The sequence below is a fragment of the Spirosoma soli genome, from assembly GCF_042684525.1.
GTDB lineage: Bacteria > Bacteroidota > Bacteroidia > Cytophagales > Spirosomataceae > Spirosoma > Spirosoma soli.
The window spans coordinates 1-56,575 of the sequence record NZ_JBHULN010000020.1 but is presented as its reverse complement, the minus strand read 5'-3'; the positions used below and the strand labels follow the sequence as shown (position 1 = coordinate 56,575).

Genomic DNA, 56,575 nt, shown 5'->3' with positions numbered 1-56,575 from the left:
CCGCAAACTTAATAAATCACGAATCACATTACAAAAAGTATATTTTTTCTAAGATTAATCTAAAATATACGTCGACATAATTATTTATAATCGGAAATTATGTCCAAATAGTTTTGCCTATAATGTTTTTCAAGCCAAATATTCATTTGCATAAATACCCTTTTACAATTAAGTAAATTTTAAAAAATACGTTACTAAATGTTACATATACTCAGTTAACCATTGAAAAGCCGCATACAAACTATTAATTTTGTAGTTATAATCTTACACCCCATCAAATAGGCACTTGCTATGGTTCAAGAAGAGAAGAAACGTTACTCGGAAGAAGACTTGAAGGAGTTCGAAGAGTTGATTAGTCAGAAACTCGACGCAACCCGTAGCGAGTTGAACTACATCAAAGAAACTTTGAGTAAGCGGAATGATAGCGGAACGGATAACACCTCGGGCAACTCCAAACTGCTTGAAGATGGAGCCGATACGAGCGAACGGGAAAACCTTAGCCAGTTAGCTGCTCGGTTGCAGAAATTTATTCAGCAGCTAGAAGCAGCTATGGTACGAATCAAAAACGGTACCTATGGCATTTGTAAGGATACTGGCAAGCTGATTCCTAAGGAGCGCCTTCGGGCTGTGCCACACACACAGCAAACGATTGAAGCCAAACTTCGGCAGTCAAATTAGCCAATCCTATTGGTAGGGCCTGGTGTTGTTGATCATGTGATTGACAGCCTGGCTTCTTGTCCCTTTCGTTATCCGATGATATTGAAAAATAGCCCCGGCGAATTATTCGCCGGGGCTATTTTTGTAGACGGTCCTCCTTTGTATTACCCGCCTAAACCATTTATTAAAAGCGTTTCAAACGTTTGATCGGGCGTTTTTTCCACAATCGTGTTACTTATTGTCAACCGAACTGGCTCTTCCGCCTTGTTGATAATTAAATCACAATCTTTTTTTTAACCTTTCTTCATCTATACAGCTTGCCACTGGAGCCTAAAAAAGGCAGTTGTACTGCTTAGTAACTTTTGGGAGCCCAAAAAGAAGCCATTTTAAACAAATTGGACGATTATTTGTAGATACGGCAGAGCGAAAACTTAACTACTTACGATCATGTTGGAACGCTTAGAAGAAATTCGGGAGAATATATTCCGCTATTTGGAAGCGCGTATTGAATTATTTACGCTGGAAACTCGCGGAAAACTGGAAGAGGGTGTGGTGGTTGGCGTCCATGGTATTGTGTTGGCTTTACTGGGTACAATGACGACCATATTTATATTTAGCCTGCTGGCGGCTTATCTGAACGAGGTAACCGATAGTCGGTATCTGGGTTTCTTGATTGTGGCCGGTTTCTTTTTACTGTTGACCGTTATTTGGTTAGCAGCAAAAGACTTTTTCAAATCGAAGATTCGGGTAGCCGCCTACAGCGCTATCAAGAAAAGCCAGGAGAAAAAAGTAGAAGAAAAGTCGCAGGCAGTTGAAGAGCTCATGGCTAAAACTCGCTCGACAATGACTGAAAACGGACGATACGTTGAGCAGGGTCAGCCCTCACCAAAACCTTTTTAAACAATTCGGTTTCATTGAAAATACTTTAAGAAAGAAAAAATGGAAGACCCTAAAGTACCATTCGCTGATACAACAGCCCGCAGAGCCCAACTCATGGCCGCCACAGAACGATTTAAAAGTTCTATTACCGACAGCGTTGATTCAATCAAAGGTGATGCAACAGAGGTTGGTAAAACAACTGCGATTGTTGCAGCTGCCGCTTTAGCCGTATATTTGGTTGTTAATGCTATTTTGCCCAAGTCTGATGAGTACCGCTACGCCGAAAAATATGGCGAACCAGATGAGCAGGAAGATCACTTTGATGAAGACGATGATGAGTCATATGCTCAACCCGGAAGTCATAAAGCGATTCAACAGCAGGCAAAAAAATCGCAGAAGTCAGCAGCCGCAAGTGGTCTGATTGGTGGTTTAGTTACGTCAGTGCTGACCAACATTGCCCGCGAGCAGCTAACCGGCTTTTTAGCCCGCATCCGTCAGAATAATGCCATCAACCCAACTGCCGACCCAAGGCAATATCACGAAAAGGCTCCAACCCGGCCTGTTAACTACGTTACAGAGTCATAAGATAGCTGGTCTTAGATCGCTTGCCGTCTTGCTCGACCCCGATAAGGTCGAGCAAGACGCGCTTTCGGCTTTAGTAGCACGAACAACTGAGCATCCGGTTAACTTTTTTTTGGTTGGTGGCAGCCTGGTCACTGACTATGTCCATCAAGAAGTTATTGCCACTATTCGTCGGCATTGCGACACGCCTGTCATTTTATTCCCGGGCAATCCACTTCATATAGACGCATCGGCCGACGCTATCTTGCTCCTTTCGCTCATTTCGGGTCGTAATCCAGATTTTTTGATTGGTCAGCACGTCATTGCCGCTCCTCTACTTAAAAAAAGTGGTCTGGAGATTTTACCTACTGGCTATATGTTGGTCGATAGTGGTACGCAAACGACTGTTTCCTACGTTAGTGGTACGATGCCTCTGCCGCACGATAAACCTAACGTAGCCGCTTGTACAGCCATGGCGGGCGAGATGCTGGGCCTAAAGCTCATGTATTTAGACGCGGGAAGCGGGGCACGCCGTCCTGTATCGCCTGAGATGATCGCTGCGGTTCGATCCGTTGTCGACGTTCCTATTGTTGTTGGCGGGGGTATCAACTCAGGTGAAAAAGCGTATGAGGCCTTAAAGGCGGGTGCCGATATGATTGTCGTTGGCAATGGCATCGAACAGGACCCCGATCTGCTTCCACAATTATCGACTGTAATGCGTGAGTTTAATCAATCAGTTGTACAAGCTTAACTTATGAAAACGATTGCCTATGCTGTGCTGTGTCTGACCGTCACAGCCTGTACTTTGGTGTTATCTAATACGGATTCTCGGGCGCAATCGCGTAGCGAGTTGGTTTACACCACAGCCGAACGCGAACCTGAATTTCCGGGAGGCAAAGCCGCCCTAAGCCAGTATCTGGCTCAAAACATACGCTATCCAAACTCATTAGCCCGGAAGAACTACAGCACAGGGCCCGTAGCGGCTAAATTTATTATTGATAAGGATGGCAGTATTCGTGATGTGCGTATAACCACGAAGCCACTGGATAAAGAGAATCGTAAAGGGATGCAGGAGTTCATGACAACCATTGTTGCAGCCATCGAGAAAATGCCCCGCTGGCGCCCTGGTGAAGTTGGTGGGCAGCCAGTAGCCGTATTTTATACGTTACCTGTTGAAGTAAACGTACAATGATTAAAAACAAGAGCGGGCCACAAGTACCTGTGGCCCGCTCTCCGTATTTTATTGTTCTCTATACATTCATCAGTGATTCCCGACGGCGCATCTTACCCGCTGGAATACCAAACATCATCTTGAACCGGCGGCAAAAGTAAGCGGTATCTTTGTAACCCACTTCGGCTCCAATAGCCCGAATGCTTTTCTTACTGGTTCTCAACAAGCCCACGGCGGCTTCCATCCGCTGATATTCGATATAATCCTGGGGATTGATGCCCGTCAGCATTTTGAAGTACTGTCCTACGTAGTCTTCCGAAACGTTGGCAACGTTAGCGAGCACTTTGTTCGACAGATCTCCTCCCAGGTTTTCTTTGATATAAGCAAAGATGTCGATCAGCCGAGGATCTTTGAAGTAGGTACTGTTGGTAACCAACTGCTCAACGAACAGGCGGTTTTTCAGGATGTACCGGACTACTTCGATAACGATCTCTTCTGTCTTTATTTTGATGATACGTCCTTTCCCGGCCAGGTCGGTCATATCTTCGGCCAAAATTTGGTCAATGGTGTTCGCCAGGTGATCTTCCCGCTTAATGATGAACGGGGGCACATCGAGCGAGTTAAAGAAGTTGACAGAATCAAATACCTTAGCCTCAAACGAAACGTAACCGAACGAATTAGGCAAATGGCCAATGAGTTTCGGATCGTGGTTGCCTTCCCAATACGACTCTCGATGGGTCATAAACTCTTCGTTCGAAACCCCTTTTGCGTTCGATGGGTCGCCGTACGTAACCGTCACATGTTTGCCACCAGGAATGAACAGCATGTCCCCTACATCCACACTGATTTTGTCATCGCCAATTGATACTTCGCCGTTGTAAAGAATCAGTAATGTATTCTCAACATCGTAAAAATTCTTGATGGTGATCGGCTGCAGAATCCTGATGTTGCGAGCCTTAATGAATTTAACACCCAGGGATTCGATTATTTTATTGTAGTCTTCCATAGCAGAAAGGTGTGTCTCTAACTGACGTTGCGCTCAAAGTTGCACAAAACTAATAATTTGTACAAAACTAATACAAGTATAAAAGTTTCCAAATAATAAAAAAATAGCGCGTATTCTCAAAGAACACGCGCCCCTCCTATAAAAAAATTCTATTTTACTAAGAAAATACTTAGCGAACGAGTTCGCGAGCGATCACTAATTTTTGGATTTCAGATGTACCTTCGTATATCTGCGTAATTTTAGCATCACGCATCAAACGCTCCACGTGAAATTCTTTCACGTACCCGTAACCGCCGTGAATCTGTACCGCTTCGGTTGTTGCCCACATTGCTACATCAGATGCATATAGCTTAGCCATTGCTGCGGCTTGAACATAGTCCTTGTGTTCATCTTTAAGGCGGGCCGCTTTGTAAACGAGCAGCCGGGCCGCTTCAATTTTGGTGGCCATTTCAGCAAGTTTAAACTGAATCGCCTGATGATCAAATATTTGCTTTCCAAAAGACTTACGTTCCTGACTATATTTCAGGGCAAGTTCGTAAGCCCCAGCGGCAATCCCCAGCGCTTGAGCAGCAATACCAATTCGTCCGCCGTTGAGCGTCGACATAGCGAACTTAAACCCAAAGCCATTCTCGCCAATGCGGTTTTCTTTCGGCACTTTTACGTCGGTAAACAAAAGTGAATGAGTATCCGATGCCCGAATACCCATCTTGTCTTCTTTCTTGCCAACCAAAAAACCGGGCGTTCCTTTCTCAATAATCAGACAGTTAATGCCGCGGTGTTTTTTCTCACGATCCGTTTGCGCAATGACCAAACAAACGCCCGACGAGTTTCCGTTGGTAATCCAGTTTTTGGTACCGTTCACTAAATAATAATCGCCTTTATCTTCAGCGGTGGTGGCCTGCGACGTAGCGTCCGAACCCGCTTCGGGCTCAGAAAGACAGAAAGCCCCGATAATCTGACCAGAAGCCAGCTTGGTTAAATACTTCTGCTTCTGTTCTTCGGTGCCGAAAGCTTCTAGCCCATAACAGACGAGCGAGTTATTGACGGACATAATAACTGAGGCTGACGCGTCGATCTTAGAAATTTCTTCCATCGCCAATACGTAAGACACCGTGTCCATACCTCCTCCCCCATATTCGGGTGCGACCATCATGCCCAAAAAGCCCAGCTCGCCCATTCGCTTGACTTGCTCCGCGGGAAACCGGGCTTCGTTATCGCGTTCGACGATGCCGGGTAGCAATTCATTTTGTGCAAAGTCGCGGGCGGCTTCCTGTACAGCGAGATGCTCCTCTGATAAATTAAAATTCAATCCTTGTAACTCCAGCGTTGCCGTTGCCATCTGAATTGGGTAGTTAATACGTTTGTTGACGATAGTGTAAAGATAAGAAAAAATAGAACTAATGGTATGCATGCATACAGTTCTACCATCCAAACTTACTCAAACAATAACGTTATTAATTCCGCTACGCAGGCCGGTTTTTGCTCGCCTTCAACTTCAAAGGCGCACTCAACAATGGCCCGAACACCATTTGTATCTTCGTTACTATTCTGCGGTTCTGCGTGGTGCAGCCAGGCTTTCATACGCAAGCGACTACCCACCGGAACAGCATTTGTAAACCGAATTTTGTTGGCTCCGTAGTTGATTCCGAGCTTAACCGATTCAACCTTATAAATTTCGGCTAACAGCTTAGGCGCTAACGAGAGCGTCAGAAAGCCGTGAGCGATGGGGGTTTTGTAAGGAGATTCACGAGCAGCCCGGTCAGGGTCCGTATGAATCCATTGATGATCGCCGGTAGCTTGGGCGAACAGATTTACCATTTCCTGCGTAATGGTCATGTACTCGGTTTCGCCGAGCGATTGCCCGGCATGAGCAGAAAATTCGTCCAGATTGGCGAAGGTTTGCATGAGTGTTTGGGTTTAATGCAACTTTACGGGTATGACTGTAGTCGCCGACGTTTGTTATTTTGATTTTGAGGGCAGCCAATTAGCCTACCGAATCTACGGAAATGGCCCTGAGAGACTGCTGGCATTCCATGGTTTCGGCCAGGATAGTCAAGTGTTTTCGGCGCTGGAAAGAACATTTGACGACACATTTACGGTGTATTCACTCGACTTATTTTTCCACGGTAACAGCCGTTATGGAGCCAGTCAATTACTAACTAAAACCAGTTGGCAAAGGTTAATAGAGGCTTTTTTGCAGGAGCTGCGCGTTGAGCGGTTTGCGCTCATGGGCTTTAGCCTGGGAGGACGGTTTGCGCTGTTAACCGCCGAACTCTTCATGAGTCGGGTCAATCAATTAATCTTGATAGCACCAGACGGTATCACGCGTAATCTGTGGTATCGGCTGGCCACTGGCTCAGTACCAGGCCGATGGGTATTCGCCTACGTGTTACGGCATTTATCGATGTTAAGTACTATCGGTCATATGCTGACCCGGTTTGGGCTACTCAATCGTACGGCCATGCGCTTTGCTGAAATTTCGCTCGGAACACCTGCCCAACGCGAATTAGTTTACAACTCGTGGACACAGTTTCGGCAACTACGCCCTGATCTGGAAACCATCAGTAAATTTGCGCATCGGCACGCCGTGCGTGTTCGATTATATATTGGTGAGTTCGACCGGATTGTGCCCGGACGTTACGTATTTCCTCTCACTCAAAAGCTTGAGCACTTTGAGCTAACTGTGTTGAAAACGGGGCATAATCATTTGGTTGAGATGGCAGCAGAACATCTAGCGCAGGGCCTTTTTGACGACTTGCCATAAGCCGATGATGGACACGACAATCAATCCAATGATAATTAGTTGCGTCCATGTATTTTGATTTGGGTTCTCGAGCAGCGTTCGAATTTCGCGGGCTTCGTACCCCGACCAGATCGCCAGTAACGTTCGGGGTAACATCCCTAGAAAACCACCCAGCAGAATATTTTTCAGGCTTGCTCCTGAGAGGGCAAACAGGAGATTTGTCAAGCCGAACGGTAGTATAGGCGAAAGTTTAGCGAAGAAAATAACTTCTAACTCTTTGTCGAGGATGCGGTCGAGCACTGACTGTGCTTTGGGGTTACGGCTCAAAAAACGCAAGAAACGATCATGATCGAGCCAACGCACGATGGAATTGATAAACAGTATGCCACCCATGTTAATGATGCAAAGGGGTAAAACAGCCTGCCAACCCAGAAAATAGCCAAAAATTAACGCCAGCATAGTCGGTGGCGTTAAAACCGCCGACGTAACGGTACAAAGCAACGTAATGCCTGCCCACTCTAAGGTGTTAAAACGCGCTATTACTGTTTCATAAACAATGGCGTAGTACGTCAGTACCGACGTGAATACGATGGGCGTTACCGATAACAGGATACCCGCAACGGCTGTTCCGGTAAGTTTCTGAGGAATTATTTGCTTCACTTGCTATCAAACTACCCTGGGGGCCCGGCGGTTCATAAATAGAAAAACGTGTTACCTTCGACTATGAAATTTGCAACCAAAGCCATACATGCCGGCATCGAACCGGACCCGACAACGGGCGCAATCATGACGCCCATCTATCAGACCTCAACCTACGTACAGGAGTCGCCTGGTAAGCACAAAGGCTATGAGTACGCCCGAACGCAAAACCCGACGCGAACGGTGCTTCAGAACAACCTGGCTGCTCTTGAAAACGGGAAACATGGCATTTGCTACTCATCGGGCCTTGGTGCCACCGATGCGATTCTAAAGCTATTTAAACCCGGCGACGAAATCATCGCCAGCAACGACCTCTATGGCGGCACGTACCGGATTATGGTGCGTGTGTTTCAGGAGTTTGGCCTCAAATTCAAATTTGTCGGTCTAGATAATCCCGCCAATCTGGAAGCGGCCATTACACCCGCGACGAAGATGGTCTGGATTGAAACGCCTACAAATCCCCTGCTACGTCTGGTTGACATTGCAGCTATTGCGGCTATCACCAAGCAACGAGGTATTCAGTTAGTCGTTGACAATACGTTTGCGTCGCCCTATCTGCAAAATCCACTTGATTTAGGTGCCGATATTGTGGTGCATTCGGTAACGAAATACCTGGGAGGCCACTCCGACACGGTGATGGGTGCTATTGTCCTGAACGACGATGACGTAGCGCAACGGCTGGCCTTTATTCAGAATGCCTGTGGAGCTGTGCCGGGCCCTCAAGACTGCTTTTTGGTCTTACGTGGCATCAAAACCTTACACCTCCGCATGCAACGGCACTGCGAGAACGCCATGCAGGTCGCTCAGTACTTACAACAGCATCCAAAAGTGAGTCAGGTATATTATCCCGGCTTGGAGTCGCACCCCGGTCACGAACTGGCGAAGCAGCAAATGCGCGGCTTCGGCGGTATGTTATCCTTTACGCTGCACGGCGATTCAATGCCCGAGGCTGTGCGAGTGATGGAGTCATTTGAAGTCTTTTCCCTTGGCGAGTCGTTGGGAGGAGTTGAGTCGCTTTGCACGCACCCGGCTAGTATGACACACGCCAGCATTCCCAAAGAAGAGCGCGAAAAGAACGGCCTTAAGGATACCCTTATCCGGCTTAGTGTGGGCGTCGAGGATGTTGACGACCTGATTGCCGATTTAGCGCAGGCGATTGGATAAGAGTCTGAACTGATATCTGAAGAATGTCTGAACCGGGATTTTAACAGGAAAGGATTTACACGATTTAGTTTCCAGCAGGTGTAATCAGCAAAATCCTGTTAAAATCCCGGTTCAGACAACTTTAGAATCGCAGCTTCACTCCGGCCAGAAAATTACGGCCAGCTTGTGGGTAATAGCCATTATCAGCCACTACCCTCCCTTCCGAGATGTAGGCGTAGGTATAACCATTTGACTCGTAAAGTTCATTTAGTACGTTATTGAGCAGTAACGTAAACGTAATCTCCTGCGCGAATTTGGGCTTCAGCGAGTAGATCACACGAATGTCGTTTGTGAAGTATGGGTCTAGTTTTCGGCTTTCGTTGGATGTATTATCCAGATATTGTTTACCAACGTATTTCGACAACAGCCCCAATTCCAGACCTTTTGCGGGTGTGAACAATAGTTGTGATCCTGCAATTACATTCGGCGAAAACGAAATATCAGTCTCTCGATATTGGCGGCTTTCCTGCTGGCCATTATCAAAGTTGTCCAGATACTCCGTGAAGTTTTTGATCTTGTTTTGACTAAAAGTCGCGTTTACGTTCCAACGAAGCGGCTTGGCTAATCGAGCGCCTGCTTCTAGTTCTATTCCAGCCCGGTAACTTGTGGGCACGTTAACGCGATTGGCAGCGCCTACGTCGTTCAGTTGACCCGATAATACCAACTGATTCCGGTAGTTCATGTAATAGGCGTTAGCCGTAAACGCTACGTTCGCAGTCTGAATCTTATAGCCTGCTTCATAATCAATCAACTGCTCAGCTTTAGGGCGGCTGGCCGGAGTCGACTGCGTATAATCGTTTCGGTTGGGCTCACGATGGCCAACGCCGACCGATCCGTACACCGTGCTTCGGTCATTGAGCGTATAGGTCAGGCCCGCTTTTGGGTTAAAGAATACCAGGTTCGCCGTTTGCTGAACATTCTGCAACTGACTGTTGAAGCCCAGAAATGAATAGTCAATTGTTCGCACTTGGGCATCCACAAATCCATTCAGGCTTCGACTAAGCTGGTAAAATGCTTTGGCGTATAAATTAAAATCGGTTTTAGTGGCATCATCGTTGTAATAACGGTCCCGGATGTTGGTGTTTCCGGCGAAGCGAGCCCAGATGATCTCACCATAGTGCTCACCTTTGTACTGATTCCACCCCCCGCCAATGTTCGCCGTTAGTTTACCAAAACCGTTATAATCAAACGAAAAAACAGTACCGTAGAAGTTGTTGTCCAGCCAGAGACGCCGAACTATATCCGTCTGGCGGATGGTTGAGTCGCCAATGACTACGTTTGGCAGCCCATAGTTGCTAAATTCATCATTAGCCCTGTATTCTTCGTAATATCCACGACCTTTTGTATAAAAAAACGACAGGTTTGCCCGCCAGTTTTTGCTCAACTCGTGCGAGCTGATGAGCTGATAGTTGTCTTGCTGGTAGTTATCAGTCTGATTGTCATACGTAAATGAGTTATACGTTCGGTTCGTTTGCAGCAAGCTTTCTGGTACGCCATTCCAGGCCTGATACGTCTGCTCTTGTCCAGAAAACACATTCAGCCGCACGAAGCTCTTATCGGTGTAATAGCCGCCCGAGATGTAGAATGATTTCAGGTTTGAGAAAGCCCGATCAATGTAGCCGTCCGAATGAATTGTCGACAGCCGGGCATCCAGGGTAAAGTGGTTGTTTAAAAGTCCCGTACCTGCCAATACATTAACCTTACGCGTTCCAAATGAGCCAGCCGACAGGTTAGTTTCTGCATAAGGTTTTGTCTCCAGCTTATTCGTTTGGATATTCACCGAGGCTCCAAATGCCCCTGCCCCGTTCGTTGATGTACCCACGCCCCGCTGAATTTGAACACTACTCACCGACGAGGCAAAGTCGGGCATATTGACAAAAAACGTTCCCTGCGATTCGGCATCGTTGTAAGGAATGCCGTTCAGCGTTACGTTTACCCGGGTTGCATCTGATCCCCGAATGCGAATTCCGGTATAACCGACGCCAGCACCCGCATCAGACGTGGTCACAATAGACGGGGTAAAATTCAAAAGCTGAGGTATATCCTGGCCCAGATTAAGTTTATCGAGATATTGACGCGAAACGTCCGTGTAGGCGATAGCTGACTTTTGGTTGGCGCGAGTGGCACTCACGACCACTTCGTCTACAGCAATGGCCGCTTTTCGCAAGGTGACGGATACGGTCGTATTCTGGGTGAGGTCGAGCGTCTGGGTTTGCGCTTCAAATCCTAACAACGAAACACGTAATGAAACTGGGCCCGGCTTCAGATTTGTAAGCCGAAACGTACCAGTCGCGTCGGTGAATGTGCCTTGATAGGTACCCTCAACTGTAACGGCCGCGCCGGGGACTGTGCCTCCCTCAGCATCGCTGACTGTTCCGGAAATGGAGAATTGCGCCCAAGCAGGCAAAATGGCTAGCCATAAAAAGGCTACAAGCATAAAAAAGTAGACGGAATGCCGTCCAGTCATCGTTTTTTTCATGACGAAAAAGCATGACGATAGGCAAGGGGCCAATCCTACCTTTGGTTAAACGTGAAAAAAGATAAGAAATCCAGATCCCTTCGCGGCATTACCCGCGCAGGTTCAATGGGTATAATCTCAGCCCGTTGTATTAGGGCACCCCTTATTAAGATTAGCGGGCACAAAGTTAATCTATTTTAACAAAACAAGACTTAACGTTGGTCGTTTCTCTAGCATGACCAGTATATTAACGTATGAGTGAGTTTGATCTAGTGGTTTTGCAGGAGGATATCGCCAATAGTCGGCTGAAAGCGGGGGATGTTGGTACTATCTTAACCGTGTACAGCGACGGGAAAGCATTTGAAGTAGAATTTGTGACGTTAACCGGCGAAGCAGTGGCCGTTGAAACCCTGCTCCCCCACCAGATTCGGGGCGTACGGGCGTCAGAAGTAATGGCTGTACGGGATATGGCCGTTCAATAAGAAAGCAAATCGTAAACTTTTGAAATTTACGCTTTTCCGCAATGGTAAATATTCCTAATTTTGCAATCCAAATTGCAAAAGCATGAGCAAGAAGAACACCGGATTGGAATTTTTGGAAGACCCGGACGCATTAGAAAACAAGTTAGAAGACGTAGGCGACTTCTTCCAACAGAACCGAAACATCGTTGTAGGTGTGCTCGGCGGCTTAGTATTGCTGGTAGTTGGGTTCTTTGGTTATCGCTATTACGTAAGTAGCCAGGACGAAACTGCGCAGGTTGAAATGTTCCCATCGGTTTATCAGCTTGAAGCCGATTCGCTAAAAAAAGCGCTCAATGGCGATGGTAGAACCCCAGGTTTGCTAGCCGTTGCAGATAACTACGGGGCGACACCGGGTGGTAACCTGGCCGAATTCTACGCCGGTATGGGCTTGTTGAAGCAAGGAAAATACGACGATGCCATTGAGCATCTCAAAAGCTTCAGCTCGTCAGATCTGCTGGTGCAAGCTCGTGCTTATGCTCTCATTGGCGATGCTTATATGGAAAAGAAGAGCTATGGTGAAGCGGCCGACTATTACCAGAAAGCAGCTGACTATAAGCCTAATAAATTCTTTACGCCTGGTTACTTGATGAAGCTGGCAGTTGCGTATGAGCAAGCCAAGCAGAACGACAAGGCTGTGGAGACTTATAACAGTATCATTGAAAAATACGCTCAGTCGCCGGAGGCCGTTAATGCCAAGAAGTACAAATCCGTGCTCGAAGCAACGGTCGGTGAGTCGTAAGCGTATCTGAACGAATCAATAGCGCAAAGGACAAGACCGACACTGGTTTTGTCCTTTTTTATTGTAGCTTGGACGGCCACGTCCGGGTGTTTGTCAAAGTGATTCTTCATTCCCGGACGTGGTCGCCGGATTGCCGTACCACCAGAATACAATTCAGACAATGGCCTCTGATTTAAAAAACCTTAGCGTCTTTTCAACTGATGAGCTACCCGACATCAGTTATCGCCGGTTTGCCATTCTTGTTTCGGAATGGAACACGGATGTGACCGAAGCATTATTTACGGGCGCTTATCAGACGTTGCTCCAGTATGGTGCGAAAGCCGAAAATATTGTTCGTGGTAACGTACCAGGTAGCTACGAGTTAAGTCTCGGGGCACAATGGTTCGCTCAGCGCGATGACATCGATGCCGTCATTGCGCTCGGTTGCGTCATTCAGGGCGAAACCAAACACAACGATTACATCAACCATGCTGTGGCGCAAGGCTTGACCAATGTGGGGTTAAAAACTGGTAAGCCAATCATTTTCGGCGTTTTAACCCCTAACGATCAGCAACAGGCCCTCGATCGGGCCGGTGGTAAACACGGCAACAAAGGCGACGAGGCCGCCATCACCGCTATCAAGATGTTAGGCCTCCAAAAGCAAGTTTATTCGTATCAGTTTAAATAAAGAGCGAAAGCGCAAAAGAGTGAAAGAGTAATTTCTTTCGCCTGGCTCGCTCTTTCACTCATTCACCCTTTCAATCATTAGAATGCACGTCTGGAAATTCGGTGGTACGTCGGTTGGGAAACCCGAGCGTATGCAGTCTATCCGAAATCTGATTACTAGCGACGATACCCGTAAAATCGTCGTTCTGTCCGCCTTATCCGGCTCGACTAACGCGCTACTTGCCATTGGCGAATCGCTTAAAGCAAATGATGATGCCGACGCGAACACCAAAATTGATGCGCTAAAATCTCATTACGATAACTTCGTTAGCGACCTCTATTCAACGGCAGAAGGTAAAGCGGCTGGTCAGCAGATCGTTGATAAAGAATTTTCATTTATTCGGTCGCTGACGCGTGTTAAGCCTTTTACCTTAAAGCAGGAAAAGGAATTAGTAGCGGAAGGCGAACTACTAAGTACACAGCTGTTTCAGGCTTATCTAGTTGAAGAAGGAGTTGCTTCAACATTGTTACCAGCGTTGGAATTTATGCGCATTGACGCCGACAACGAACCAGAGATTTCGTATACTGAGCAGCGACTAGCGGATATGCTTCCTCAACATCAGGACAGGCAGATTATCGTAACGCAAGGCTTCATTTGTCGGAACCCACGGGGTGAGGTAGACAATTTAAAGCGGGGCGGCTCTGATTATACGGCTTCGCTGATCGGTGGTGCCATTCGCGCCGAAGAAATTCAAATCTGGACGGACATCGACGGGATGCACAACAACGACCCTCGTATCGTGAAAAATACGTTCCCGGTTCGTGAGCTGACCTTCGACGAAGCAGCGGAGCTAGCCTATTTTGGAGCAAAAATTCTGCACCCGTCCACCATTACACCTGCCCGCATGTTTGGCGTGCCGGTACGTCTGAAAAATACCATCGACCCTGCGGCCCCAGGTACGCTAATTGCTGATCGCACGTCAGACCAAGTGTTTAAAGCGGTGGCAGCTAAGGACGGCATCACGGCTTTATACATTCACTCGACCCGTATGCTAAACGCTTATGGCTTCCTGCGCCGGATCTTCGAGATATTCGAGAAGTACAAAACACCGGTCGATATGCTGGCTACTTCTGAGGTATCTGTATCGGTTACCATTGATAACACCGAGAAAATAAAAGAGATTTCAGAAGAGCTTAGTGCGTTCTGCACACTAGAAGAACCTGACTTTGATCAGACAATTATCTGCATTGTTGGTAACTTCAGCGCCGACAACGAAGGCGTTGCCGTGCGGGTTTTCAATGCCATGAAGAACATTCCAATTCGTATGGTTTCGTATGGCGGTACCGAAAGTAACTTATCCTTGTTGGTGCACAGCCGGTATAAAGCCGATGCCTTAAACGCTTTGAACGAAGGGCTGTTTTCGTTGTAAGTTTTTGGCAAGACCTATAGAGTTTTTAAACCCTGTGGGTCTAAAACCCCCGTGGACCATGACCGATGCAGAATTTTTACAAGCGGTTAAACGATCTGTCCTCGAGATTGATCCTCAGGCTGAAGTATGGCTGTTTGGCTCAAGAGCACGTGGGGATGCTAAAGAAGATTCGGACTGGGATTTTTTAGTGCTAACTAATAACATAGTTGACCGTCAATTTAAATACAAAGTCTGGGAACACTTAAATGACCTTGAGCTCAATGCTGAACGAGTTATCAGTTCCCGAATTTTTAACAAAATTTACTGGCGGAGCTTAGCTGTAACAGACCTATTCAGAAACATTCAGGAGGATGGTAGGTGTGTATGAAGACAAAAGAAGATACAATAGCCTTTCGCCAACAAAAATCTGACCGGGTTTGGGCTGAAGCTATGTCAATGATTCGAGACGAACACTGGGAAGGTGCAGCAAATCGAATGTACTACAGTGCTTTTCATGCCGTATCAGCTTTATTGCTTTCTGAAGATATTCCTGTTAAATCACATTCGGGTGCTAAGGCAATGCTTGAACTTCATATTATAAAGTCTGGTCGTATTGAAATGAAGTGGTCGAAGCTTTATACAAAACTTTATGAAAATCGAACGGACAGCGACTATGAAGATTTTGCGGTCTTCAACGCTGACGATATACTACCCTTGGTCCCACAAACTGAAGAATTTATCGACGTTATCAAACGTCTGATTAACTCATAAATCAATGCTCCAACTTCCCTTTATCCGAGAGAACAAAGACATTACGCTGGCAGGTCTGCGCAAGCGCCATTTTGCTGATGCCGAAGCCGTTATTGAGCAAGTGCTTAGTCTTGACCAGCAACGACGCGATACACAGAAAGAGTTAGACGACGTCTTGGCGCAGTCTAATGCGAAGGCTAAAGAGATCGGTGCCCTGATGAAATCGGGCGATAAAGCTGCGGCTGAAGCAGCTAAAGCCGAAACGGCATATCTGAAAAATCGCTCTCGTGAACTCGAAGAAGCCTTGCGTTCGGTTGAACAGCAGTTACAGGATGTGCTCGTTACGATTCCGAACATACCGCATAGCAGCGTTCCAGAAGGACGGACAGCCGACGATAACGAGGTGGTGCTGGAACACGGCGAAAAGCCGACGCTTTACGCCGGAGCGCAGCCGCACTGGGAACTGATTGAGCAGTACGACATTATCGACTTTAAGCTTGGCGTCAAGATCTCAGGAGCTGGCTTTCCGGTTTACAAAGGTAAAGGAGCTCGTGTTCAACGCGCCATGATTAACTTTTTCCTTGATGAAGCCCTAAAAGCGGGTTTTACGGAGGTGCAGCCGCCGATTGTAGTCAATGAAGATTCTGGCTTTGGCACAGGACAGCTTCCTGACAAAGAAGGTCAGATGTACTACATTACGGAAGATAAGTTGTATCTGATTCCAACGGCTGAGGTGCCCATTACCAATCTCTACCGCGACGTGATTCTACCCGAGAATCAGTTGCCGGTTAAGAACGTTGGCTACACCCCTTGTTTTCGGCGTGAAGCAGGCTCGTGGGGAGCGCACGTCCGGGGTTTGAATCGTCTCCACCAATTCGATAAAGTCGAGATTGTTCGCATCGAAAAACCGGAAAATTCTTATGCGGCTCTGGAGGAAATGAGCCAGCATGTGCAGAGCTTGTTGCAAAAGCTAGAGCTTCCTTACCGCGTGTTACGACTCTGTGGGGGCGATATGGGCTTTACGTCAGCGCTTACCTACGACATGGAAGTATGGTCGGCGGCTCAGCAGCGTTGGCTGGAAGTTAGCTCGGTATCAAACTTTGAAACGTATCAGGCCAACCGGCTGAAACTGCGTTCCAAAATTGACCGTGGCGACGGACCGGGCAAAATGCAGCTACTGCATACCCTAAACGGCTCAGCTCTAGCATTGCCACGCATTCTGGCCTCCATCCTAGAGAACAACCAAACGCCCGAAGGCATTCGCGTTCCTAGCATTTTGGTGCCTTACTGCGGTTTCGATATGATCTAAACAAGGCGGCTAGTCGGTCGTACTTAACAACTACAAGAGTAATCGTCATAGCCAGGATACCTAGGCGACAGATGACCATCTATACGGATAACCCGCTCTAATGGAATCTGCTCGCCTGTGGCTAGTTCAAGATAGTCGACACCATCTTTCTCGCTAATTGCCTTTGTTAGAGCATCGGTACGAATAAATTCACGTAGCTCCGTGAAATAATCGAGCCGAACGAATTTTTTTAACGGGATTAATGACCGAAACTCTGCTTCGGTTAATGGGGCGGTTTGATTGGCTATCGTTTCCATACTTGATAAACAAACGCTTATAACGAAACGTGCCCCGGTGATGTACCAGGGCACGTTTCGTTATTTATAACCTTACAATTGTCTTTCTATTAATAACCGACTGTTTCTAGCTGCTTTTGAAATTCCCGCAAGATGGTTTCTTTCATGGCAATCTTACGTTTCTGCGTATTAATCTTATTCAGAACTTGCTTATCGGCATCGTTATTCGGGTCAAGGCCGTCAGCATCCTGTAATGCAAACTGTAAATCGCTTTTCTCCCGCTTAACGAGGTATTCCATCTCCCGGATCTTCGTCCGGATTTGTTCAGCCTGGCTTTTCAGTTCAAAGGCGGGATATTTTCTTGACAGAACACGCCCTAAATAGCTAAGCTCGAATATCTTATCGCAGGCCGCCCGGAAGCGTTCATTGACAACTTTATCCTGCAACTTAAACGGCACCCGAATTTCTTTCCAACTATTAAGCAACACCTTGGCACGCTCGGCAGCTGCAAAAATGTCAGACTGCTTTGAAAGCTTCTCCGCTTCGTCAGCCATTTTCATCTGGGCCTCAACACGCGGATCAATTTTTGGCACGATAACAATTCCCTTCGCATCATTATATTTTGCGTAGAACATTGTCGTGGCCTTCTTAAACTGCTTGTAAAGCTTACCGCTTTTCTTAATCGGGACCTCACCCACCTGTTTCCAGGCGTTGTTAAGCCGACGAACTTCCTGGAAAGCCGCGTCCAAATCTCCCAGGCGGTTAGCCCGGAAGGCCAGCCTAATAAGCTCATCGTACTTATCGAGCCGCTCCTGAATGACCTTATTCTGCTCATTGAAGAACTCCCGCCGGCGTTGGAAAAAGCCATCCAACAACTCCTGAAAGCGGCCTTCTACTTCTGCTTCGACCGACTTATCAACTGGGCCGGTCTTAATCCACTTCGTCTTGATTTCCTGTAAGGCGTCGGCGGTTGCCCGCCAATCTGTACTGTCGACAATAGCTTCAGCTTCGGCAATCAGGGCTCGTTTGATTTCAAGATTTTTAAGCTGATTGACCGTTATTAAATCAGCCAATAACTTTTCTTGCTCGTCCAATCGTTCGAGCAGTGGCGGGAAGTCGCCGAGCGCGTCGAAGCCAAGTAGCTTTTTTCGAAGTTGAACCAGCTTTGTTAAATACGATCCTTTGTTTTGGGCTTCGGCAATATCTTTCTCTAGCTGGCTGACTTTATTCTCGGCAATGATGAAGCGATTTCTGAAATAATCGAGCGCTTCCTGCTCGGTGCGTTTAACTTCGCCAATCTGGCGATCTTCATAATTCAGGTAGCCTTTCAAAAATACCTTTCCGTCTTTGACGTAACCGTATTCATCTACCAGTGAAGCGTTTTCCATTACTATTCTTGGTTAAGGCTGCGCTGTGGGTTAATTTTGGTCGGATCGCCGAAGCGAGGTAATTACCAACCACAAATCTATTAGAATTTAATGAGTCAGGAAACCATAATCTTCTCTATGGCCGGCGTGAGTAAAAATATTCCGCCTAACCGACAAATCCTAAAGAACATATACCTTTCCTTTTTTTACGGTGCCAAAATCGGTGTTTTGGGACTTAACGGTTCAGGAAAGTCTACCTTGTTACGAATCATTGCCGGTATTGATAAAAACTATACCGGCGAGGTTGTTTTCTCACCGGGCTACTCGGTTGGCATGCTCGAACAAGAGCCGCAATTTGAAGCGGGCAAGACCGTTCGTGAGGTAGTTGAAGAGGGGGTTCAGGAAGTAGTGAACCTGTTGAAAGAGTTCGACGAGATTAATGAAGCATTCGGTGATCCCGATGCCGACTTCGATAAACTGATTGAACGCCAAGGGGAGGTTCAGGAGAAACTAGATCATTATAACGCCTGGGAACTCGACCAGAAGCTGGAACGAGCAATGGATGCGCTCCGCTGCCCACCCCCTGAGGCCATCATTGATAACTTGTCAGGTGGCGAAAAACGTCGGGTGGCTCTATGCCGTCTGCTGCTTCAGCAACCAGACGTATTGTTGCTGGACGAGCCAACCAACCACCTCGACGCGGAGTCAGTACTGTGGCTGGAAGAACACCTGCGGCAGTACAGCGGAACGGTAATCGCCGTAACGCACGACCGCTATTTCCTGGACAACGTAGCAGGCTGGATTCTTGAACTCGACCGGGGCGAGGGTATTCCCTGGAAAGGTAACTACTCATCGTGGCTCGACCAGAAACAGCAACGTCTGGCTAAAGAGGAAAAAACAGAATCGAAGCGCCAGAAGACCCTTCAGCGCGAACTAGAGTGGGTACGTATGGCCCCTAAGGCCCGCCAAGCCAAGTCAAAAGCGCGACTGGGTGCTTACGAGCGGCTGCTGGACGAAGACAACCGCCAGAAAGAAGAACGACTCGAGATATTCATTCCGTCGGGCCCACGGCTTGGTGCCAAAGTGATTGAAGCCGAAGACGTAGCAAAAGCGTTTGGCGACCGATTGCTGTTTGAACATCTGGGTTTCCGGTTACCGCAAGGTGGGATTGTTGGTATTATCGGTCCGAACGGTGCCGGAAAAACAACACTCTTTAAACTTATCACTGGTCGCGACAAGCCTGACGCGGGTACGTTTGATGTCGGCGAGACGGTGAAGGTAGCGTACGTCGATCAGGAACACGATGGGCTAGATCCTAACAAGACCGTGTTCGAGACCATTTCGGGTGGTAATGAGTGGATCACGATTGGCGGGAAGCAATCCAATGCTCGCGCCTACGTAAGCCGCTTCAATTTTGCCGGAGCCGATCAGGAAAAGAAAATCGGCACACTGTCAGGCGGTGAACGTAACCGCGTTCACCTCGCAATGACACTCAAAGAGGGAGCGAATCTGCTGTTGCTTGATGAGCCAACGAACGACCTTGACGTGAATACGTTGCGGGCGTTGGAAGAAGGGCTGGAGAATTTCGCAGGCTGTGCCGTTGTGATCAGCCACGACCGCTGGTTCCTGGACCGTATTGCTACGCACATTCTGGCATTTGAGGGCGACTCACAAGTGTACTGGTTTGAAGGCAACTTCTCGGAGTATGAAGAAAACCGACGCAAACGCTTAGGCACCGACGCCACGCCAACCCGGATTAAGTATAAGAAGCTGGTGTAATTGTTTGGATAGTTGTGAATTGAAGCTCACAACTATCCAAACAATTGGAAGTTGATGTCTATCTCCCTATCTGAGTTATGGCTTTGTGAGAAGCCTTCGAGATCATCAAATATGTATGTTTCATCAAAGCCAAACAGCGGCTTCCACAACATATTCAAATTCTTTTTCAGTCTTGATGAAATTCCTATAAACGTAAGGTCTTTGTCAGAATAAACTGGAATAGACCCCCAGTGCTCGTTCACTGCATTTCCGAAAAGGAAAAACGAATGCTAATTCCTCATGCGAGGTATTAAGTGAAGTGGTTCGAAAACAATTGGGTTGTTAGGTATGTGACTTATAATGTCTTTGATGCTAAGAGATGTTAGTCCTTCTCTTAAATGTGCCATGCTATAACTTAAGCGATCGATATTTAAACACACTAACAATCCATCTTCATCTACCTTATCTGTGCATGCAAACCAAAGAGAAACCCAAAGGCTTTTGCTAAAATCTAATAATCTTGTTGATCCTCCGTAATGTTGTACTAGTGATAATAACTCTAAATCATATAAGTTTCTTCCGTAATAATAACCATGGCCTCTCTGTCTTGCTCTTTGTAATAGCTTTTCCTCGTAATCACTGAGAAGCCCATTGAACGTTGGCATATTACTATCAAACGAGCTTGATGCAGCAGGGAATTGTGATTTTAAGCGTCTGACAGCTTTACTATCAATACGCCAATCAAGAGAAGCTTGTCCTCGCCATCCTACAAACGAGAAAAGCGAAGCGTCAAAGGTCGTTAAGAGGCTTGCTATAGTCAATATCTGCTCAACATCATCTAACATTATAATTTCGCCAAAATGCTCGGTCTCTACTTTTCTTATTTTTTCGTCATTCATGACGAACTGCATGAACATGTCAGCGAACATAGATACGATCGGATTAATTGAATGTCACAATATCACTCCTTTCGACCGTAATAACGGGTTCAGCTCAAACCTACAGCTGGGCAAAACCTCGACGGTATCGTCCCAATCTGTAAAAATCCACCGCTCATTAGGCTGAGCAATGAGCGTTCGGCGGGTTTTGGTGAGTATCCAAATGACCTTAGCGACGCCAAAGTCAAGCAACTTTTGTGTTTTATCATACACATACTCGGTTCCGCTGACGTTAGCCGGAAGGTCGATCTTTACGTCTACTTCAATCACTACACGTGGCGGAATGAAAAATATTTATCATCCAGTGGCGTCGGCAAAGAAGCCTGGTCAAATACAACTATATCGTTCGATAGCTTGTTGCCTGAGGCAATGTGAAGACCCGGCTCATTAGTGGCAATCAGATAGTCGTCAAATGGCAAGTGTTTATACAAATGTGAATGAGCAGTGAAACCACCGCAGACTGCAACGCACTGGCCCCAATTATATCTTCTTTGGTTTTTTGTCGCGCCAACACCGTTCGATACCCCTGATAATAATAAGGCACACCGTCGATTTCTTCATAGATTAACGAAGTGGGTATCTTACGCGACGTCGGCGAATTCCGTGGGGATGCCCGAGGTGTTATGCTCATTTGCTGTACCTTTGTTCCTGGTAAAAATAACGCATTTCTCATGCATTACGGCTATTTCAACGGCACCATCGCCCCTACCGATCAGTTGGCTGTCGGCGTAACAGACCTTGGTTTACTACGCGGTTATGGGCTATTTGATTACTTCCTGACCTACAACGGTCGACCATTCCAATGGGACTGGTATTGGGAGCGGTTTCAGAATTCAGCGACTCGGATGCACCTGCCACTGCTGATTGGTAAAGAAGAAACGTACGCCGTGTTGATGGACCTGATTGAGCGCAGCGGTAGCGTTGATGTAGCTTTTCGCTTCGTGATGACCGGTGGCTACTCGGCTGATAGCATTAGCATCGAGCGTCCGAACTTGCTTATCCTGACGGAAGACATCCACCCCGTTCCTTCGATCCAATACGAGCAGGGCATTAAGGTTATTCTTGACGACTACGTTCGGGAAATGGCCGAAGTGAAAAGCACCGATTATAAACGGGTGATTTTAATGGCAGAAGCCATTCGGGCCGCCAGAGCTTCAGATTTATTGTATCAAAAAGGCGGTGAAATCAGTGAACTCAGCCGCAGTAATTTCTTTATCGTAAAGGGTGAGCGGCTTATTACGCCTGATCGCCATGTTCTTAGGGGCATTACCCGCCGGACGGTAATTCAGTTAGCCCAGACCGATTTCAAGGTTGAGGAACGGCCCGTATTGCTTTCCGAACTTTATGATGCCGACGAAGCCTTTACAACCAGTTCAACTAAGAAAGTTTTACCAATTACGCAGATTGGCGAGCTAACCATTGGTGACGGTCACGTTGGGCCGAAAGCAACATTTTTGCTGGAACGGTTCAATGACTTCATCAAAAATTGGTAACTACATTAGTGCGAATTGTCTCTCCCGACGGGCGTTTTCACATTGTTTGGAGCCGCAGTAAGTCAGCATAACGTTGAACTGTTTCCCGGTCGATCTTATTCTCTTGTCCAATCCGACCGATGCAGGGCAAGCCAGTGTAATTCAGAATAACCCGTTCTGATGCTGGTACAGTTGGCCCATTGAAAAGGATACCCAAAAGCGGAATGTTACGACTACGGCAGGCTTCTACCGATAACAAGGTATGATTGATGCTGCCCAAGTAATTTCTCGATACTAAGACAACCGGCAAGTCTAGCCGTTGAACCAGATCAATGTTAAGATCTTCATCATTAAGCGGCACCATAAGTCCACCAGCCAACTCAACAACCAGCGCGTTGTCGGTTTGAGGTAACACAAGTTTCTCTAACTCAATCGTAACACCGTCTATTTCAGCAGCTGCATGGGGCGACAAAGGCTGCGTTAAGCGATACGCTTCCAGATGAAACCGGGACTTGTGATTACTAATCAATCGACGTACCGTTTCTGTGTCAGAATCTTCCAAAGCTCCCGATTGAACAGGTTTCCAATAATCGGCCTGTAAGGCTTCAACTAACACAGCCGAGGCTATAGTTTTACCGATTTCTGTACCGATTCCGGCAACGATAAACTGCTTAAGTAATGCGACTACACTCATAAACTTGGTTCGTTAACCAATGCTGTTTGCAATAGGGTTATTAGCTCCGTTATTTCCTGGGTTGTATTAAAGGCGTGTACACAAATGCGCAATCGCTCCTGCCCTACTGGCACTGTTGGGCTCAAAATGGCCCGAACGTCGAACCCAGCACACTGCGCTTCAGCAGCTACGTAACGTGCAGAATCATTACCCGGCATAATCAAACATTGAATGGGTGACTGGCTATTTGTCCAGGTGGTTCCAGCCAGCTTATCTTTAACCAAGTACTTGAAGTAAGTAAGCCGCTCGTGCAGTTGGTTCTTAGCATGTACCTGGCTCCGCAACTGCTGGTGAGCGCAACAGATAGCGAGAAAGCTATGAGGTGGTAGCGCGGTGGTGTAAATAAACGGCCGGGCAAAATTAATAAGATAATTACGTAATAGAGCAGGGCCGACGATGGCGGCACCATGAACGCCTACTGCTTTGCCAAATGTATGTAAGCGTGCGAAAACACGCTCTTGGAGGCCCAGTTCAACTACTAATCCTTCGCCAGTAGGGCCATAAACTCCGGTAGCGTGGGCTTCATCCACTAACAATGCTGCCCCGTAGCGATCGCACAAGTCAGCCATTTCACGTAACGGAGCTATATCCCCATCCATCGAATAAACCGATTCGACAGCCACAAACACCTGTCCGCTTGCTTGTCGAAGTTTATCTTCTAGATCATCCAGGTCGTTATGACGAAAGCGCTGGCGGGTCGCATAGCTAAGTCGCGCGCCATCGATCATACTCGCGTGAATCAACTCATCGGTTAGCAGCGTATCACCTGCTTTAGGCAAACAGGCTAAAAGACCAAGATTAGCATCATAGCCCGAGTTAAAAATCAGCGCGGCTTCGGTTTGATAAAATACAGCTAATTCTTGCTCAACGTCATCGGCCAGCGTCATCTGACCAGCTAAGAGTCTTGAGCCTGTTGCTCCCGTACGACCAACCTCGTAACTAGTATCGGCTTGTTGAATAAGAGTTTTAAGCTCTATCGAACGCGCGAAACCAAGGTAGTCGTTGGAACAAAAATCAACTAGATCACCCGTCGCTTTGAGTTGACGTAGAAGACCCGCTTGCTGATGAGCTTTCAGTCGTTCAGACAAAGTTGTATATATAGCTCTTGTCAAATCAGGCATAATTACAAAGGTAAAACGACCTAATTTAACAAGAGCCAATTATCAAGCTCATAATTCAGAAATGTGAATAAAGCAATAGTTATCCACAGCCGGGCTGTGGATAACTATTAGACATTGTGATTATTCCAACAAAAAATGAGGGAATGGTACTAAGATACAGAAAACTTTATCCTAAACATTTTGTTGCTCATCGATTTTCAAGACAATCTTACCAAACTGTTTGCCTTCATTCATCCTCTGAAATGCTTGTTCGGCTTCAGCCAACAGAAATATTGCATCAATCACAGGCACAAGTTGTTTCTCTTTTACAAAACCGATCATATCCGCAAATTCGCGTTCCGTCCCCATGGTTGAACCAAAGATGTTGAGCTGTTTAAAGAATACTTTCGATGGAGCGATGTCTGTCAGATTACCGGTTGTGCCGCCGAAAATGGCAATACGACCACCGGGTGCCACGGCATCAATAAGCTTGGCAAACCCAGGTCCACCAGCGCTGTCAATAATGACATCGAAATAGCCAGCTCTTCCTCCCCCGGTTTGAACCATCAGCGTTTTAACCCAGTCTGGCTCCCGGTAATTAACGCCACCTGTAGCGCCTAGTGCTTTCGCTTTTTCTAATTTTTCTTCCGAGCCAGATGTCACCCAGACCTCGGCCCCGGCGCCTACGGCAAACTGTAGAGCAAATAAAGCCGCTCCTCCGCCGATGCCCGTAATCAACACTTTTTCGCGAACATTACTATCTGCGGCATGCAAACCAGCTCGTGACATAAGCGCTCGCCAGGCCGTTACGCCCGCTAACGGCAGAGCAGCCGCCTGCTCGAACGAGAGATGAGAGGCCTTGTTATGGAGGTATTTTACATGAATCGCTACGTACTCCGCGAAGGTGCCGTTGTCGGGCATTCCTAATATTCGAAAGTCAGCGCCGTAAAACTTGGGGTTGGGCCCCCAGTTCAACGAACAGTTGATAACGACCTCCCGTCCGATCCAAACCGGATCGACACCTGGGCCAACTTCTGTCACCACACCTGCGCCGTCAGACCCTAAGATGACTGGTAATTTGATGCCGGGATATAATCCTTTTTGGACGAATACGTCCCGATGATTAAGCGCAGCTGCCCGCAAGTTTACAAGTACCTCGCCCGGCCCAGGAACAGGTATTGGGGCGTCGATGTGTTGAAGTGGCTGGTGCGTTTCTGCAAGCAAAATGGCTTTCATATAGAATAAGTGATTGAGCTACCAATGTTTGGCGGGCCAACAAGGCGTATCTTTGTTAATAAAAGAAAAGCCAATGATTCGTTTTTTTAACGAAGACGTTACGTACAAACTTCCTCAAAAACAGGCAACCCGCCAGTGGCTTAAACAGCAGGCTGAAGGCGAAGGTTATGCCGTAGGTGATTTAAACTACATCTTTTGTTCGGACCAGTACGTCTTGCAAGTGAACCGTGACTACCTCCAGCACGACTATTACACGGATATTATTACGTTCGATCAGAGCGAAGACGAAGGCAAAATAGAGGGCGATATTTTTATCAGCGTTGAGCGTGTGGCCGACAACGCACGCCAAATGGGAGCCTCCGCCGAACAGGAAATGCGTCGGGTACTGGCTCACGGTCTGCTGCACCTCTGCGGTTACGGCGATAAAACTGATGAAGAAGTAACGCAAATGCGGGCAAAAGAAGACAAGTGGTTAGAAAATTGGAAATTGTAGCTTTAGTCTACGTGTCACTACTCCAATCGCCCAACCAATCTATACTACATAATATGGGAAAGTTTGTCATTAACACCCGAAAGAATGGCGAGTTTCAATTCAATTTAAAAGCCAGCAATGGCCAAATCATTTTAAGCAGCGAAGGTTACTCAACCAGAAGCGCCTGCGAAAATGGAGTTGAGTCGGTCAAGAAAAATGCACCCGATGATAGTCGTTACGAACGTAGAACAACCGAGTCCGGTAAGTTTCGTTTTAACCTCAAAGCAGGTAACGGACAAGTAATCGGTACCAGCGAATCATACGAAAGTGAGAGCGGCCGAGACAATGGCATCGAGTCCGTTAAAAAGAACGCACCCGACGCTGAAGTTATAATTGAGGATTAGCCAATTCTTTACTTGAGCACCCGAGCGTAGGTCATAATCAGACTGCGCTCGGGTGTTTTTTTAATTGATAACGTTATCCCGCCGTTAGGCCGCCATCCATCTGAATGGCCTGTCCGGTACAAAACTCGTTTTCGTTCGAACAAAGCCATAAAATAGCCTGGGCAATATCCTGTGGTTCGCCAAAGCGACCAATAGGGATCACTTTACGCATTCGATCTTCTAAGTTTGGGGCTACGCTAATCAGTTCGTCGACCATAGTTGAGTGGGTGTAAACTGGGCAAACAGCATTAACGCGGATGTTTTTACGGACGTATTCCAGGGCTGCAGTCTTGGTCAATCCGATTACTGCGTGCTTCGACGCGCTGTACGGCCCTCCCATGGCCATTCCTCGAATGCCTGCAATGCTCGATACATTGACGATCTTGCCCCCACTCTGCTTTATCATTTGGCGGATCTGGGCTTGCATTCCATAAAACACGCCCCCGACGTTGATCGCCATAATCTGGTCGAAATCGGCTTGCGTCTGGTCGGTTAACCGAGCAAACTTTCCACCAATACCAGCATTATTAACACCAATATCCAGACGTCCATAAGCCAGAATTGTTTGGTGAACAGCGGCTTCAATTTCTACAGGACTAGCAACGTTACAGGCAACAAAAAGAGCTTGACCCCCTGCTTGTTCAACTAGTTCAACCGTTTGTCGACCACTCAACTCATTAACTTCAGCTACAACAACTTGCGCTCCCTGTTCGGCAAAAGCCAGCGCCGTAGCCCGGCCAATACCTGACCCTGCTCCGGTAATAAAAGCAACTTGGTTAATGAATCTTGACATAGGTTTTCGGGGGAATAATGTATGGCCCGAAAATAGCGTAAAGGCAGTTGTTGTAAAAATGAAACGGGAACCACCATTTCATTATATACATGATAGCTCCCGTAATAAAATGATAACTAACTGGTTTACTATTCTAGTCCGAACGCTGACAGATTAACGAATTCGCTCACCCGCTTGTTAATCTCTTCCTGTGTTAAGTTCATGATGCGCTCGGCACCAAACTTCTCGACACAGAACGACGCCATCGCTGAGCCGTAAATGATGGCTCGTTTCATGTTGTCGAATGAAATATCGTCGGTTTTCGCCAGGTGGCCAATAAAGCCGCCCGCAAACGTATCGCCCGCTCCAGTCGGATCAAACACTTCGGCTAGGGGCAGAGCCGGAGCCGAGAAGATGCGATTGTCTTGGAAAAGTAAAGCGCCGTGTTCGCCTTTCTTAATGATAACCGTTTTAGGCCCCATCTCGCGAATCTTAGCAGCTGCCTTCACTAATGCATATTCGCGGGTTAACTGCCGAGCTTCTTCATCATTTACGACCAACACATCTACCATGGGGAGTAATGTCATCAGGTCGGGGTTAGCGATTTCGATCCACAGGTTCATCGTATCGAGCACGATGAGTTTGGGGCGATTATTCAATCGCTCAACCACTATCCGCTGAATAGCCGGAGCCGTGTTCCCCAGCATCAGGTACTGGCAATCCTGGTAAGCTTCCGGAATGATCGGGTCAAAGTTTTCCATTACGTTCAGTTGGACCTCGACCGTATCGCGCGTATTCATGTCATTATGGTACTTACCCGACCAGAAGAACGTTTTCTCCCCTACCCGAACCTGTAGTCCTTCCGTGTTGACGCCGTGCTGGTTGAGGTCATCAATCATGCTTTGCGGAAAGTCGTCGCCCACAACCGCAACCAGGTTGTTTTCTTTGGTGAAGTACGACGCTGAAAGTGTAATGTAGGTGGCAGCTCCACCAATGATTTTGTCGGTCTTGCCGAACGGGGTTTCTAAGGCGTCGAACGCGACGGAACCAACGGTTAATAGACTCATCGTTTTTCAGTTTACGGTCTACAGGATTCGGTCTATGGTGAATTTCAGAATACCGAACTGTAGGCCTTTATTTCTTCCGCCCGATTACCGGGCAGCGTTTAAATGGTTTGGTTTCGTCAAAAAGTTTGCGGTACGTAACATGGGTCTTGACAATAGTCGACCCGAGCTGGCTCACAAACCGTACCATGATTGGGTTAAAATCCCCCACCCAGTTCATCTCCAGTTCATCGTACTGGAAGTTTGGGTTATGTTCCGCTTCATGAGGCATTCGTAGGGCAATGGCCGCTTCCAGGCCTTTTCCCTGATGCGCCGGCGCTACGCCAAACACGACACCAAAGGCTTTATGATTCGTTTTACGGATGACGTGCCACAGAAATTTCAACTTGCCAAGCAAGTCAAGCTTACCGTTGACATGCTTGAAAATCTGGTTTAATTCGGGTAAGCAAACGAAGAAGGCCACCGGTTCATTCTGATGGTAAGCGAAGTAGATGATTTTTTCGTCGATAACCGGCTTTAGCTTTTGCATGAGCAGCTGCGCCTGACCGGCCGACATCTCCTTAACGCCACTATGGCCACCCCAGGCTGCATTGTAGATATGCCGAAACTGCTCGGCCGCTGCCGGGAGCTGCTTTTTGTCGATTGTTCGGAAGCTATATTCTGGGTTTTCATAGATACGTTGAGCGCGGTCTTTTACGGCCTGCGACATCTCTGTTAGTTTGGCCCAGGTTGTTGGAATACCGAACGTAAACTGTTTAAAATAATCTTTGAAGCCGTAGTTCTCGAAGAAAGGAATGTAATAGGGTTTCGTATAGGGCATGCAGTAGTTTGGCTCCCGTTGAAATCCGTCCACCAATAATCCCCACCAGCGGTCGCGGTCACCAAAGTTAACGGGGCCGTCCATCGCTTCCATACCCCGGCCTTGAAGCCAGGCTTTACCAGCATCGAAGAGTTGAAAGGCAGCCGCCTGATCGTTAATACACTCAAAGAAACCGACTCCTCCGGTTGGTTGGTCGTTGTCGAGATTTGCTATTTCGTAATCAACGAAAGCGGCTATGCGCCCAATGGTTTCATTTTTTTCGCTTAAAAGCAAATACCGAACACACTCGCCGTGCTCAAACCGCTTATTTCGGGCTGGGTCAAATACCTCTTCTACATCCGCATCCAACGGCCGAATCCAGCACGGGTCGGCGCGGTAAAGCCGCACGGGAAATTCAATAAATTCTTTCTGGTATTTGGCATTTAGGCCAACCTCAACTACCTGCATTCGGCGATAATCATAAATTGGGTGCGAATATAGCCAAATCTGGCCTGGCCACCGTTTCTAACCAGCACTTTGCCAAAGTTTTGACCACCAGCCTTCTTCGATACGCACCATTTTCCGCCCAACAATCCGTAACTTCGCCCTTAGATTGAAACCCTATTTTGTCATTCCGACGAAGGAGGAATCTTCTCGGATTAATGGTTTCAGAATACTACTACTTTAAATCATCGAAGATTCCTCCTTCGTCGGAATGACAAATCGAGGATGCAGCCACTTCACTTATACAATACGCTTTCCCGCAAAAAAGAACTGTTTGAGCCGCTCAACCCACCTTACGTTGGTATGTATGTCTGTGGCCCAACTGTTTATAATTACGTTCACTTAGGCAACGTCCGTACCTTTCTGACGTTTGACACACTCTATCGTTACCTAACATTTATTGGCTACAAAGTCCGTTACGTTCGCAACCTGACTGACGTTGGCCATCTGGTGGGCGACGGCGACGAGGGTGAGGACAAGATTGGGCGCATGGCCAAGCTGGAGAAAGTTGAACCTATGGAGATCGTTCAGCGCTTTACGAACGACTTCCATACGGTGATGGCTCAGTTCAACGCCATTCCGCCGAGCATTGAACCAACGGCAACCGGCCACATGGTTGAGCAGATTGAAGCGGTCGAAAAGCTGCTGGGTAATGGCTTAGCTTACGAATCGAACGGCTCCGTCTACTTTGATATTGAGACATATAACAAGCGGGGCGGCAATTACGGCAAACTTTCAGGGCGTATCCTAGACGATCTTCTAAACGAAACTCGTGAGCTAGACGGCCAATCTGAGAAGCGCAACCCTCTCGACTTTGCCATTTGGAAACGAGCCGCGCCCGAGCACCTCATGCGTTGGAATTCGCCCTGGGGCGAGGGATTTCCCGGCTGGCACCTCGAATGCACTTGCATGAGTACTAAATATTTGGGTAAGCAGTTTGATATTCACGGGGGTGGTATGGACCTTAAGTTTCCGCACCATGAATGTGAAATTGCGCAAGGTGATGGCCTAACCGGTCACGACCCTGTCCGTTACTGGATGCACTCAAATATGCTAACCGTTAACGGCCAGAAAATGTCAAAGTCACTGGGCAATTCGTTCTTACCTGCCGAGTTGTTTGCGGGTAACCATTACCTGCTCGAACAGGCATTCAGCCCTATGACAGTACGGTTTTTCATGCTTCAATCGCATTACCGTAGTACGCTTGATTTCTCGAATGACGCGCTTAAGGCTGCCCAGAAAGGCTATCGGCGTTTGGCTAATGGTCTGCGCGTTATCAAAACGTTGACATATCAGCCGGGTGAAAAGAACGTACTGGACGAGGAAAAGCAACAGGATATCCGGCAGGCTGTTCAGCAGTTCTACGAAGCCATGAACGACGACTTGAACACGGCAGTTGCCATTGCGCAACTATTTACGCTGTTGAAGTATGTTAACATGATCTACCTCAATCAGCTATCGTCGGCTGCGTTGGGCGAAGAAGTTTTCAAACTTTTGAAAACGTCGTTCGTTGCTTTCATGGAGCAAGTGCTCGGTCTGAAAGAGGAGGGGGCTACTAACCAACCTGTTTTGGAAGGTCTACTAACGCTTTATCGCGAATACAAAGAACAGCGCCAGTACGATAAAGTAGACCAGATTCGTTCGTATTTCAAGGCACAGGGGCTGTCGATTAAAGACATGAAACACCAAATTGACTGGGCCTATGAAGAGTAATTACTGTTTGCTGTGGTAGATCATTTTTCATGAAAACACCTTAGTAAACAGTCCTAATTTTGACCTAATGACAAAAGCCGTCATCTATTCTCTCGCTATCACTTTCGCGCTTGTCAGCTCTTGTAAAACCAAGCAAAGCGACTCGACAACCACACAAACAACGGAGCAGTCAGCACCCATGGCGTCTGCTCCGGCTTTTAATGCGGATTCAGCTTACAATTACATCGATCAGCAAGTTAAGTTCGGGCCACGAGTACCCAATACACCCGCTCACGTTGATGCTGGTAACTACCTAGCCGCTAAGCTAAAACAGTTTGGTTGTGAGGTTACTGAGCAAAACTTTGTAGCCACTACCTGGGATGGTAAGAAACTAAACGCCCGCAACATCATCGGAAGCATCAACCCTAAAGCGAGTAAGCGCATTCTGCTGGCCTCACATTGGGACTCACGGCCCCATGCTGACAACGACGCTGACGCGGCCGATAAAACGAAGCCTGTCCTAGCGGCTAATGATGGCGCTAGTGGCGTAGGCGTTCTGCTCGAACTGGCCCGTACCATTCAGCAAAGCCAGCAAAAACCAACCGTAGGCATCGACATTATCTTCTTCGACGCAGAAGATTGGGGCAATGGTGAGAAGGCAGCTAACGATTTTGAAAAAGCGACCGGTAATCAGTACGATTACATTGGCTTTTGTTTAGGATCGCGCTACTGGTCTAAAAATCTACACAAGCCGGGTTATTCGGCCTATTATGGTATTCTGCTCGACATGGTAGGAGCCAAAGGAGCAACGTTTACCAAAGAGGGGCTATCTATGCAGTTTGCGCCTACGGTTGTCAATAACGTTTGGCAAACGGCCAGCCGAGCGGGCTATAGTCAATATTTTGTTGATGCATCTGGTACTCAGATCACCGATGACCATTTGGCACCGAACACAATAGCAAAGATTCCGATGATCGACATCATTCACACCAACGTTGGTACCGGAGGTTTTTTTCCAGCCTGGCATACGGCGGAAGATAATATGAGCAATATAGATCGGGCTACGTTAAAAGCCGTTGGCCAAACGCTGTTACAGGTACTCTACAATGAACAATAAGCTATCGATTGCTACACTGGTGAACAAACGTTCAGGGCAAAAGCTAGTATTACTTTGCCTGTTGGCTGGACTAACGAATTGTGAACCAGCTCCAGATCGTTTTGGAAAGCTTGATGTTAAAAAATGGCGCAGTGACCGGGGTGGCTGTAACGGGATTCGGGCGACACTAGTACCGGCTTTCAAAGCCGAAGTGCAAAATCTCAAGGGTAAATCAGCCAATACACTGGGCGAATTACTGGGTCGGCCCGATATCAATCAAATTGCCGACCGCAACCAAAAATTTTACATTTATTTCTTAGAAAAGGGCACTCACTGCGATAAACCAGGTGTTAAATCGAACAGCCGTTCGGTAGCTATCCGCATGAGTGCTATTGGCCTGGCAACAGAGGTGACGTTCCAAAATGGATTGCCGTGAGAACGCGGCAGGAAAGCCGTAGGTTAAATTTACAAGCAGGCAGCGGCTTTTCAGCCGTGTTACACATAGAACTTCTTCCGGGTAATCATCTCCTCCACGACCTCCGGCACCATGTAACGAATTGATCGGTTTTTACGGATGCAATCCCGGATAAACGTAGCCGATATATCAAGCAAGGGTGCTTCTACTAAACGAACATTCGGGTGAGCTTTAAACGGGCTCTCTGTAGAGCGTGGACGTGGATAAACTTCTAGTCCATAATACTCTAAGATCTTATCGTAGTTTTTCCAGTTAGCAAACTGTTCGAGGTTATCTTCACCCATTATCAACCGAAATGTGTGTTGTGGGTACTTTTCACCCAGCCGAACCAACGTATCAATCGTGTAACTAGGCTTGGGCATCGAAAACTCAATGTTTGTAGCCTTTAAACAACTGTTATCTGCGATGGCTCGCTCAACCATATCGAGCCGATCAAATTCATGCAGTAGGCTTTTAGTCTTCTTGAATGGATTTTGGGGCGATACCACAAACCACACCTGGTCTAAGTCTGTAGTAGTGGCCATAGTGTTGGCAATTATCAGGTGGCCAACATGGATTGGGTTAAATGAACCAAAGAATAAGCCTATTTTCATAAAATGGTAGCCTGCCAGCTCTCGAGCCTCCACAGGCTTGCTTTAGATCACCGTTGCTTTAGCTGGTATGTGATTGTTCTTCACAAAGTCATCAACTAGCTTCTGTGCTTTCTTCAATGACGTTTCGAGATGATCGTTTACGAGGATGACATCAAACTTATCCTGAAAACTCATCTCAAAATGAACTTTAAAGAGCCGTTTCGAGAGGCTTTCTTCTGTTTCGGAGCCACGTCCAATTAGCCGCTGACGAAGTGTTTCTTCATCCGGGACTTTTACAAAAACAGCTAATGCTTTATCTCCGTAATATTCTTTTAGCTTGAGACCTCCTTGGACGTCTACGTCAAACAGTACATGCTTACCGCTGTCCCATAAACGTTGAATTTCGGATTTCAGCGTACCGTAGAATGCACCGACGTAAACCTCCTCCCATTCAACGAACTCATCGTTATCTATTTTCTGCTTGAACTCCTCGGGAGTTAGAAAGTAGTAATCTTTACCGTTTTGTTCGGTACGGCCCCGGCGGTCGCGGGTGCAGGCCGAAATGGAAAAGCCGAGATTATCGTTCTCGGCTAACAGATGCTTGACAATAGTGGTCTTTCCTGAACCAGAGGGAGCCGAAAAAATGATCAGTTTGCCGTCCAAGGTTAGTAATAGTTGGTTGAGAACAAGTTTATAAAAGTAATTGGGGTAACTAGGTCTGGTCGTTACCAGTTCCCTAATTACCCCAATTACTGTGAGGTTGTATTAGCTAAAGTTTTGAATTCGGGTTTTGATCGTTGCCACTAATTGTTCTGGGCAGCACTTCTTCTCCATTCGTTTGGTCAACAGCTCTTTCACTTCTTTCTCGAGATGGTACATCTGGATGCAGGGCTGACAGCTCTCAAGATTGATTTTTAGTTTAGCAAGTTGTTGTTCGGTAGCTTCTCCGTCCAGAATCAACTGAATCATCTTCAAGCAGTCCGCCTGATGACTGCAATGTTCTTTCATCTCAGGCCTGGCGCTGGATGAAGATGACGATGGCAATGACGTTTGCATTGGAAAATTTCTATTTATTCCAAGAATAATAATACGTTAAGTTATTAGCAGAACCAAAATATGATTAGAAAAAGTTCGGTTTATTCTTCATTTTCTTCATTATAACCCATCGAAGAAGCGTAATCACGTAATTTCTCTTTCAACAGGTTTCGAGCACGGTGCAATCGGGACCGAACAGTGCCGATAGGAATATCCAGAATCTTAGCCATTTCCTCATACGTGAACCCTTCAATGTCACAAAGGATAATAACTGTCCGGAAATCTACAGGCAACGCATTAAGTGCCGTTGCCACTTCATCACCAATTAAGTCAGACACCGATTCGGCCCGCAGGTCAACCGTGTGTTCAGTTTCGGCATCTTCCGAATTATAAGTCGTTTCAACGTCCTGATAATCGACTTTAGCCGGCTCCTTACTTTTCTTCCTGTAATCGTTAATGAAGCTGTTCTTCAGTATCCGAAACAGCCAGGCTTTGGCGTTAGTTCCTTGTTCAAATGACGAAATAAACCGGAAAGCCTTTAAATACGTATCCTGAACGAGGTCATTGGCGTCGTCCTCATCAGTCGTTAGGCGGAAAGCAAAATTGTACATGGAGTCAATGTGAGGCATAAACTCCTTGTTGAAAACCTGATACTTTTGTTCATCGGTATACCGGCGAACTGGCGCATCAGTAGATGGCTGCTCAGCGGGGTCTCCGTTGGGTAACAGTTGATCTGGTCCGGCATCCCGGTCGTCGCGAGTTGGCGTATCTGACATAACTTCTTGTATAGTCGCCATAAAAGTAAGAGTAAATTGCCGTTTACCGTCGGCAAACAGAGCGAATTCAATATTTCACAATACCCAATTCGCTGAGCTGTATCAGAGTTTGACTGCAAAAATCAATCCTTTGTTCAAAAAAAAGGTTTAAAATCAAGGCAATGTGACGATTTGGCAGTGAACGATTCAGCCAACGGCAATGTTAAAGCCGGTCAATCGCCAACCGAAAATGTTAGCGATTGACCGGCTATACTATTTACGAGTAATTAAGCAGATATAGATTTGAAATACCGCTTCAACCAAGAGTCAGCCGCGGGAATCGTCCAGTCTGACAAAAACTCAGCTTTCGTTTTTACAAGCGTATTAAATACGGCGGTAGTTGGCGTTAACAGTCCATCTGCAACTGCCGCTTTAATTGTTGGCAACGGATAAACCGTAACCGAACCATCTACAGCCCGTACTGCCGCTGAGCGGTCGAAAAAATCGACGTCTACTTGTTGTCCAATCTCTTGTAAGGTTCTTACAGATGCGTCGATAGAGCAACCGCTTGGCAGATTGAAGCCTTCGTCGACCCCTACAACTACAAATCGATCTTCGACAACCTTAGCCGATGCTAACAGTGGCTGGCCATGTGCCGCCCATTGATTGAGCGCTGGTTCTAACGCTTGTCCGATAGTAACTACATCGTCAGCAGAGAGCGGACGGTTTGCCTGGTACACCCAAACGCGGGCTGTTTCAGGCAGTTTATCAAAGTCGATCCACATACATTTCAATTATCAGTGAACAACCATCAGCCAACAGGGACTCAGTTGATTGCTGCTCCTTGTTGGCTGATCGTCATCATAACCCTTCGCCTTGCGCGATGAGTTCCGAAATGTCATACACCCGAACCGAATCCTCCCGGTTCTGGTTCTTAACGCCATCTGACATCATTGTCATGCAGAAGGGGCAAGCTACGGCAATGGTATCAGCGCCCGTGCCCAGGGCCTCCTGAACGCGCTCAACGTTTACATCTTTATCGCCAGGTTCGGGTTCTTTGAAATATTGCCCCCCGCCTGCACCACAACATAAGCCGTTAGTACGTACTCGTTTCATTTCTACCAGATCGGCGTCCAAGGCAGCTAGTACATCACGTGGGGCTTCATAGATTTTGTTGGCCCGACCCAAGTAACACGAGTCATGGAACGTAATCCGTCGTCCTTTAAAGGACTGTCCGTCTTTAACCCGAACTCGTCCTTCGTTAATCAGCCCTTGTAGGAACTGCGAATGGTGAATTACTTCATAATTGCCACCTAGTTCGGGATACTCGTTCTTGAGCGTATTGAAGCAGTGTGGGCAGGCTGTCACGATTTTTTTCACATTGTAGCCATTCAGCACCTGAATGTTCGACATAGCCTGCATCTGGAACAAAAACTCGTTTCCTGCCCGACGAGCCGGGTCGCCCGTACAAGCTTCTTCTGGCCCAAGCACGGCAAACTTGATCCCAACGTGGTTAAGAATTCGTACGAAGGCGATGGTTACGCGTTTGTACCGATCATCGAAGGAACCTGCGCAGCCTACCCAAAACAAAATCTCGGGTTCTTCGCCAGCTGCGGCCACGTCGGCCATTGTTGGTACGCTATATGTTTTCTCAGTTGTCATTTTTCAAAGTTGTAAAGTCATAAGGCTGTAGAGTGCGAGCTGTCAAAACTTTATAACTCTACAACCTTACAACTTCACTTTATTTCGTTACAGGTTCGTTAACTTGATCCGCCCAGTTAAAGCGATCGCTCGGCGAGAACTTCCACGGTGCCATATTGTTTTCAATGTTACTGAACATAGCATTCCACGAAGCTGGTGCTTGGGATTCTTCCATCACCCGATAGCGACGTAATTGCAGGATAATGTCGAGCGGATTAATATTAACAGGGCAGGCCATTACACAAGCCTGACAGGTTGTACAAGCGTTGAGTTCCTCGGCCGTGATATAATCACCCAGGAGCGACTTATCATCTTTGTAATCATCACCGTGGGTCTGCCATCCGCGCTGAATATCTTCCATTCGATCCCGCGTATCCATCATAATCTTACGGGGCGACAGTTTCTTACCAGTAATGTTAGCCGGGCAAGCTGCTGTACAGCGTCCACATTCTGTGCAGCTGTAGGCGTTCATAAGATTAATCCATTTCAGGTCATACACATCCTTAGCCCCAAAACGGCCAATTTCAGCCGGTTGCTCTCCATTGTCATTGGCTTGCGCTCCATCAACTTCTGTCGTAACGGGTAAGCCCAAGGCAAGCTGAACTTCCTTCGTAATCTCAGGCATGTTCTGCATCTCACCTTTCGGTTGCAGGTCCGAGTAGTACACATTCGGAAAGCCCAGTGCAATGTGCAGGTGCTTAGAATACGTCACATAAATCGCGAAGGCCAGTATGCCCAAGATGTGCAGCCACCAGGAAGTACGTTCGTAAGCTACCAGAGCAGTATCGCTAAACCCGGTAAACAATGGTTTCAGGTATTGACTGATAAGAAAGTCAGGAACGATGCCCTGTAACTCCCCATAATGCCCAATGCCTCGATCACGCAAAACACTATCCGAAGCATTCCAGGTCAGGAAAGCAATCATAAGCACAATTTCGGCCGACAGAATGAGGGTAGCGTCGGGAATGGACCAGCCCCGCAATTCGCGGTGACGACTAGCCTGCAAGCGGCTCACACGTGCGACAAACCGTCGGCATAGAAACACAACACAAACCGCGAGTACACCAAACGCTAATACTTCAAACACATCGATTAATAGTGGATAAACCGGTGTTATGTAAGGCGCAAACAGTCGGTGCGTTCCTAAGATGCCATCTAAAATGATCTCAAGGATCTCGATGTTGATGATCAGAAAGCCAGCATAAATGACAAAGTGCATGATGCCAACCAGCGGGTTGGTAAACATTTTCTTCTGACCAAATGCAACCAGTAGCATCGTCTTCAGACGCTCATCGGGGTGGTCTGACCGATTCTCCGGTCTGCCAAGGTTGATAGCCCTTGCAATAAGCTTAACACGCTTGGTAATGTACCAGGCAGTAGCAGCTAAAACAGCGACAAACAATATTTGCTGAAAAATATCCATCGATAGTAAGTAGTTTGCCGAGCTGATAATCAAGCAAATGACTCTCCTACGGCTAAAATTTGAAAATTATTACGGTCAATCTATTGCGTAACGATGTTCGGCTCCGTACTTTTGCACCCACATTTTGACGGTCCGCCGTTACGGTGATGTAGCTCAGTTGGTAGAGCAAAGGACTGAAAATCCTTGTGTCGGCGGTTCGATTCCGTCCATCACCACCGCCTTAACGTAAGGCTTCTCCTTTGAGAAGCCTTTTTTTGTGTAGTTTATGTAAACACAAGAGAATTTCATACGGCTTCAGACTTGTTATAACGATAAAATAGTATGCATGCATACTATTTTATCGTTAGCAAAATTACGACATTTTACGAATTTAACAAGTGGAACGACGCGTTGTTTTGTACCTAGCCTAGATAAAGAATAACATTTTGCTGGCAAACACGTGGTTACTTAACAGAAACAGCATCTGCACTAATTTCAATGCCAATAGCCTGCATAAGTTGACTGGCATTAAAGCTTTCGCAGATGCCATTACGAAGCTTGTAATCGAAGAGCAGTTCGCCGTTCTTCAAATCGGATTGGAAGTGGTAGTTCCGCACAAATCCAACAGGAGATTGGCCCGATCCAGGTTCAGCCAGTTGGCCCAATTCAAGGTCATGCGTTGACACGAAACCCGAAGCGGTGGTACGGTGCATCTGGCGGATCAGTGCCTCTGCCCCCCGGTGACGGTCGGCCGAATTGGTACCTTTTAAGATTTCATCCAAAAAGTATAAAACCGGAATGGCGTTAACTTCCTTTGTTAAGCCAATCAACGTCTGAAGGCGCTTTAATTCCGCGTAGAACGATGATGTGCTCTCTTCCAGCGAATCCTGTGTGCGCATGCTTGTAAATACTCGCACGAGTGAACAGCTAAAGGCCTCTGCACTTACAACAGCTCCAGCCAAGGCTAATACGACATTAGCGCCAACGGTACGGAGAAACGTACTTTTCCCCGACATATTGGAGCCTGTGATCAACACCGTTTGCCCTGAGCCAACTAACGAAAGCGAGTTGGCAACCCCATGACCTGGTACCAACAGTGGATGGGATGCAGCGCTAAACGTTAGGGTTAGCTGGTCTTCAACAAGGGTTGGTGTAGCATAGGCCGGATGAGCATACGAAAATCCGGCCAGGCTATTAATTACTTCAAGTTCTCCAAGAGCATCAAACCAAATGACAAGATTTGAACCGTGTTGCTTACGCCATCGCTCTAAACCGAACAGATAGTGCAGATCCCACAGCGTAGCTATCCCGAACAAAAAATAGAAATAAGGATTACGCCGGTAATTTATTCCCTCCGTCAGTCGGGCCAACTGACCAATTGCGGTTGAAACAGAACTTCCGTCTGATGCTACTATTTGCCGAATGCCCTGTATTCGCCTACTATCGCCTTTAACCTGCTCAGCTTGCTCGAATAATCCCTTAAAAGCTCGCAAAGCAGCCGAGATCTCGAATGTTTGTTCGCTCACCTCTTCCGAAGTCTCCGACACCTGTCTTAAGATGAGGCTATGGATGCCTAATGCTATGATCACAACTAAGCCAGGTACGTATCCCAACAGCCACGCAACAAATAAACCAATTGCAATAGCCGGGAACACAAATCGAACGACATTTAGATAACGTGGCAACATCTTCTCACCGGACGATGCCCATTTGATTAGTGAAGTAGGTGATTGGTTGATTGTTTCTTCGGCATAGGCTAAGGCTTCGAACATTTGTCGCCAGTCAAGCTGTGGTTTAAGCTCGGCAACAGCCTCTTGTCGAGATCGTATAGTTTCTGGAGAAGCGGGTGCCTGAAGCCACTGAGCAAGCTGGTTCTGGCCTTCGTAGGTATGCGCCCGGTTTAAGAGCCGGAACAACGAATGCTTACCAAATACGTCAAGATCCCCCGAATAGTAATGTGTTGGGTTTACAAATTGCTCACCCGTTTCGGACCGAAGATACTGGCGTTTTAACCGAGCTGATTCATCTTGATTAATGAACGCCAGATGATGATTCACATCACGTTCTCGTCGGACGGTCTGGTGTTTTTTTAACAGGAATAAAAACCCGGCAACTCCTATGAGCAAGGCAATAACGGCACCTAACTGCTGGTCGATCCTTATCAATAGCCACACAGCACCAACGCTTCCTATAAACCACATAAGCCGCCAAAACGCTAGTTGATTATATCGCTGTTGAGCGGCTTGTTTGGCTTGCGTAAATTGTTGCTGACGTTGTTGAAATGTAGTTTCAGGTGACATTACGTAACGCGGCTGGAAAGCCGCGACTTTATACTATAAATCGCGGCTTTCCGGCCGCGTTACTGATTACAATCCTGACAAACGCCTTGAATGAGTAAGTTCATTTCTTTCCGGTTATACCCCTTAGGTAAGGCTACCGCTGGAATATGGACGTCGTCTAAACAAGTCGTCTGGCCGCAGTTCTCGCATTTGAAGTGAACATGATCGTGATGGTGATGACCATCTGCGCATGTTTCGCGGCAAAGCGCATATTTTGTTCCACCTTCATCGTCGAGCACCTTATGAAGAAGCCCTTTATCGAGAAACGTTCGTAGAGTCCGATATATAGTTACGCGATCGTGATCAGGACCGAGACCATTCTCAACGTCGCTATGAGCTAGTGCATGACCAGCTTTCAGGAACAAATCCAGCACTTCCTCCCGGCCATTGGTATGCCGAAGATTAAAGTCTTTCAAAGTTTTCGCGGCTGAGGTCATAAGTGGTATACGGTTTTCAGTTTATGGTATTCGGTGGGCTGGCTCAAGAGTATTGTACGCACCAGTCCACCGAATACCGTAGACTGCTATTCTATTGTTTCAAACTGCAATTTAACCAGGTTCGCGTAGATGCCATCTTCTTGGGCAGCCAGTTCGTCGTGGGTTCCCGTTTCAGCGATCTGGCCTTCTTTAATCACATAAATGGTGTCGACTTTACGGATCGTTGCCAGCCGGTGCGCGATGATAATAGTCGTGCGGTTCTGCATCAACTCATCCAGCGCTTCCTGTACCAGTCGTTCTGACTCCGCATCAAGCGAACTGGTTGCTTCGTCAAGGATCAGAATAGCCGGATCTTTGAGGATGGCGCGGGCGATGGCGATACGCTGCCGCTGACCGCCCGACAATTTAACACCTCGCTCACCCACTATAGTTTGAAAGCCTTCGGGGAATGATTCAATAAACTGCAAAGCATTCGCTTTCCGGGCAGCTTCACGTACTTCGACTTCACTTGCCCCCGGTTTACCGTACTGAATATTCTCCAGGATTGTTCCGCCAAAGAGCATGACTTCCTGCGGTACGACAGCGATATTTTTCCGCAACTCGGTTACGTTGAATCCTGCCAAATCGCGGTCATCCACGGTAATACTACCACTAGCAATCGAGTAATACCGCATAAGTAGCTGCACGATCGTCGATTTACCAGCGCCACTTTGGCCAACCAACGCAATCTTATGACCAGCCGCTACATCGAGCGAAATACCTTTAAGAACAGGGACATCGGGCCGTGACGGATAAGAAAAACGGACATCCTCAAAACGCACATGACCATGTACCGGAACAAACAAGGGAAGCTCTTCGCCGGCATTTACCTCAGAAGGCTCGCCCAGGATTTCAAGAATCCGCTCTGAAGCGCCAACAGTTCGTTGCAGTTGTGCATACAGATCGCCCATACCCGCCACCGAACCGCCGATGAATGTCGTATAAACAATAAACGTTAGCAGGTCAGAGAAAGGCATTTCGTTGGATAACACTAATGAGCCCCCATACCAGACAACGCCGATAATACCACCGAAAAGCGCAAAAATCACAAAAGAAACAAACACACCCCGAAATTTGGCAGCGCGTAAAGCTGTGTTTACTACGCGTTGCAGAGCCGTACCGTATCGGTTAATTTCCAGTTTCTCGTTGGTAAATGCCTTAACTACATTCACCGATTGCAGCGTTTCTTCAACCACTACATTGGCCTCGGCCAGTAAATCCTGCGCCTGCTTGGATAATTTTCGGATAAATCGACCGAAAACCATGGCCGCCACAATAATAACCGGGAATGTCGCCAGCATAAACAGCGTCAGCTTCCACGAAACATAGAAGATGATGGCTGTGCCAATCGTGAGGGTAGCTACCTGCCGAAACAATTCCGCCAGTGTTAATGTCAATACGTCTTGTAGCTGAGACACGTCGGCTGAGATGCGGCTGGTTAATTCCCCAACGCGACGTTGCTCGAAAAACGGGATTGGTAGCGTAATGATTTTGCTGTACGTAGCCCGTCGTACATCCGCCATAGCCCGCTCACTTACTTGCGAGAAGAAGTAAATACGAAAAAACGAGAATATGGCTTGCGCAATCAGCACACCGACAAAAAATAGGGTTACCTGATTGAGCGTAAATGCCGATTTTCCCTGAATTACACTGGTAATCTGTCCGATAAGCAAACCAAAGCTCATCGTAGTACCGGTAGACAAGATCAAAAAAACGAACCCGATAGCATACTGCCACCGGTAAGGCTTCACAAACCGAAAGATGCTCAATGCCTTCTTGAGGCTATCCCGGTTCAATTTCTTTTTATCTTCTGGATTGGCTTCTTCGCCAAAATTTCTTGCTCGCTTTGCCATTATTGATGAATGTTCTCGATCTTAATGACCTTTACTTCTGTGGTCGCTATATTCTGAGATATATTGTTTCCGTAACAACACAAAGGCTTTTATAATCAATCGTCTTTCTGTCCTTTATATCCCGATTGCTCAAAAATTTGTCGGGCATCAGCGTTTCGCATTAAATCGGCAATACTAACGTTGCTACGTTCGTCATGATAGCGACTCACAATTCGCCAGCCTACCCAACGGCCGATAGCACCTGGACAACCCTGACCTATTTCGGCCGTGAACGGACGCTCATTCAAATATCGCTGTTTTACAGCTGGATTCGTTTGATACAATAACTGATTATCAATAAAATGTCCCCAAACGATATCCTGAGCATTAAACGTTTCAGTCAATTGCTTGTCTGAGTATCCGATGATACGGCTATCAGCAACCTCGGGCAGCATCGTTTTCGTGAAAACATACCCTTTGCCATAATAGACCATGTCGGCGAGCATAGTCTGGTCGGCCCGGTTGGTGGCATTGTATTTGTCAGAAATAGCGAACACAATGGCAGGTACGATGTAGTCTTTCTGATACCGCCGTAAGATGTACTGAGGAAACTCAGGGCCTCTAGGACGATATTTAGAGTTAGGACCCGCAAAGTAGTCGAGCCCAATAACTATAAGGCTATCCGTTACGACCAAGTCGGGGCCCATAAAACCCGTTACGACCGTGGCGATTTTAGGAACTCGGAAATCTGGAAAGTCTTTTTTAATATTGGTAAAGGCTTCAGAAAGCTGTCCCTTAAGGTCAGTCATGTCGCCAAACTCAGTCTGAACCTGCTTATAAAGTTCGTTTAAGGCTGGGTTATTAACCCGGTTAGTCAATTCATGGACGAGTGCTGTATCATTTCCGGCTCCGTTCGCGTTAAAGTACAATTGAGCAGCAGACGGATTCTGGTTCAGAAACGTCTGGATTGATTGAGAAGACTTACCGACAAAAAGCTGTTGATCGAGCCGAACCAGCGTAACATCTTCGTTTTTCGTACACGAAGTCAGAAAAAAAGAGCAAAAAAGCCCGAGTAGGGCCGTGCATAGTCGCATGAAAATCACAGGTTTTCTATATTGAAAACGTGCAAAATTATGAAAAAAGTTGCAGGGTTAGGCCTGATTTTGGTTTTACTGACGGCGTTCTCCAGTTGGGCGCAGTCGTCTTCGCCCGCACTGTATCGGCTGAGAACCAAAGAGTCGAACGTGACAGAGAAACGGTTTCGTAAAATACTAGGTGATAATTACGACGGTCAGGATAAGAACCGTCAGGAATATGACGACGATCGCAAAAAACGTCGCCGTCGGCAGAATACAGAATCCAATGGTGAAAGCGGCCCCGATTACGCGCAACCAATACATCTCATCGAAATGGGGATTCGGTTTGCCCCATCACTTGATCTTAATACAGCCGAAGGAACGGGCAATTACGCTGGGTTTCGCGATAATGGCGCTGGCGTTCGAATGAGTGTCGGACCAACACTGGATTATTTTTTCTTTAAGGATCGGTATTCATTTAGTACGGGACTTTGGTATACCATCAAACGGTCGGGTTTTCAGATGCCCGCTTCTTTTGGTGAGACCCGCTGGAGTCCGGGTGCTCCCGAGAAAGAATCAATTTATAACCTTCAGTACTTACAGCTGCCAGCAACGGTCAAGCTATTTGCGAACAATATCGCTCCGGGCATCCGGCTTTACGTACAAACTGGTGGCTTATTAAGCTTGAAGTTAGCAGAGAAGGCTTTGCAACAAGAACGTAACGGTTTGTACATGGCCGAGAGCGGGGGCGACCGTCGGCAATACAGCTTCGGAGATATAGAATTGCTGCTTGGCACGGGCGTTCAGTACAAAATCAACCAGACGAATGCGTTTAATCTAGGCGTTAGCTACCAACGTGGTTTGCTCAACGTAGCGCGGGGCAGTCAATTGGTCTCCAAAAACCGAGTTGTCTCGCTGGACTTTGGCTTTAAGTTTTAAGAATTTATTTCAACACGGAGGCACGGAGTTCACGAAGAGATCTCAACGAAAGCTTTGTGCACTCCGTGCCTCCGTGTTGAAAACCTAATTTGTAATTCGCATTTCAATTCCCTTCTCACGCAGATACCCTTTCAGCGCTGGAATCTCGATTTCTTTGAAGTGGAAAATACTGGCCGCTAACCCAGCATCGGCTTTTCCGGTAGTGAACACATCAACGAAGTGATCCATCGTACCGGCTCCACCCGACGCAATAACCGGAATGTTAGCTACGCCAGAAATCTGAGCGGTTAAATCAAGTGCAAACCCGGCTTTGGTGCCGTCAGTGTCCATTGATGTCAACAAGATCTCACCTGCCCCCCGATCTTCGACTTCTTTCGCCCAGGCAATAGTTCGTAATTCGGTTGGCTTACGTCCACCGTGCGTATGAACAATGTGTTCACCGTCAACGTATCGCGTATCAATCGCGACTACAATGCATTGACTGCCAAACTCCAGTGCCAGCTCATTGACCAGGTCAGGATTACGCACCGCTGATGAATTGATTGAAATCTTATCGGCTCCGGCGTTCAGCAAAGCCGACACATCAGCGACCGACGAAATGCCCCCTCCAACCGTAAACGGAATATTGATGGTATGCGCCACGTTCCGAACAAGGTCAATCAGGGTTTTACGTTCATCGACGGTGGCTGTAATATCCAGAAACACCAGTTCGTCGGCACCTTGCTCAGCGTAAACGGCTGCGAGCGCAACCGGATCACCAGCATCGCGTAGGTTCACAAAATTTGTTCCTTTTACCGTGCGGCCGTCTTTGATATCGAGGCAGGGAATAATACGTTTGGTAAGCATGGTTAATACGTTTCGATCAGCTTGCGCAGCATGAAGATGTCCGGTTTATCGAGTGGGGTAAATCCGAATTGGGCATAAAGTGTATGGGCGTCGCGAGTGGCTAAGACCCACCGACGCAATCCCTGCAATGATGGCCAGTCAGAGATCGTTTCGACAAGTTGTTTCGACAAGCCTTTGCCCCGGTGCTCGGGAAGTACAAACACGTCGGCCAGATAGGCAAACGTTGCTTGGTCGCTGACGACCCGGGCAAAACCCACTTGCTCATCACCATAAAACACCCCAAAGCACAACGAGTTATCAATAGAACGCTGCACGATTTCAATCGGGATGTTCTGCGCCCAATAGGATTGCTGACTTAGAAATTGATGAATTAGGGGTACATTCAGCTTGTCTTTATCAGTACTGATGGTGTAGTTATCGTTCATGGATTTGCGAACTTACTTAACTCGTTCAACGTAACCCGCCCTTCATAAATCGCCTTACCGACGATGACGCCAAACAAGCCCATGTCAGCAAGTGTCTCAATGTCCTGCATGCCGCTGACTCCTCCACTAGCAATAATGTTCAGGTCAGCCGAGCGCTCCTGCAAGTTTCGGTAAAGGTCAAATGACGGGCCTTGTAGCAATCCGTCCTTAGCAACATCGGTGCTAATCACATACTTAACACCTTTATCCACATAGTTATCCACAAAATCATACACCCAAACGTCGGTACCTTCTTCCCAACCGCTAACCGCTATCTTTTCATTCTTAGCGTCGGCGCCCAGGATAATCTTCTCGGCTCCGTGCCGCGAGAGCCAGCGTTCAAATACGTCGGGTTGCTTAACGGCAATACTACCACCCGTTACCTGCTTGGCTCCGCATTCAAACACAACGCGCAGATCGTCGTCGGACTGAACGCCCCCGCCGAAATCAATGTGCAAACTTGTCTTAGACGCTATCAACTCCAGCACTTTCCAGTTTATAACCCGTTTTTCTCGGGCTCCATCTAGATCTACAAGGTGCAACCGCGTCAAGCCAGCGTCTTCGAACTGCTGAGCTACCTCTAACGGGCGAGCGTTATATTCTTTCTTTTGGCGGTAATCGCCTTGTGTTAGCCGAACAGCCTTACCGTCAATCAAATCAATGGCTGGAATAATATACATGTTATAAAAAATAGAGTGTACAGAGGTCACATGGAGAATAATAGAACTGATGTGTGCTCTGTGTAGCCTCCAAAACCTCTGTGTTTAGACTTACAAGTTCAAAAAGTTCTCAAGAATCCGCTGACCAATATTTCCGCTGATTTCTGCGTGAAACTGCGCTGCGTAGAAATTATCCCGGTGCAGCATAGCGCTAAATGGCCGAACGTAATTGCAGACAGCCGTCGTTTCAGCACAGACATCAGCCGCGTAGCTGTGCACGAAATAAACGTATGCGTTTTCTGGCAAACCTTCTGTCAATGGTCCTTGCAGGTTATGGATACTGTTCCAGCCGGTATGTGGTACTTTAAGACCCGGCGTTGCTGGGAAACGCCGAACGTCAATGTCAAAGATACCCATGCAGGTTGTGTCATTTTCCTCTGAGTAGCGGCACATCAGCTGCATTCCGACACAAGTACCCAAAACCGGCTGTTTCAACGAAGGGATAAGTTTGTCTAAACCTCGTTGGCGCAGATAAGCCATTGCCGTGCTGGCCTCGCCCACGCCCGGGAAGATAACCTTGTCGGCCGAACGAATGTCGGCTTCGTTGTCGGTGAGCAGATAACTGGCTCCAAGCCGATCAAGGGCATACATCACCGATTGTACGTTACCCGCATTGTATTTTATAATGACCGTTTTCATAAAGCAAAAGCCCGGTTCGTCAGCAGAACCGGGCTTTGTATATTGTGGTGATGAGAATTATCTCTTCGAACTCACAAACACGCGCATCTTGTTCTGCTGCGTTACCGCCCAGAATGATGATGCCGATGGTTTGGAGTTACTAAAATCATGGATCAAAGGTAAAAGGTCAATGTGGCAAATCAAAACAAACTCCCCTGCACTACTTTGGGTTGTAGGACTGGTTCGCGTAGGTTTAAGCCACAATGCTTATTTAACTCCTTTACCCAATACAGAATTAGTTCGGGAGCCGTGTCGTTATCACCTCCGCCGTGGATGAATAGATACGCCGTTTGAAGCCCTTTTTCAAACCAGGTTTTGAGCCGCTGTATCCAGGCATCGGTTCGTGTATAATCCGTAGCATGACCTTCATTTGCAATGAACCGTAACGTCATCACCGGGCTACTTAAGCCCATGTGCAACACGTCACGGCGACCTGCTACATCTGTAACAACTACATGGCGGTGTAGTCCATACAGTCTTTCAAGAGTCTGTTGCCAGACTGATCCGCCGTCGCGGGTAGCTTTACCGAACCAATCTGGGTGCCGAAACTCAACCGCTACGTCCAACTCATCGGGCAAGCTTTTTAGGTATGTTTCGAGCACTGGCCACTTTTCAGGGCCAAACGAAGGCGGCAGTTGCAAAAATGTCATACCTAAATGTTCTTCCAGATTTAAAACAGCATTGATAAATTCCTCCGTAAGACCTTCGGTAGCTACTAACTGACGCTCATGACTGATGATTTGTGGAAACTTCGGACAATACGTAAAACCCGGCGTAGCCTCCATTTTCCATTTCTCAATCATGCCCGCAGTTGGAATCTGATAATGGGTCAGGTTCAGTTCTATTGTATTAAACTGCCTAGTATAGTAGTGCAAAAAATCCCGCTCTTTGGCGTTAGTTGGATATACTTTGCCAACGTAATCCTTATTAGCCCAGATCGGCCCACCTATGTAAACACCAGGACGTGCTGTTGGCTCTGCACCGGCCCAGATCCGTGCATTGAACGGATCACCAGGCGGGAGTGCTGGATTGATAGCGTCGAGGTTATGTATTTTTCCAAATTCCATAAACGTCTCAATGAAGTGTAGCGGTAAAACGGCTAAAGACCTGCTTTCGTTTTTTCGGCCTACTCAATTTAGCTAATTTTGCGTTTTCTTCTGTAACACAGGTTCTTTTTAGCCCCTACCTTTTGTTATCTGGCTTAAAAACTACCCGATTCCGTCTGCTTTATGATCTCAAAGACATACAATCCCAAAGATATCGAAGAGAAATGGTATCAATACTGGCTTGATAATCAGTTTTTTAAATCGAATCCTGACGAACGAGAGCCCTATACAATCGTCATCCCCCCACCAAACGTAACGGGTGTTTTGCACATGGGCCATATGCTCAACAATACGATTCAGGATGTTTTGATTCGTAAAGCACGGATGGAAGGCAAAAATGCTTGCTGGGTGCCCGGAACCGACCACGCCAGTATCGCTACTGAAGCAAAAGTGGTGGCTATGCTTAAAGAGCGCGGTATCAGTAAGCAGGACCTAACTCGTGAGCAGTTTTTAGAGTACGCCTGGGAATGGACCCACAAATACGGTGGTATTATTCTGTCGCAGCTTCGAAAACTCGGTGCCTCCTGTGACTGGGACCGCACACGCTTTACAATGGAGCCCGCTCTCTACGATTCCGTCATTGATGTGTTCGTAGACCTTTACGAAAAAGGACAGATCTATCGGGGTGTTCGCATGGTTAACTGGGACCCACAAGGCCGTACTGCCGTTTCGGATGAAGAGGTTATTACGAAAGAGGTGCAGCAAAGGCTGGTGTATATCCAATACCCGATCGCTGGACAAGAAGGCGAATATATCACCATTGCTACCGTCCGGCCGGAAACGATCATGGCTGATGCGGCTATTGCCGTAAATCCAAACGATGAGCGGTATAAGCACCTACACGGCAGGAAAGCTGTCATTCCGCTCATTAACCGCGAGATTCCAATTATCACTGATGAGTACGTCACGATGGACTTTGGTACGGGTGGCTTAAAAGTTACACCCGCTCATGACCCGAATGACTACGCACTCGGAGTTAAGCATAATCTACCCGTTTTGGACATCCTTAACGACGACGGTACGTTGAATGAGAAAGCCCAGATTCTGGTTGGCCAGGACCGCTTTGCTGCCCGAAAAGTTATTATCAAACTACTGGAAGAGTCGGGCAACTTAGTTAAGACAGAGGACTATAAATCGAACGTTGGTACTTCCGAACGGACGGGTGCGGTCATCGAGCCGAAGCTGTCATTGCAGTGGTTCCTGAAAATGGATGAACTGTCGAAGCCGGCCTTTGAGAACGTAATGAATGATACGGTTCAACTTCATCCTTCGAAGTTCAAAAATATGTACCGGTCGTGGATGGAAAATCCGCATGATTGGTGCATCAGCCGTCAACTCTGGTGGGGCCAGCGCATTCCCGCTTTTTACTTACAGGATGGTACGTTTGTAGTAGCCCGCAACAAGCACGAAGCTCTGGAGAAAGTCCAGCATGAACGGCTGTTGTTTGCCATGACCGAGGCCGATCTGACCCAGGATGAAGATGTACTCGATACCTGGTTTTCATCATGGCTCTGGCCGATATCTGTATTTGATGGATTGAAAAATCCTGACAATGCCGACATCAATTACTATTATCCGACCAACACGCTTGTCACGGGCTTTGATATTATCTTCTTCTGGGTAGCCCGGATGATTATTGCTGGCTATGAATTTAAAGGAGAACGTCCGTTTAAAGACGTCTACTTTACCGGAATGGTCCGCGACAAGCTAGGCCGGAAAATGTCGAAGCAACTCGGCAATTCGCCCGATCCGCTTGACCTCATTGATCAGTTTGGCGCCGATGGTGTCCGGACCGGTATGTTATTTAGTTCGGCCGCTGGTAACGATCTCCTCTTCGACGAAAAGCTGGTTGAGCAAGGTCGTAACTTCAGCAACAAAATCTGGAATGCTTTCCGACTGGTGAAAGGCTGGACGGTTAGCGATGAAGTAACCGCGGATCGAATAGCAAAACAATTGACAGGCAATCATCCTGACGGCAATTCACTAGCTATAACTTGGTTTGAATCGAAACTAAGCACAGTTCTGGTCGAGATAGAAGACCATTTTAGTAAGTTCCGAATTTCGGATGCATTACAGGCGATCTACAAGCTAATCTGGGATGACTTCTGCTCCCAGTACCTCGAGCTGATTAAACCGGCTTACGATGCCGAAGCGAGTACCTCACAGCCAATTGATCGTGTTATGTACGACGCTACCATTAACTTCTTCGAGCGGTTAATGTGTTTGGCGCACCCATTCATGCCGTTTATCACTGAAGAGATTTGGCAGGAGATAAGTGACCGCAAAGCTGGCGACAGTATCTGCATAGCTCCGTTCCCGCAACCAGACGCTGTTAACCCACGAACCCTGGCTGATTTTGAAACCCTGTTTGAGGTTATTACAAACATCCGAAACATTAGGAATGCTAAGCAGATCTCGCCCAGAACAGAACTGCCATTGGCAATAAAGACAAGCGCTCCCGAACGGTTTCAAAGCTTAGAACCGCTCATTCGGAAGATGGCAAATGTGTCTGAAATCAGCTACATCAGTGAAAAAACTGAGGGTCTCTCATTTTTGATAAAAGGAGACGAGTTTTTTGTCAACATCCTCGGTGAGATCGATATTGAGCAAGAGATCGCCAATACGCGTAAGGAGCTGGAGTATAATATCGGTTTCCGCGATTCGATATTAAAGAAGTTGTCGAACGAAAAATTTGTCGCGAATGCCAAGCCTGAAATTGTGGAGCGGGAACGCCAAAAGCTGGCCGACGCCGAATCCAAAATCCAAGCGCTTGAACAGCGTTTGCATACGATGGAAGCTTAATCTATCTGAAAAATGGGAACAAAAAATACCCTCTAGAAGGTATTTTTTGTTCCCATTCCAAAGGTTTTACAAACTATAACAAAACTATACTTATACTATTTATAAAAAAAGTCTTATAATTACCCAGAAAAGCTTCTCAACTTCAAATGAACAAGTGCGTATTTCTCGACCGCGACGGCGTCTTGAATGAAGATAGAATTGACTATGTCTATCGAGTTGAAGACTTTGTTATTCCCGACGGCGTCCCAGAGGCACTGCGTTCATTAAAAGAGGCAGGCTATATGCTAATCGTCGTTACAAATCAAGCGGGCATAGCTAAAGGTCTTTACACACGCGATGACGTTATGGCTTGTTATGATTACTTACAACAACAGTGTGGAAACATCATCGACGATATTTATTACTGTCCTCATCACCCTGATTACGATACACAGTCATTGACGCGCAAGCCCGGCTCATTGTTACTCGAGAAAGCCATGGCTAAATATAACATCATCCCCGACGCATCCTGGATGATTGGCGACGCCCTACGCGATATGCAAGCTGGTCGGCGTGTTGGTGTGCGAACAGTTCGTATTGCAAACGACACTCAGCTCTCCGGCGACTGCGATGGTTATGCTCCTAACTTGTTGGAGGCTTCGCGATTCGTATTGGGTTATGCCTAAAAAAATACCTCAACCGTTGGTTAAACGATTGAGGCAGCCATTAAAACAGACATCTTTACGCCCGCACCTGCGCTGACGAGGGCTTCTGTACACTCCCGTATGCCGGGCAATTGGCTCTTCTCGCACATGATCCCAACGACAACGTCGCCAGTACAGTACCCAAAATCAATAGCTTTTTCATGAATAACGGTTCCGTTCGTATAGTTCTACTCCTCAGATTGTTAAACGAATATACTGGTAAAAAGCGTACAAAAATTGTACCATCCGAATAAGCATGTTATGTTTTAGTAAGCGGCAAGAACCAACTATTTCTGACGGCTCTCGCCACTTACAAAAACCCTTTGCCGTTTATTAATTTTCCTCTTTTATAAGTTCAGCTTCTTCTTCACGTTCCTCAGCCGCTTCGGTTGCTTCCAATTCGGTCATACCAGGTTCAGCACCACCATAACCAAGAATCTTGAGCATAACCTCACTATTTTGCTCTGGTGCAAAAAGTCGGGTCCGCAGGTTACCCTCCTCATCTTTATCAACAATCACGTGCTGGGGAGCCGGGATCAGACAATGCTGAATACCTCCATAACCACCCAGCGATTCCTGATACGCACCGGTATGGAAAAGACCAATATACTGATCTTCGGCCTCCTGGTCGAAAATAGGCAGGTACAAGTCAGCACTATGCGCTTCCGTATTGTAGAAGTCATGGGAGTCGCACGTCAAGCCACCAAGGTTTACCTTTTGATAAGGATTATCCCAATTGTTAACTGATAGCATAATGTACTTCTGGCCCAGCCCCCAAGAATCTGGCAGCTGCGTAATGAAAGAGCCATCAATCATGTACCACAGCTCTTTGTCATTCTGCAATTTCTGGTCAATCACTTTGTAAATGACTGCTCCACTCTCACCGACCGTGTACGAGCCAAATTCCGTGAAAATGTGTGGTACCGGTACGTTGTTCTTATTACAAATCCACTGAATACTTTCCACAATCTGATCGATCATGGCCTGGTAATCATAGGTAAACTGGAACGACGTCTGGATTGGCATCCCCCCCCCAATATCGATAGAGTCCAAGTCAGGGCACATTTTCCGCAGTTCGCAATACTTGTACATAAACCGGCTCAACTCGCTCCAATAATAGGCACTGTCTTTAATGCCCGTATTGATGAAGAAGTGCAGCATTTTCAGCTTAAACTTCTCGTTGGTAGCGATCTTAGTGCGATACAACTCATTTACGTCGCTATAGCGAATGCCCAAACGTGACGTATAGAACGCAAAGTTTGGCTCTTCGTCTGTAGCAATTCGGATACCAAAGTTGACTGTATCCGCCGTTATAGAGTTCTCATAAGCCTCAATCTCCTTAAGGTTATCAAGGACAGGTATACAATTCGTAAACCCATCATTAATGAGTTCGCTAATGTATTGTGTGTAAAGCGGCCGCTTATAGCCGTTACAGATAATGTATGTACTCTTCGATATCTTACCGAGCTTATATAATTCCTGAAGAATGGGAATATCATAAGCTGAAGACGTCTCAAGGTGAATGTTATTCTTTAGTGCTTCTTCGAGCACAAACCGAAAGTGGGATGACTTTGTGCAGTAGCAATAGGTATAATTTCCCTTGTAATTGTACCGTTTCATGGCATTTCTGAACAGCAATTTAGCATGCTCAATATGCTCCGTAATCTTAGGCAGGTACGTTAGCTTTAAGGGTGTTCCGTATTCTTTGACAATGTCCATCAGAGGGACATTATTGAACATCAGTTCGTTGTTTTCTACGTTAAATTCCCGTGTCGGGAACTCAAACGTTTGGTCAATGAGGTCATAATATGTCTTCATCCCTACATTCTGTGCATAAAATGAGCGGTCCGCCGTTGCGGTTTGTGATTTTAAAAATAGGCGTGAAGTTGGCTTAGAAACTTGGGCTTTCCAAGCACAGTCTACTCACAAGGTAATCAACCAAAAACAAGGGGGTTTGATTCGTCTATGTTATAAATTTTACGTTAACGACACATCACATAGAGCCATGGAATCAGGTTCATGAACCAAACCAAAAAGAAGATGTACTTTTGTTATTCGTCATTGATTTCTTTTTAACGAATGCACCAGTCCATCCACTTCATTTCTATCGGAGGTAGCATCATGCACAGCTTGGCGTTAGCGCTTCAGCAACAAGGCTATACAATAACAGGCTCCGATGATGAAATATACGATCCTTCAAAAACGCGTTTACAACAGGGCAACCTTTTGCCTGACCCAATAGGCTGGTTTGCTGAAAAGGTTCATACAGGCTTAGATGCTGTCATAATAGGCATGCATGCTCGCAAAGACAATCCTGAATTAATCAAAGCCCAAGAGTTAGGCCTACCGATCTACTCTTATCCTGAATTTGTTTATCAGCAAAGTCGGCAAAAGCAGCGTATAGTCATCGCCGGAAGTCATGGTAAAACAACTATCACTTCTATCATTCTACACGTCTTGAAGTACCATAATCGGACCTTTGATTACCTGATTGGTGCTCACGTCGACGGCTTTGATACAATGGTTAAGCTTACCACGAACGCACCGATAATAGTTATTGAAGGTGATGAGTATGCTTCTTCCCCAATTGACCCGCTTCCCAAATTTCTTCATTATAAGCCTCACATTGCGCTGATTAATGGCATAGCTTGGGATCATGTCAACTTATATCCCACTTGGGACGAATACGTTGATCCGTTTGAGTCATTAGCTGAGGGAATGCCTAAGGCTGGCATCTTAATTTTTGACGAGTCAGACGATATGCTTGATGTAATTGGCCAAAAAGAACGTGACGACATTACTAAGATTCCATACGAAGCCTATCCTAGTCTAATTATTGACAGCTCTACATATCTAACCACGAAGCGTAGCGAAAAAATACCTCTTCAAATTTTTGGTGAGCATAACATGAAAAATATCGCAGGTGCCATTACCATCTGCGATCGTATTGGTATTACAGAAGAACAGTTTTTTGAAGCTATTACGTCGTTCAGAGGTGTAACAGGCCGGTTAGAGAAGATAGCAGAAAACGGTAATCGAGTCTTGTTTCGCGACTTTGCGCATGCACCTTCTAAAGTTGAAGCGACAACCCAAGCTGTAAAGCAGCAATATCCGAGTCAGAAATTGTTAGCAGTCGTTGAACTTCGTACGTTCAGTAGTCTTAATAAATCGTTTTTAAGTCAGTACAAGCGAAGCTTAGACGCTGCAGACAAAGCTATAATTTATTTCGATGTACACACACTTTCCCTCAAACAGCTAGAACCTATTACACCGCATGAGGTTCTGGCAGCTTTTGAACATCATGATATGAAAGTATTTATTGATGCAAATGAGCTTCAAAATTACCTCTTACAAGCAAGAGCTTCAGCTGAAGTATTTCTGTTAATGAGCTCAGGAACGTTGAGCGAATTTGATATTAATGCTATTGAACAACAATTAATCAATTAACAATTCTGAAGTGGCAACTCAAAGTATAGTCGTTTATTGCGGTTCAAGTCCTGGCACGAACCCAATTTATAAAGAAATAGCTGTAGAGCTTGGCGAAAAAATGGCAGCTCGTAATATAAGGCTTATATATGGCGGTGGTGGCTTTGGCTTAATGGGTAACGTTGCTGATGCTGTATTACAAAATGATGGCGAAGTCACGGGTGTTATTCCAAACTTTTTAGCGGATCTTGAGGTAGCACATAATACGTTAACAGAGCTTCATTTTGTAGAAACTATGCATGAACGCAAATACAAAATGGTACAACTTGCAAAGGGTGTGATTGCTTTACCTGGCGGTTATGGAACACTAGATGAGTTATTCGAGATTCTTGCTTGGAGGCAACTAAAACTTTTTGATGGCCCTATATGTATTATAAACGTAGATGGTTATTACGATTTAATGCTTCTTCAATTAGATCGCATGGTAACAGACGGCTTTCTTAAAGAAGAAAATCGTGCCTTACTAAGCGTTGCCAGTTCTGTGGAAGAAGCACTAAAGTTAACAGAAAGCTATTGGGATAATATAACATAAAAATAGCCTCTTACATGTAAGAGGCTATTTTTATGTTATACCTACAAACGCAAAGAGCCCGTCCCTTATGAGGACGAGCTCTGGCTTGCAATACATCAGGTGGCACCTTCCTACTCTCCCACTTGTGACAGCAGTACCATCGGCAGTACGGGGCTTAACGGCTCTGTTCGGAATGGTAGAGGTGTC

59 protein-coding genes and 1 tRNA gene are annotated in these 56,575 nt (G+C 46.8%); 27 read left to right on the top strand and 33 right to left on the bottom strand.

Annotation, left to right across the window (positions count from 1 at the left end; all coding sequences use genetic code 11):
* Window positions 1-291: 291 nt before the first annotated feature.
* From ACFSUS_RS23995 to ACFSUS_RS23975, 5 genes are all read left to right on the top strand, one after another.
* Complete coding sequence (locus ACFSUS_RS23995; protein WP_381526626.1) at window positions 292-678, top strand: TraR/DksA family transcriptional regulator; 387 nt, start codon at window positions 292-294, stop codon at window positions 676-678.
* Window positions 679-1,104: 426 nt separating this feature from the next.
* Entirely contained in the window at window positions 1,105-1,557 is a 453-nt protein-coding gene (locus ACFSUS_RS23990) for a phage holin family protein (protein ID WP_381526624.1), read from the top strand.
* 39 nt (window positions 1,558-1,596) lie between these two features.
* On the top strand, window positions 1,597-2,121 hold the full coding sequence (locus ACFSUS_RS23985; RefSeq protein ID WP_381526622.1) for a hypothetical protein: 525 nt from the start codon (window positions 1,597-1,599) through the stop codon (window positions 2,119-2,121).
* Between the two features lie 28 nt (window positions 2,122-2,149).
* A complete protein-coding gene (locus ACFSUS_RS23980) occupies window positions 2,150-2,848 on the top strand; it encodes a phosphoglycerol geranylgeranyltransferase (protein ID WP_381526620.1) in 699 nt (232 codons plus the stop codon).
* A gap of 3 nt (window positions 2,849-2,851) precedes the next feature.
* Window positions 2,852-3,289, top strand: coding sequence for an energy transducer TonB (locus tag ACFSUS_RS23975; RefSeq protein ID WP_381526618.1), 438 nt, complete (start codon window positions 2,852-2,854; stop codon window positions 3,287-3,289).
* Between the two features lie 58 nt (window positions 3,290-3,347).
* On the opposite strand, the gene ACFSUS_RS23970 is transcribed toward ACFSUS_RS23975, so the two are convergent.
* From ACFSUS_RS23970 to ACFSUS_RS23960, 3 genes are all read right to left on the bottom strand, one after another.
* Window positions 3,348-4,274, bottom strand: a complete 927-nt coding sequence (locus ACFSUS_RS23970; RefSeq protein WP_381526616.1) for an AraC family transcriptional regulator — start codon at window positions 4,272-4,274, stop codon at window positions 3,348-3,350.
* Between the two features lie 169 nt (window positions 4,275-4,443).
* Window positions 4,444-5,613: an acyl-CoA dehydrogenase gene (locus ACFSUS_RS23965; RefSeq protein WP_381526613.1), complete on the bottom strand. Its 1,170-nt coding sequence runs from the start codon at window positions 5,611-5,613 to the stop codon at window positions 4,444-4,446.
* 95 nt (window positions 5,614-5,708) lie between these two features.
* Complete coding sequence (locus ACFSUS_RS23960) at window positions 5,709-6,179, bottom strand: MaoC family dehydratase (protein ID WP_381526611.1); 471 nt, start codon at window positions 6,177-6,179, stop codon at window positions 5,709-5,711.
* A 31-nt stretch (window positions 6,180-6,210) separates the two neighbouring features.
* On the opposite strand from ACFSUS_RS23960, the gene ACFSUS_RS23955 reads away from it, so the two are divergent.
* Complete coding sequence (locus ACFSUS_RS23955; RefSeq protein ID WP_381526609.1) at window positions 6,211-7,038, top strand: alpha/beta hydrolase; 828 nt, start codon at window positions 6,211-6,213, stop codon at window positions 7,036-7,038.
* Here the strand turns inward: ACFSUS_RS23955 and ACFSUS_RS23950 are convergent.
* Window positions 7,006-7,677 carry a TVP38/TMEM64 family protein gene (locus tag ACFSUS_RS23950; protein WP_381526607.1) on the bottom strand — a complete coding sequence of 224 codons (672 nt, stop codon included), beginning with the start codon at window positions 7,675-7,677 and terminating at the stop codon, window positions 7,006-7,008. The genes ACFSUS_RS23955 and ACFSUS_RS23950 overlap by 33 nt on opposite strands.
* A gap of 63 nt (window positions 7,678-7,740) precedes the next feature.
* Between ACFSUS_RS23950 and ACFSUS_RS23945 the strand changes: the two genes are divergently transcribed.
* Entirely contained in the window at window positions 7,741-8,880 is a 1,140-nt protein-coding gene (locus tag ACFSUS_RS23945; RefSeq protein ID WP_381526605.1) for a cystathionine gamma-synthase, read from the top strand.
* 121 nt (window positions 8,881-9,001) lie between these two features.
* Here ACFSUS_RS23945 and ACFSUS_RS23940 read toward each other — a convergent pair whose 3' ends face one another.
* Entirely contained in the window at window positions 9,002-11,356 is a 2,355-nt protein-coding gene (locus tag ACFSUS_RS23940) for a TonB-dependent receptor (RefSeq protein WP_381526603.1), read from the bottom strand.
* A gap of 275 nt (window positions 11,357-11,631) precedes the next feature.
* On the opposite strand from ACFSUS_RS23940, the gene ACFSUS_RS23935 reads away from it, so the two are divergent.
* The 7 genes from ACFSUS_RS23935 to serS all read left to right on the top strand — a co-directional run bounded on the left by ACFSUS_RS23935 (window position 11,632) and on the right by serS (window position 16,750).
* Window positions 11,632-11,859, top strand: coding sequence for a DUF4926 domain-containing protein (locus tag ACFSUS_RS23935; RefSeq protein WP_381526601.1), 228 nt, complete (start codon window positions 11,632-11,634; stop codon window positions 11,857-11,859).
* A gap of 82 nt (window positions 11,860-11,941) precedes the next feature.
* Entirely contained in the window at window positions 11,942-12,637 is a 696-nt protein-coding gene (locus ACFSUS_RS23930; protein ID WP_381526599.1) for a tetratricopeptide repeat protein, read from the top strand.
* A 160-nt stretch (window positions 12,638-12,797) separates the two neighbouring features.
* Window positions 12,798-13,304 (top strand): 6,7-dimethyl-8-ribityllumazine synthase, encoded by a 507-nt coding sequence (gene ribH / locus ACFSUS_RS23925; protein WP_381526597.1) that lies wholly within the window; start codon window positions 12,798-12,800, stop codon window positions 13,302-13,304.
* 82 nt (window positions 13,305-13,386) lie between these two features.
* Entirely contained in the window at window positions 13,387-14,712 is a 1,326-nt protein-coding gene (locus ACFSUS_RS23920; protein WP_381526595.1) for an aspartate kinase, read from the top strand.
* Window positions 14,713-14,770: 58 nt separating this feature from the next.
* Entirely contained in the window at window positions 14,771-15,079 is a 309-nt protein-coding gene (locus ACFSUS_RS23915) for a nucleotidyltransferase domain-containing protein (protein ID WP_381526593.1), read from the top strand.
* Window positions 15,076-15,462, top strand: coding sequence for a HEPN domain-containing protein (locus ACFSUS_RS23910; RefSeq protein ID WP_381526591.1), 387 nt, complete (start codon window positions 15,076-15,078; stop codon window positions 15,460-15,462). The genes ACFSUS_RS23915 and ACFSUS_RS23910 overlap by 4 nt, the downstream gene beginning before the upstream one ends.
* Window positions 15,463-15,466: 4 nt before the next feature.
* Window positions 15,467-16,750 (top strand): serine--tRNA ligase, encoded by a 1,284-nt coding sequence (serS, locus tag ACFSUS_RS23905; RefSeq protein ID WP_381526589.1) that lies wholly within the window; start codon window positions 15,467-15,469, stop codon window positions 16,748-16,750.
* Between the two features lie 23 nt (window positions 16,751-16,773).
* On the opposite strand, the gene ACFSUS_RS23900 is transcribed toward serS, so the two are convergent.
* Window positions 16,774-17,046 carry a hypothetical protein gene (locus ACFSUS_RS23900; protein ID WP_381526587.1) on the bottom strand — a complete coding sequence of 91 codons (273 nt, stop codon included), beginning with the start codon at window positions 17,044-17,046 and terminating at the stop codon, window positions 16,774-16,776.
* An 89-nt stretch (window positions 17,047-17,135) separates the two neighbouring features.
* The gene (locus ACFSUS_RS23895; RefSeq protein WP_381526584.1) at window positions 17,136-18,413 is read right to left on the bottom strand and encodes a DUF349 domain-containing protein; all 1,278 of its coding nucleotides are present in this window, start codon (window positions 18,411-18,413) and stop codon (window positions 17,136-17,138) included.
* A 90-nt stretch (window positions 18,414-18,503) separates the two neighbouring features.
* On the opposite strand from ACFSUS_RS23895, the gene ettA reads away from it, so the two are divergent.
* The gene (ettA, locus tag ACFSUS_RS23890) at window positions 18,504-20,171 is read left to right on the top strand and encodes an energy-dependent translational throttle protein EttA (protein WP_381526582.1); all 1,668 of its coding nucleotides are present in this window, start codon (window positions 18,504-18,506) and stop codon (window positions 20,169-20,171) included.
* A 269-nt stretch (window positions 20,172-20,440) separates the two neighbouring features.
* On the opposite strand, the gene ACFSUS_RS23885 is transcribed toward ettA, so the two are convergent.
* The 3 genes from ACFSUS_RS23885 to ACFSUS_RS23875 all read right to left on the bottom strand — a co-directional run bounded on the left by ACFSUS_RS23885 (window position 20,441) and on the right by ACFSUS_RS23875 (window position 21,719).
* Complete coding sequence (locus ACFSUS_RS23885; protein WP_381526581.1) at window positions 20,441-21,079, bottom strand: FRG domain-containing protein; 639 nt, start codon at window positions 21,077-21,079, stop codon at window positions 20,441-20,443.
* 24 nt (window positions 21,080-21,103) lie between these two features.
* Window positions 21,104-21,358, bottom strand: coding sequence for a hypothetical protein (locus tag ACFSUS_RS23880; RefSeq protein WP_381526579.1), 255 nt, complete (start codon window positions 21,356-21,358; stop codon window positions 21,104-21,106).
* Window positions 21,359-21,485: 127 nt separating this feature from the next.
* A complete protein-coding gene (locus ACFSUS_RS23875; protein WP_381526577.1) occupies window positions 21,486-21,719 on the bottom strand; it encodes a hypothetical protein in 234 nt (77 codons plus the stop codon).
* 40 nt (window positions 21,720-21,759) lie between these two features.
* Here ACFSUS_RS23875 and ACFSUS_RS23870 point away from each other — a divergent pair, with 40 nt between their 5' ends.
* Window positions 21,760-22,581, top strand: coding sequence for an aminotransferase class IV (locus tag ACFSUS_RS23870; RefSeq protein WP_381526575.1), 822 nt, complete (start codon window positions 21,760-21,762; stop codon window positions 22,579-22,581).
* A gap of 37 nt (window positions 22,582-22,618) precedes the next feature.
* Here ACFSUS_RS23870 and bioD read toward each other — a convergent pair whose 3' ends face one another.
* From bioD to ACFSUS_RS23855, 3 genes are all read right to left on the bottom strand, one after another.
* The gene (gene bioD / locus ACFSUS_RS23865) at window positions 22,619-23,254 is read right to left on the bottom strand and encodes a dethiobiotin synthase (RefSeq protein ID WP_381526573.1); all 636 of its coding nucleotides are present in this window, start codon (window positions 23,252-23,254) and stop codon (window positions 22,619-22,621) included.
* Entirely contained in the window at window positions 23,251-24,414 is a 1,164-nt protein-coding gene (locus ACFSUS_RS23860) for an aminotransferase class I/II-fold pyridoxal phosphate-dependent enzyme (RefSeq protein WP_381526572.1), read from the bottom strand. The genes bioD and ACFSUS_RS23860 overlap by 4 nt, the downstream gene beginning before the upstream one ends.
* 171 nt (window positions 24,415-24,585) lie before the next feature.
* Window positions 24,586-25,629, bottom strand: a complete 1,044-nt coding sequence (locus ACFSUS_RS23855; RefSeq protein WP_381526571.1) for a zinc-binding dehydrogenase — start codon at window positions 25,627-25,629, stop codon at window positions 24,586-24,588.
* 73 nt (window positions 25,630-25,702) lie between these two features.
* Here ACFSUS_RS23855 and ybeY point away from each other — a divergent pair, with 73 nt between their 5' ends.
* Together ybeY and ACFSUS_RS23845 are read left to right on the top strand one after the other, a co-directional pair.
* Window positions 25,703-26,122 (top strand): rRNA maturation RNase YbeY, encoded by a 420-nt coding sequence (ybeY, locus tag ACFSUS_RS23850; RefSeq protein WP_381526569.1) that lies wholly within the window; start codon window positions 25,703-25,705, stop codon window positions 26,120-26,122.
* Window positions 26,123-26,175: 53 nt separating this feature from the next.
* The gene (locus ACFSUS_RS23845) at window positions 26,176-26,505 is read left to right on the top strand and encodes a YegP family protein (RefSeq protein WP_381526567.1); all 330 of its coding nucleotides are present in this window, start codon (window positions 26,176-26,178) and stop codon (window positions 26,503-26,505) included.
* A gap of 73 nt (window positions 26,506-26,578) precedes the next feature.
* Here ACFSUS_RS23845 and ACFSUS_RS23840 read toward each other — a convergent pair whose 3' ends face one another.
* The 3 genes from ACFSUS_RS23840 to ACFSUS_RS23830 all read right to left on the bottom strand — a co-directional run bounded on the left by ACFSUS_RS23840 (window position 26,579) and on the right by ACFSUS_RS23830 (window position 29,647).
* Window positions 26,579-27,337: an SDR family NAD(P)-dependent oxidoreductase gene (locus ACFSUS_RS23840; RefSeq protein ID WP_381526565.1), complete on the bottom strand. Its 759-nt coding sequence runs from the start codon at window positions 27,335-27,337 to the stop codon at window positions 26,579-26,581.
* 128 nt (window positions 27,338-27,465) lie between these two features.
* Entirely contained in the window at window positions 27,466-28,383 is a 918-nt protein-coding gene (locus ACFSUS_RS23835; protein WP_381526563.1) for a PfkB family carbohydrate kinase, read from the bottom strand.
* A gap of 67 nt (window positions 28,384-28,450) precedes the next feature.
* On the bottom strand, window positions 28,451-29,647 hold the full coding sequence (locus ACFSUS_RS23830; protein ID WP_381526561.1) for a hypothetical protein: 1,197 nt from the start codon (window positions 29,645-29,647) through the stop codon (window positions 28,451-28,453).
* A 261-nt stretch (window positions 29,648-29,908) separates the two neighbouring features.
* Between ACFSUS_RS23830 and cysS the strand changes: the two genes are divergently transcribed.
* The 3 genes from cysS to ACFSUS_RS23815 all read left to right on the top strand — a co-directional run bounded on the left by cysS (window position 29,909) and on the right by ACFSUS_RS23815 (window position 32,907).
* On the top strand, window positions 29,909-31,396 hold the full coding sequence (cysS, locus tag ACFSUS_RS23825) for a cysteine--tRNA ligase (RefSeq protein WP_381526559.1): 1,488 nt from the start codon (window positions 29,909-29,911) through the stop codon (window positions 31,394-31,396).
* Window positions 31,397-31,463: 67 nt separating this feature from the next.
* On the top strand, window positions 31,464-32,492 hold the full coding sequence (locus ACFSUS_RS23820; protein WP_381526557.1) for a M28 family peptidase: 1,029 nt from the start codon (window positions 31,464-31,466) through the stop codon (window positions 32,490-32,492).
* Window positions 32,482-32,907, top strand: coding sequence for a hypothetical protein (locus tag ACFSUS_RS23815; protein ID WP_381526555.1), 426 nt, complete (start codon window positions 32,482-32,484; stop codon window positions 32,905-32,907). Before ACFSUS_RS23820 ends, ACFSUS_RS23815 begins: the two co-directional genes overlap by 11 nt.
* A gap of 59 nt (window positions 32,908-32,966) precedes the next feature.
* On the opposite strand, the gene nadD is transcribed toward ACFSUS_RS23815, so the two are convergent.
* The 7 genes from nadD to ACFSUS_RS23780 form a co-directional block, all read right to left on the bottom strand.
* Complete coding sequence (nadD, locus tag ACFSUS_RS23810; protein WP_381526553.1) at window positions 32,967-33,539, bottom strand: nicotinate (nicotinamide) nucleotide adenylyltransferase; 573 nt, start codon at window positions 33,537-33,539, stop codon at window positions 32,967-32,969.
* A gap of 42 nt (window positions 33,540-33,581) precedes the next feature.
* Window positions 33,582-34,181: a guanylate kinase gene (gmk, locus tag ACFSUS_RS23805; protein WP_381526551.1), complete on the bottom strand. Its 600-nt coding sequence runs from the start codon at window positions 34,179-34,181 to the stop codon at window positions 33,582-33,584.
* 102 nt (window positions 34,182-34,283) lie between these two features.
* Window positions 34,284-34,526, bottom strand: coding sequence for a hypothetical protein (locus ACFSUS_RS23800; protein ID WP_381526740.1), 243 nt, complete (start codon window positions 34,524-34,526; stop codon window positions 34,284-34,286).
* 128 nt (window positions 34,527-34,654) lie between these two features.
* The gene (locus ACFSUS_RS23795; protein ID WP_381526549.1) at window positions 34,655-35,350 is read right to left on the bottom strand and encodes a sigma-70 family RNA polymerase sigma factor; all 696 of its coding nucleotides are present in this window, start codon (window positions 35,348-35,350) and stop codon (window positions 34,655-34,657) included.
* Window positions 35,351-35,595: 245 nt separating this feature from the next.
* A complete protein-coding gene (locus ACFSUS_RS23790; protein WP_381526547.1) occupies window positions 35,596-36,093 on the bottom strand; it encodes a hypothetical protein in 498 nt (165 codons plus the stop codon).
* Window positions 36,094-36,169: 76 nt separating this feature from the next.
* Window positions 36,170-36,970, bottom strand: coding sequence for a (Fe-S)-binding protein (locus tag ACFSUS_RS23785; protein ID WP_381526546.1), 801 nt, complete (start codon window positions 36,968-36,970; stop codon window positions 36,170-36,172).
* Window positions 36,971-37,049: 79 nt separating this feature from the next.
* Window positions 37,050-38,432 (bottom strand): 4Fe-4S dicluster domain-containing protein, encoded by a 1,383-nt coding sequence (locus ACFSUS_RS23780; RefSeq protein WP_381526544.1) that lies wholly within the window; start codon window positions 38,430-38,432, stop codon window positions 37,050-37,052.
* A gap of 142 nt (window positions 38,433-38,574) precedes the next feature.
* Between ACFSUS_RS23780 and ACFSUS_RS23775 the strand changes: the two genes are divergently transcribed.
* Window positions 38,575-38,647: transfer RNA gene (locus ACFSUS_RS23775), tRNA-Phe, on the top strand.
* 228 nt (window positions 38,648-38,875) lie between these two features.
* Here ACFSUS_RS23775 and ACFSUS_RS23770 read toward each other — a convergent pair.
* From ACFSUS_RS23770 to gldB, 4 genes are all read right to left on the bottom strand, one after another.
* Entirely contained in the window at window positions 38,876-40,711 is a 1,836-nt protein-coding gene (locus ACFSUS_RS23770; RefSeq protein WP_381526543.1) for a MutS-related protein, read from the bottom strand.
* A 59-nt stretch (window positions 40,712-40,770) separates the two neighbouring features.
* Entirely contained in the window at window positions 40,771-41,187 is a 417-nt protein-coding gene (locus ACFSUS_RS23765) for a Fur family transcriptional regulator (RefSeq protein WP_381526541.1), read from the bottom strand.
* An 86-nt stretch (window positions 41,188-41,273) separates the two neighbouring features.
* Window positions 41,274-43,079 carry an ABC transporter ATP-binding protein gene (locus tag ACFSUS_RS23760; protein ID WP_381526539.1) on the bottom strand — a complete coding sequence of 602 codons (1,806 nt, stop codon included), beginning with the start codon at window positions 43,077-43,079 and terminating at the stop codon, window positions 41,274-41,276.
* 95 nt (window positions 43,080-43,174) lie between these two features.
* Window positions 43,175-44,152 carry a gliding motility lipoprotein GldB gene (gene gldB, locus ACFSUS_RS23755; protein WP_381526537.1) on the bottom strand — a complete coding sequence of 326 codons (978 nt, stop codon included), beginning with the start codon at window positions 44,150-44,152 and terminating at the stop codon, window positions 43,175-43,177.
* Between the two features lie 39 nt (window positions 44,153-44,191).
* Between gldB and ACFSUS_RS23750 the strand changes: the two genes are divergently transcribed.
* Entirely contained in the window at window positions 44,192-45,073 is an 882-nt protein-coding gene (locus tag ACFSUS_RS23750) for a porin family protein (protein WP_381526535.1), read from the top strand.
* Window positions 45,074-45,157: 84 nt separating this feature from the next.
* Here ACFSUS_RS23750 and hisF read toward each other — a convergent pair whose 3' ends face one another.
* The 5 genes from hisF to ACFSUS_RS23725 all read right to left on the bottom strand — a co-directional run bounded on the left by hisF (window position 45,158) and on the right by ACFSUS_RS23725 (window position 48,847).
* Window positions 45,158-45,919, bottom strand: a complete 762-nt coding sequence (hisF, locus tag ACFSUS_RS23745) for an imidazole glycerol phosphate synthase subunit HisF (RefSeq protein ID WP_381526532.1) — start codon at window positions 45,917-45,919, stop codon at window positions 45,158-45,160.
* Window positions 45,920-45,921: 2 nt separating this feature from the next.
* A complete protein-coding gene (locus tag ACFSUS_RS23740; RefSeq protein WP_381526531.1) occupies window positions 45,922-46,344 on the bottom strand; it encodes a GNAT family N-acetyltransferase in 423 nt (140 codons plus the stop codon).
* Entirely contained in the window at window positions 46,341-47,063 is a 723-nt protein-coding gene (hisA, locus tag ACFSUS_RS23735) for a 1-(5-phosphoribosyl)-5-[(5-phosphoribosylamino)methylideneamino]imidazole-4-carboxamide isomerase (protein ID WP_381526529.1), read from the bottom strand. The genes ACFSUS_RS23740 and hisA overlap by 4 nt, the downstream gene beginning before the upstream one ends.
* A 90-nt stretch (window positions 47,064-47,153) precedes the next feature.
* Window positions 47,154-47,741 carry an imidazole glycerol phosphate synthase subunit HisH gene (gene hisH, locus ACFSUS_RS23730; protein ID WP_381526527.1) on the bottom strand — a complete coding sequence of 196 codons (588 nt, stop codon included), beginning with the start codon at window positions 47,739-47,741 and terminating at the stop codon, window positions 47,154-47,156.
* Window positions 47,742-47,920: 179 nt separating this feature from the next.
* Complete coding sequence (locus tag ACFSUS_RS23725; RefSeq protein ID WP_381526526.1) at window positions 47,921-48,847, bottom strand: DUF72 domain-containing protein; 927 nt, start codon at window positions 48,845-48,847, stop codon at window positions 47,921-47,923.
* Window positions 48,848-49,009: 162 nt separating this feature from the next.
* Between ACFSUS_RS23725 and ACFSUS_RS23720 the strand changes: the two genes are divergently transcribed.
* Both ACFSUS_RS23720 and ACFSUS_RS23715 read left to right on the top strand, forming a co-directional pair.
* Window positions 49,010-51,688 (top strand): valine--tRNA ligase, encoded by a 2,679-nt coding sequence (locus ACFSUS_RS23720; protein ID WP_381526524.1) that lies wholly within the window; start codon window positions 49,010-49,012, stop codon window positions 51,686-51,688.
* A 146-nt stretch (window positions 51,689-51,834) separates the two neighbouring features.
* Complete coding sequence (locus ACFSUS_RS23715) at window positions 51,835-52,353, top strand: D-glycero-alpha-D-manno-heptose-1,7-bisphosphate 7-phosphatase (protein ID WP_381526522.1); 519 nt, start codon at window positions 51,835-51,837, stop codon at window positions 52,351-52,353.
* Window positions 52,354-52,704: 351 nt separating this feature from the next.
* Here ACFSUS_RS23715 and ACFSUS_RS23710 read toward each other — a convergent pair whose 3' ends face one another.
* Window positions 52,705-54,189 carry a type III PLP-dependent enzyme domain-containing protein gene (locus tag ACFSUS_RS23710; protein ID WP_381526520.1) on the bottom strand — a complete coding sequence of 495 codons (1,485 nt, stop codon included), beginning with the start codon at window positions 54,187-54,189 and terminating at the stop codon, window positions 52,705-52,707.
* Between the two features lie 261 nt (window positions 54,190-54,450).
* On the opposite strand from ACFSUS_RS23710, the gene ACFSUS_RS23705 reads away from it, so the two are divergent.
* Both ACFSUS_RS23705 and ACFSUS_RS23700 read left to right on the top strand, forming a co-directional pair.
* The gene (locus tag ACFSUS_RS23705) at window positions 54,451-55,818 is read left to right on the top strand and encodes a UDP-N-acetylmuramate--L-alanine ligase (RefSeq protein WP_381526518.1); all 1,368 of its coding nucleotides are present in this window, start codon (window positions 54,451-54,453) and stop codon (window positions 55,816-55,818) included.
* Between the two features lie 10 nt (window positions 55,819-55,828).
* Window positions 55,829-56,389: an LOG family protein gene (locus ACFSUS_RS23700; RefSeq protein ID WP_381526516.1), complete on the top strand. Its 561-nt coding sequence runs from the start codon at window positions 55,829-55,831 to the stop codon at window positions 56,387-56,389.
* Window positions 56,390-56,575 lie beyond the last annotated feature (186 nt).

Coding starts and splice junctions, on each gene's coding strand:
- ribH (WP_381526597.1), top strand. CDS start 12,798: ATGGCCTCTGATTTAAAAAACCTTAGCGTCTTTTCAACTGATGAGCTA.
- hisH (WP_381526527.1), bottom strand. CDS start 47,741: ATGAAAACGGTCATTATAAAATACAATGCGGGTAACGTACAATCGGTG.
- ACFSUS_RS23795 (WP_381526549.1), bottom strand. CDS start 35,350: ATGGCGACTATACAAGAAGTTATGTCAGATACGCCAACTCGCGACGAC.
- ACFSUS_RS23900 (WP_381526587.1), bottom strand. CDS start 17,046: ATGGAAACGATAGCCAATCAAACCGCCCCATTAACCGAAGCAGAGTTT.
- ybeY (WP_381526569.1), top strand. CDS start 25,703: ATGATTCGTTTTTTTAACGAAGACGTTACGTACAAACTTCCTCAAAAA.
- ACFSUS_RS23945 (WP_381526605.1), top strand. CDS start 7,741: ATGAAATTTGCAACCAAAGCCATACATGCCGGCATCGAACCGGACCCG.
- ACFSUS_RS23760 (WP_381526539.1), bottom strand. CDS start 43,079: ATGGCAAAGCGAGCAAGAAATTTTGGCGAAGAAGCCAATCCAGAAGAT.
- ettA (WP_381526582.1), top strand. CDS start 18,504: ATGAGTCAGGAAACCATAATCTTCTCTATGGCCGGCGTGAGTAAAAAT.
- ACFSUS_RS23705 (WP_381526518.1), top strand. CDS start 54,451: ATGCACCAGTCCATCCACTTCATTTCTATCGGAGGTAGCATCATGCAC.
- ACFSUS_RS23990 (WP_381526624.1), top strand. CDS start 1,105: ATGTTGGAACGCTTAGAAGAAATTCGGGAGAATATATTCCGCTATTTG.
- ACFSUS_RS23780 (WP_381526544.1), bottom strand. CDS start 38,432: ATGGATATTTTTCAGCAAATATTGTTTGTCGCTGTTTTAGCTGCTACT.
- ACFSUS_RS23715 (WP_381526522.1), top strand. CDS start 51,835: ATGAACAAGTGCGTATTTCTCGACCGCGACGGCGTCTTGAATGAAGAT.
- ACFSUS_RS23930 (WP_381526599.1), top strand. CDS start 11,942: ATGAGCAAGAAGAACACCGGATTGGAATTTTTGGAAGACCCGGACGCA.
- ACFSUS_RS23710 (WP_381526520.1), bottom strand. CDS start 54,189: ATGAAGACATATTATGACCTCATTGACCAAACGTTTGAGTTCCCGACA.
- ACFSUS_RS23985 (WP_381526622.1), top strand. CDS start 1,597: ATGGAAGACCCTAAAGTACCATTCGCTGATACAACAGCCCGCAGAGCC.
- bioD (WP_381526573.1), bottom strand. CDS start 23,254: ATGAGTGTAGTCGCATTACTTAAGCAGTTTATCGTTGCCGGAATCGGT.
- gldB (WP_381526537.1), bottom strand. CDS start 44,152: ATGCGACTATGCACGGCCCTACTCGGGCTTTTTTGCTCTTTTTTTCTG.
- ACFSUS_RS23785 (WP_381526546.1), bottom strand. CDS start 36,970: ATGACAACTGAGAAAACATATAGCGTACCAACAATGGCCGACGTGGCC.
- ACFSUS_RS23920 (WP_381526595.1), top strand. CDS start 13,387: ATGCACGTCTGGAAATTCGGTGGTACGTCGGTTGGGAAACCCGAGCGT.
- ACFSUS_RS23995 (WP_381526626.1), top strand. CDS start 292: ATGGTTCAAGAAGAGAAGAAACGTTACTCGGAAGAAGACTTGAAGGAG.
- ACFSUS_RS23970 (WP_381526616.1), bottom strand. CDS start 4,274: ATGGAAGACTACAATAAAATAATCGAATCCCTGGGTGTTAAATTCATT.
- ACFSUS_RS23800 (WP_381526740.1), bottom strand. CDS start 34,526: ATGAAAGAACATTGCAGTCATCAGGCGGACTGCTTGAAGATGATTCAG.
- ACFSUS_RS23975 (WP_381526618.1), top strand. CDS start 2,852: ATGAAAACGATTGCCTATGCTGTGCTGTGTCTGACCGTCACAGCCTGT.
- ACFSUS_RS23840 (WP_381526565.1), bottom strand. CDS start 27,337: ATGTCAAGATTCATTAACCAAGTTGCTTTTATTACCGGAGCAGGGTCA.
- ACFSUS_RS23855 (WP_381526571.1), bottom strand. CDS start 25,629: ATGAAAGCCATTTTGCTTGCAGAAACGCACCAGCCACTTCAACACATC.
- ACFSUS_RS23895 (WP_381526584.1), bottom strand. CDS start 18,413: ATGGAAAACGCTTCACTGGTAGATGAATACGGTTACGTCAAAGACGGA.
- cysS (WP_381526559.1), top strand. CDS start 29,909: ATGCAGCCACTTCACTTATACAATACGCTTTCCCGCAAAAAAGAACTG.
- ACFSUS_RS23845 (WP_381526567.1), top strand. CDS start 26,176: ATGGGAAAGTTTGTCATTAACACCCGAAAGAATGGCGAGTTTCAATTC.
- ACFSUS_RS23835 (WP_381526563.1), bottom strand. CDS start 28,383: ATGAGTCTATTAACCGTTGGTTCCGTCGCGTTCGACGCCTTAGAAACC.
- ACFSUS_RS23965 (WP_381526613.1), bottom strand. CDS start 5,613: ATGGCAACGGCAACGCTGGAGTTACAAGGATTGAATTTTAATTTATCA.
- ACFSUS_RS23725 (WP_381526526.1), bottom strand. CDS start 48,847: ATGGAATTTGGAAAAATACATAACCTCGACGCTATCAATCCAGCACTC.
- ACFSUS_RS23940 (WP_381526603.1), bottom strand. CDS start 11,356: ATGCTTGTAGCCTTTTTATGGCTAGCCATTTTGCCTGCTTGGGCGCAA.
- ACFSUS_RS23720 (WP_381526524.1), top strand. CDS start 49,010: ATGATCTCAAAGACATACAATCCCAAAGATATCGAAGAGAAATGGTAT.
- ACFSUS_RS23870 (WP_381526575.1), top strand. CDS start 21,760: ATGCATTACGGCTATTTCAACGGCACCATCGCCCCTACCGATCAGTTG.
- nadD (WP_381526553.1), bottom strand. CDS start 33,539: ATGAAAATAGGCTTATTCTTTGGTTCATTTAACCCAATCCATGTTGGC.
- hisF (WP_381526532.1), bottom strand. CDS start 45,919: ATGCTTACCAAACGTATTATTCCCTGCCTCGATATCAAAGACGGCCGC.
- ACFSUS_RS23750 (WP_381526535.1), top strand. CDS start 44,192: ATGAAAAAAGTTGCAGGGTTAGGCCTGATTTTGGTTTTACTGACGGCG.
- ACFSUS_RS23960 (WP_381526611.1), bottom strand. CDS start 6,179: ATGCAAACCTTCGCCAATCTGGACGAATTTTCTGCTCATGCCGGGCAA.
- ACFSUS_RS23935 (WP_381526601.1), top strand. CDS start 11,632: ATGAGTGAGTTTGATCTAGTGGTTTTGCAGGAGGATATCGCCAATAGT.
- ACFSUS_RS23955 (WP_381526609.1), top strand. CDS start 6,211: ATGACTGTAGTCGCCGACGTTTGTTATTTTGATTTTGAGGGCAGCCAA.
- ACFSUS_RS23740 (WP_381526531.1), bottom strand. CDS start 46,344: ATGAACGATAACTACACCATCAGTACTGATAAAGACAAGCTGAATGTA.
- ACFSUS_RS23820 (WP_381526557.1), top strand. CDS start 31,464: ATGACAAAAGCCGTCATCTATTCTCTCGCTATCACTTTCGCGCTTGTC.
- ACFSUS_RS23790 (WP_381526547.1), bottom strand. CDS start 36,093: ATGTGGATCGACTTTGATAAACTGCCTGAAACAGCCCGCGTTTGGGTG.
- ACFSUS_RS23770 (WP_381526543.1), bottom strand. CDS start 40,711: ATGTCACCTGAAACTACATTTCAACAACGTCAGCAACAATTTACGCAA.
- ACFSUS_RS23875 (WP_381526577.1), bottom strand. CDS start 21,719: ATGAGCATAACACCTCGGGCATCCCCACGGAATTCGCCGACGTCGCGT.
- serS (WP_381526589.1), top strand. CDS start 15,467: ATGCTCCAACTTCCCTTTATCCGAGAGAACAAAGACATTACGCTGGCA.
- ACFSUS_RS23915 (WP_381526593.1), top strand. CDS start 14,771: ATGACCGATGCAGAATTTTTACAAGCGGTTAAACGATCTGTCCTCGAG.
- ACFSUS_RS23860 (WP_381526572.1), bottom strand. CDS start 24,414: ATGCCTGATTTGACAAGAGCTATATATACAACTTTGTCTGAACGACTG.
- ACFSUS_RS23815 (WP_381526555.1), top strand. CDS start 32,482: ATGAACAATAAGCTATCGATTGCTACACTGGTGAACAAACGTTCAGGG.
- ACFSUS_RS23885 (WP_381526581.1), bottom strand. CDS start 21,079: ATGTTCGCTGACATGTTCATGCAGTTCGTCATGAATGACGAAAAAATA.
- ACFSUS_RS23910 (WP_381526591.1), top strand. CDS start 15,076: ATGAAGACAAAAGAAGATACAATAGCCTTTCGCCAACAAAAATCTGAC.
- ACFSUS_RS23830 (WP_381526561.1), bottom strand. CDS start 29,647: ATGCAGGTAGTTGAGGTTGGCCTAAATGCCAAATACCAGAAAGAATTT.
- ACFSUS_RS23765 (WP_381526541.1), bottom strand. CDS start 41,187: ATGACCTCAGCCGCGAAAACTTTGAAAGACTTTAATCTTCGGCATACC.
- hisA (WP_381526529.1), bottom strand. CDS start 47,063: ATGTATATTATTCCAGCCATTGATTTGATTGACGGTAAGGCTGTTCGG.